30 protein-coding genes and 12 pseudogenes are annotated in these 42,220 nt (G+C 37.0%); 17 read left to right on the top strand and 25 right to left on the bottom strand.

Features of this window, described 5'->3' with window-relative positions:
- The 3 genes and pseudogenes from HX743_RS12940 to HX743_RS12930 all read right to left on the bottom strand — a co-directional run.
- Positions 1-280: pseudogene (locus HX743_RS12940) on the bottom strand (IS4 family transposase); the annotation flags it as partial.
- A gap of 185 nt (positions 281-465) precedes the next feature.
- A pseudogene (locus tag HX743_RS12935) lies at positions 466-1,119 on the bottom strand (IS5 family transposase).
- A 251-nt stretch (positions 1,120-1,370) separates the two neighbouring features.
- Positions 1,371-1,592: a helix-turn-helix transcriptional regulator gene (locus HX743_RS12930; RefSeq protein WP_004658364.1), complete on the bottom strand. Its 222-nt coding sequence runs from the start codon at positions 1,590-1,592 to the stop codon at positions 1,371-1,373.
- Between the two features lie 194 nt (positions 1,593-1,786).
- Between HX743_RS12930 and HX743_RS12925 the strand changes: the two genes are divergently transcribed.
- A complete protein-coding gene (locus HX743_RS12925; protein WP_004658363.1) occupies positions 1,787-2,038 on the top strand; it encodes a hypothetical protein in 252 nt (83 codons plus the stop codon).
- 252 nt (positions 2,039-2,290) lie between these two features.
- Here the strand turns inward: HX743_RS12925 and HX743_RS12920 are convergent.
- Positions 2,291-2,434 (bottom strand): annotated as a pseudogene (locus tag HX743_RS12920) (antitoxin HicB); the annotation flags it as partial.
- Between HX743_RS12920 and HX743_RS12915 the strand changes: the two are divergent.
- Positions 2,434-2,658, top strand: a pseudogene (locus HX743_RS12915) (efflux RND transporter permease subunit); the annotation flags it as partial. The pseudogenes HX743_RS12920 and HX743_RS12915 overlap by 1 nt on opposite strands.
- Before the next feature lie 84 nt (positions 2,659-2,742).
- Here the strand turns inward: HX743_RS12915 and HX743_RS12910 are convergent.
- Together HX743_RS12910 and HX743_RS12905 are read right to left on the bottom strand one after the other, a co-directional pair.
- On the bottom strand, positions 2,743-3,630 hold the full coding sequence (locus tag HX743_RS12910; protein ID WP_005245161.1) for a cation diffusion facilitator family transporter: 888 nt from the start codon (positions 3,628-3,630) through the stop codon (positions 2,743-2,745).
- The gene (locus HX743_RS12905) at positions 3,617-4,348 is read right to left on the bottom strand and encodes a transglutaminase family protein (RefSeq protein ID WP_005245162.1); all 732 of its coding nucleotides are present in this window, start codon (positions 4,346-4,348) and stop codon (positions 3,617-3,619) included. The genes HX743_RS12910 and HX743_RS12905 overlap by 14 nt, the downstream gene beginning before the upstream one ends.
- Before the next feature lie 79 nt (positions 4,349-4,427).
- On the opposite strand from HX743_RS12905, the gene HX743_RS12900 reads away from it, so the two are divergent.
- On the top strand, positions 4,428-4,841 hold the full coding sequence (locus tag HX743_RS12900; RefSeq protein WP_005245163.1) for a Cd(II)/Pb(II)-responsive transcriptional regulator: 414 nt from the start codon (positions 4,428-4,430) through the stop codon (positions 4,839-4,841).
- A 41-nt stretch (positions 4,842-4,882) separates the two neighbouring features.
- Here the strand turns inward: HX743_RS12900 and HX743_RS12895 are convergent, their stop codons facing one another.
- Complete coding sequence (locus tag HX743_RS12895; RefSeq protein ID WP_005245164.1) at positions 4,883-6,082, bottom strand: integrase arm-type DNA-binding domain-containing protein; 1,200 nt, start codon at positions 6,080-6,082, stop codon at positions 4,883-4,885.
- 227 nt (positions 6,083-6,309) lie between these two features.
- On the opposite strand from HX743_RS12895, the pseudogene HX743_RS12890 reads away from it, so the two are divergent.
- Positions 6,310-6,459: pseudogene (locus tag HX743_RS12890) on the top strand (IS481 family transposase); the annotation flags it as partial.
- Here HX743_RS12890 and HX743_RS16430 read toward each other — a convergent pair.
- Positions 6,445-6,615 (bottom strand): annotated as a pseudogene (locus HX743_RS16430) (HNH endonuclease); the annotation flags it as partial. The pseudogenes HX743_RS12890 and HX743_RS16430 sit on opposite strands and share 15 nt — an antisense overlap.
- A gap of 43 nt (positions 6,616-6,658) precedes the next feature.
- On the opposite strand from HX743_RS16430, the gene HX743_RS12885 reads away from it, so the two are divergent.
- Positions 6,659-6,919: an IS66 family insertion sequence element accessory protein TnpB gene (locus HX743_RS12885; RefSeq protein WP_178319416.1), complete on the top strand. Its 261-nt coding sequence runs from the start codon at positions 6,659-6,661 to the stop codon at positions 6,917-6,919.
- Here HX743_RS12885 and HX743_RS12880 read toward each other — a convergent pair.
- From HX743_RS12880 to HX743_RS12865, 5 genes and pseudogenes are all read right to left on the bottom strand, one after another.
- A pseudogene (locus HX743_RS12880) lies at positions 6,904-7,206 on the bottom strand (transposase); the annotation flags it as partial. The gene HX743_RS12885 and the pseudogene HX743_RS12880 sit on opposite strands and share 16 nt — an antisense overlap.
- Positions 7,207-7,437: 231 nt before the next feature.
- Positions 7,438-7,779: an immunity protein YezG family protein gene (locus HX743_RS12875; RefSeq protein WP_178319415.1), complete on the bottom strand. Its 342-nt coding sequence runs from the start codon at positions 7,777-7,779 to the stop codon at positions 7,438-7,440.
- 1 nt (position 7,780) lies between these two features.
- A complete protein-coding gene (locus tag HX743_RS16600; RefSeq protein WP_250316247.1) occupies positions 7,781-8,230 on the bottom strand; it encodes a DNA/RNA non-specific endonuclease in 450 nt (149 codons plus the stop codon).
- Positions 8,231-9,141: 911 nt separating this feature from the next.
- Positions 9,142-11,056 (bottom strand): annotated as a pseudogene (locus HX743_RS16595) (hemagglutinin repeat-containing protein); the annotation flags it as partial.
- 97 nt (positions 11,057-11,153) lie between these two features.
- A pseudogene (locus HX743_RS12865) lies at positions 11,154-11,981 on the bottom strand (TonB-dependent receptor domain-containing protein); the annotation flags it as partial.
- A 474-nt stretch (positions 11,982-12,455) separates the two neighbouring features.
- Between HX743_RS12865 and HX743_RS12860 the strand changes: the two are divergent.
- Both HX743_RS12860 and HX743_RS12855 read left to right on the top strand, forming a co-directional pair.
- Complete coding sequence (locus tag HX743_RS12860) at positions 12,456-14,009, top strand: esterase-like activity of phytase family protein (protein WP_178319414.1); 1,554 nt, start codon at positions 12,456-12,458, stop codon at positions 14,007-14,009.
- A 67-nt stretch (positions 14,010-14,076) separates the two neighbouring features.
- Positions 14,077-14,958, top strand: a complete 882-nt coding sequence (locus HX743_RS12855) for a hypothetical protein (protein WP_094069355.1) — start codon at positions 14,077-14,079, stop codon at positions 14,956-14,958.
- 22 nt (positions 14,959-14,980) lie between these two features.
- Here HX743_RS12855 and HX743_RS12850 read toward each other — a convergent pair whose 3' ends face one another.
- Positions 14,981-15,184: a hypothetical protein gene (locus tag HX743_RS12850; RefSeq protein ID WP_094069354.1), complete on the bottom strand. Its 204-nt coding sequence runs from the start codon at positions 15,182-15,184 to the stop codon at positions 14,981-14,983.
- A gap of 390 nt (positions 15,185-15,574) precedes the next feature.
- Here HX743_RS12850 and HX743_RS12845 point away from each other — a divergent pair, with 390 nt between their 5' ends.
- The 3 genes from HX743_RS12845 to HX743_RS12835 are packed head-to-tail and all read left to right on the top strand — an operon-like array spanning position 15,575 to position 18,714.
- Positions 15,575-15,877, top strand: coding sequence for a type II toxin-antitoxin system HigB family toxin (locus tag HX743_RS12845; RefSeq protein WP_154320130.1), 303 nt, complete (start codon positions 15,575-15,577; stop codon positions 15,875-15,877).
- Positions 15,878-15,908: 31 nt separating this feature from the next.
- Positions 15,909-16,280 (top strand): type II toxin-antitoxin system HigA family antitoxin, encoded by a 372-nt coding sequence (locus tag HX743_RS12840; protein ID WP_000354814.1) that lies wholly within the window; start codon positions 15,909-15,911, stop codon positions 16,278-16,280.
- A gap of 25 nt (positions 16,281-16,305) precedes the next feature.
- Positions 16,306-18,714, top strand: a complete 2,409-nt coding sequence (locus tag HX743_RS12835) for a DEAD/DEAH box helicase family protein (protein ID WP_094069352.1) — start codon at positions 16,306-16,308, stop codon at positions 18,712-18,714.
- Positions 18,715-18,758: 44 nt separating this feature from the next.
- Here the strand turns inward: HX743_RS12835 and HX743_RS12830 are convergent.
- Positions 18,759-19,670: pseudogene (locus tag HX743_RS12830) on the bottom strand (type II toxin-antitoxin system HipA family toxin); the annotation flags it as partial.
- A gap of 145 nt (positions 19,671-19,815) precedes the next feature.
- Positions 19,816-19,971, bottom strand: coding sequence for a hypothetical protein (locus tag HX743_RS16420; RefSeq protein ID WP_225530230.1), 156 nt, complete (start codon positions 19,969-19,971; stop codon positions 19,816-19,818).
- A gap of 237 nt (positions 19,972-20,208) precedes the next feature.
- Here HX743_RS16420 and HX743_RS12820 point away from each other — a divergent pair, with 237 nt between their 5' ends.
- Positions 20,209-21,522, top strand: a complete 1,314-nt coding sequence (locus HX743_RS12820) for an ATP-binding protein (protein ID WP_178319413.1) — start codon at positions 20,209-20,211, stop codon at positions 21,520-21,522.
- Between the two features lie 143 nt (positions 21,523-21,665).
- On the opposite strand, the gene HX743_RS12815 is transcribed toward HX743_RS12820, so the two are convergent.
- From HX743_RS12815 to HX743_RS12795, 5 genes are all read right to left on the bottom strand, one after another.
- Positions 21,666-22,784, bottom strand: a complete 1,119-nt coding sequence (locus tag HX743_RS12815) for a hypothetical protein (RefSeq protein ID WP_070153172.1) — start codon at positions 22,782-22,784, stop codon at positions 21,666-21,668.
- A gap of 10 nt (positions 22,785-22,794) precedes the next feature.
- Complete coding sequence (locus tag HX743_RS12810; RefSeq protein WP_070153169.1) at positions 22,795-23,799, bottom strand: YecA family protein; 1,005 nt, start codon at positions 23,797-23,799, stop codon at positions 22,795-22,797.
- 18 nt (positions 23,800-23,817) lie between these two features.
- Positions 23,818-25,167: a type II toxin-antitoxin system HipA family toxin gene (locus HX743_RS12805; protein WP_178319412.1), complete on the bottom strand. Its 1,350-nt coding sequence runs from the start codon at positions 25,165-25,167 to the stop codon at positions 23,818-23,820.
- The gene (locus HX743_RS12800; RefSeq protein ID WP_001011876.1) at positions 25,157-25,447 is read right to left on the bottom strand and encodes a helix-turn-helix transcriptional regulator; all 291 of its coding nucleotides are present in this window, start codon (positions 25,445-25,447) and stop codon (positions 25,157-25,159) included. The genes HX743_RS12805 and HX743_RS12800 overlap by 11 nt, the downstream gene beginning before the upstream one ends.
- 426 nt (positions 25,448-25,873) lie before the next feature.
- On the bottom strand, positions 25,874-26,560 hold the full coding sequence (locus HX743_RS12795) for a TetR/AcrR family transcriptional regulator (RefSeq protein WP_178319411.1): 687 nt from the start codon (positions 26,558-26,560) through the stop codon (positions 25,874-25,876).
- 320 nt (positions 26,561-26,880) lie between these two features.
- Here HX743_RS12795 and HX743_RS12790 point away from each other — a divergent pair, with 320 nt between their 5' ends.
- The 5 genes and pseudogenes from HX743_RS12790 (at position 26,881) to HX743_RS12770 (ending at position 35,555) form a co-directional block, all read left to right on the top strand.
- Positions 26,881-28,299, top strand: a complete 1,419-nt coding sequence (locus tag HX743_RS12790; protein ID WP_121594233.1) for a phosphate--AMP phosphotransferase — start codon at positions 26,881-26,883, stop codon at positions 28,297-28,299.
- A 564-nt stretch (positions 28,300-28,863) separates the two neighbouring features.
- Positions 28,864-29,535 carry a hypothetical protein gene (locus tag HX743_RS12785; RefSeq protein WP_005137638.1) on the top strand — a complete coding sequence of 224 codons (672 nt, stop codon included), beginning with the start codon at positions 28,864-28,866 and terminating at the stop codon, positions 29,533-29,535.
- Positions 29,535-31,862 (top strand): hypothetical protein, encoded by a 2,328-nt coding sequence (locus HX743_RS12780; protein ID WP_121532971.1) that lies wholly within the window; start codon positions 29,535-29,537, stop codon positions 31,860-31,862. Before HX743_RS12785 ends, HX743_RS12780 begins: the two co-directional genes overlap by 1 nt.
- Complete coding sequence (locus HX743_RS12775; protein WP_178319410.1) at positions 31,846-35,061, top strand: tyrosine-type recombinase/integrase; 3,216 nt, start codon at positions 31,846-31,848, stop codon at positions 35,059-35,061. Before HX743_RS12780 ends, HX743_RS12775 begins: the two co-directional genes overlap by 17 nt.
- Before the next feature lie 131 nt (positions 35,062-35,192).
- Positions 35,193-35,555: pseudogene (locus HX743_RS12770) on the top strand (MbcA/ParS/Xre antitoxin family protein).
- Positions 35,556-35,728: 173 nt separating this feature from the next.
- Here HX743_RS12770 and HX743_RS12765 read toward each other — a convergent pair.
- Genes HX743_RS12765 through HX743_RS12750 form a run of 4 tightly spaced genes read right to left on the bottom strand, consistent with a single transcriptional unit; the run spans position 35,729 to position 41,553 of the window.
- A complete protein-coding gene (locus HX743_RS12765; protein WP_178319409.1) occupies positions 35,729-39,085 on the bottom strand; it encodes an ATP-binding cassette domain-containing protein in 3,357 nt (1,118 codons plus the stop codon).
- On the bottom strand, positions 39,069-40,316 hold the full coding sequence (locus HX743_RS12760) for a radical SAM/SPASM domain-containing protein (RefSeq protein ID WP_178319408.1): 1,248 nt from the start codon (positions 40,314-40,316) through the stop codon (positions 39,069-39,071). The genes HX743_RS12765 and HX743_RS12760 overlap by 17 nt, the downstream gene beginning before the upstream one ends.
- Positions 40,316-41,053, bottom strand: coding sequence for a TauD/TfdA family dioxygenase (locus tag HX743_RS12755; RefSeq protein ID WP_178319407.1), 738 nt, complete (start codon positions 41,051-41,053; stop codon positions 40,316-40,318). The genes HX743_RS12760 and HX743_RS12755 overlap by 1 nt, the downstream gene beginning before the upstream one ends.
- 14 nt (positions 41,054-41,067) lie before the next feature.
- Positions 41,068-41,553, bottom strand: a complete 486-nt coding sequence (locus HX743_RS12750) for a hypothetical protein (RefSeq protein ID WP_178319406.1) — start codon at positions 41,551-41,553, stop codon at positions 41,068-41,070.
- A gap of 142 nt (positions 41,554-41,695) precedes the next feature.
- Here HX743_RS12750 and HX743_RS12745 point away from each other — a divergent pair.
- A pseudogene (locus HX743_RS12745) lies at positions 41,696-42,220 on the top strand (transposase); the annotation flags it as partial.

Here is a 42,220-nt window from a genome sequence, read left to right as displayed (position 1 = left end):
TTCTATCTAAAGTCAGTTGCACTTGGTCGAATGAAAACATATTGAAAATCAACTGAGAAATTTGACGATAATCAAAATACTGACCTGCAAAGAAGCGCTGCATACGTCGATAAAATGATTGTGGTAAACACTTGATGGGCAAGGCTTTAGATGCAGAAGAAAGATTACATGTTTGCTTTAAAATAATCACAAGCATGATGAGCGCAAAGCACTTTAAATGTGACTTGTTCCATTTTAGAGATTTGTTTAAGATAAGATATAACTCATTGAGATGTGTCATAGTATTCGTCGTTAGAAAACAATTATTGTGACATTATTTCAATGAGTTATCTATTTTTGTCGTGTACAGAGTACATAATGTTAATTTATATGAATAATGTTAATTTTAACTAAATCTTATTTATATTCCAAATGGCTTTGTTGCACAAAGATTTGAAAGGCAAAGCGCCCCTAATTGAGCCAAATTTAAGGCGTAACTTGGGTAAGTGGTCGACCTAATTCCGTAAATCTGTTGAGGACTGCTACGCGAGCATGAATTTCACTCATCTGACTAGGAAAGCTTCTTGCCATTAATTTATCGCCTAATAATTTGATGCAGTGCATCTTTGTTTCGACCAAACTTCGGCGATGATAGCCTGACCATTTTTTCCATAGTGTTCTACCTAGCAGGGTTTTAGTATCTATACCAATATGAAGTTTACGCCATTGGCGACGATATTTCGGCTAATGCTTTTTACGTTTCCATTCACCTTCACCTAAGAACTTCAAATCCGTGGAATCAACGAGTAGATGCAGTCCATTGCAACTCTTTTCATAGCTAATTTGAATATCAATATGCTTTTGTCTTCTGCGAATGGTTGAATAATCCAGAGCTGTCCAATCTAATCCGCAAAGTTTAATCAAGCTTTGGACAAAGCCAGTCACCATGCATACAGAAAGACGAAATAAGGATTTAATCATGAGATAGCACTGAATGGCTATGTCAGAATAAGTTTGATTTCGACCATGTTTTCATTGTGACTGCGAATATCATTGAATCTTAGTATCAAACCAAATTGTAAAATTACCATGATTGATCAAAGCATGATTGTAGGATGACCAATTCGGTGTACGATAAATTTAGGTGTAGGCTATTGCTGTATAAGACCTTATCGGTAGGTTTGCGCAACAAGGCCTCAAAATCCCACCTTAAAATGCAAATAGCAAAAAAACTCTACCATTCGATTGATTTCATTTTAGAAGTAATGAAATTAGTATCTGTTTGTAATGATATTTTATAAAATTCAATATTAGATCTGCAGAGAAAAACTTATCAAACTAAGTATTGGCTAGTCTTTTTCTTCGAAAAACTTATCAAACGAAGTATTAAGTTAATCTTTTTCTTCAACTTCTTCCTTAAACTCAAACAAATCATTCATCGTACAGTTAAAGTACTTACACAACTTATCGGCGACTGGTAATTCAATACGTACAGCACGGTCATAATACATACTTGTGAGCGTGTTGCGATTGATACCTGTTGCATGCACCACTTCACTTAATTTTAAAATTTTTCTATCGCCCATGAGGCTAGATAACTTACAAGTAATCATATTTAAATTAATTTACAAAAAATAACTTGCTGTGGGTTATTTGAAGTTGTTGACTGAGTAATACTTTGCTAAAATTAACCTACAGCAGGTTATTACAACTTATAGAAAGTATATTTTATCCATTTCAACTAAATTATAACTTTTTAAATATAAGGATTGAACCTGCATTAGATTATTTTGTGGAGATGACCGCCGTGTTACCAAATGAGTTATTGATCAGCCAGCAAGCTCGTGACTTAGGAAATCAATTAATTAAAGAAATGAACATCAATAGAAGTTATGGAATGGCTAATTTTCTTGGAGTAAATACTTGCTATGATAATCATCAGGCTGTACTTATTTGGACATTTCAACTGCTTGAAAGGGAACCTGCCTTAAATGAATTAGCAGAAATTAAAAAATATTTTCTTTTAATCTTTCCAGATAGTGTTTATCAATTAGCCTAAGTTGTTTTTAAAATTAATTTATTAAATAAAAAGCACTAAATCAAAGAAAGCTTTATTTAAAAATACCTATTAATTCAAAAACATACCATTTACTGAATATATGAAGCATAGGTTCCTGCTCTATCACTCACTCGTACTAAAATTACATCGCTCTTTTTACTGATACTAAACAATTTATGTCCACGCCACGTTCTGCGGCTTCGAGGGCTAGTTTTTGTTGAACCACTGAGAACAAGGACAACAAACTGCCTACTATATTTTCCCGGAGAGTGGTGTAGGAACTTTTTCATTATTGCTAATCATATCAGCGACAACATCAGCAACGAGCTCCTCTATTCCTGAGAATGCTTTAGACTGATCCGCATCAAGCCAAGACAATGATGGAAACTCAGCACATCATTCGTTTAAGACCTATTTTAATGACGGCACTGGTCGCAAGTTTAGGTTTTATTCCAATGGCGTTAAACACTGGAATTGGTGCAGAAGTACAACGACCACTAGCAACAGTTGTTATCGGCGGTATTGTATCTTCTACAATTTTAACTTTGTTTGTATTGCCTATTTTATATCAATGGGCGCATGGCTCTGAGAGTAGCAAACAGCAATCCGACGAAATTTAAAATCAAAAAAAGCAGCTTAATTACTAGGTTATGCCTAATTAAGCTGCTTTTAATATTGTATGCCCAACATTTTATTGATAAAGCTTACTGCGCTTCATCCCGACAATTTTCATTTAAAAACTCAAACTCTATCGTTGTATGCGATAAATGATAGGAAGATAATTTAGCTGCAACTTCTTGTTTAAGCCTAATTAATTCTTTAACGTCAAAGTTGTCACTCAGCTCAAGGTGCGCTGTTAAAACGTGACTTTCACCATCTAGTGACCAAAAGTGCATGTGGTGGATACCATTAACTTCAGGAAATTCCATTAGTGATAGTTTAATACGCTTTTGAGTCTCTTTATCTGGTGCAGCTTGAAGAAATAAAACGAGTGTTGATTTCAGGTTTTTGAAAACATTAAACAAGATGAACAGCGTGAACCCTATTGATAAAAGGGGATCTAATATCGGCAGTTCAGCGAACAACAGTACGATAGAGACTATAAGAACGGCAACCCATCCAAGTACATCTTCAAGAAGGTGCCATGTCAGTACTTTCTCATTTAATGTTTCACCCGCTTTTAATTTTAATACAGCATATCCGTTAACGGCAACGCCGAGTATCGCTAGCCCTAACATCCCCTCGACTACAGGCATTTCAGGATTGGACAGCCTTGGAATTGCTTCAAATAAAATCCAAATTGAGCCAATGATTAAAACAATACTGTTTATCAATGCGCCAAAGAGAGTAAGTCTACGATAACCATAACTAAACTTATCTGATGCTTCTTTATCTGAAAAACGACTTAAAATCCACGCAAAACCTATTGAAAGACTATCACCAAGATCGTGAACTGCATCTGCCATTATCGCCGTACTGTTAGTGAGCCAACCACCTATAAATTCGATAATAGTGAATGTCACATTAAGGAAAAATGCCCAACCAATACGGTCATCTTTACCATGTTGATGACTATGATTATGGTTGTGCATTTTGTACCTCTAGTACTTTTCTATTTCTTAGTTTTGATACATTCATATTAATCAAGTGACGTATCAAGCGTTGATATATCCAGCGTTTGAACCCCGACAAGTTAGTCCCTTTTTCGAGATAGAACTCATCAGGGGAATCATAAAGCCCAAAGTCATCATGAATACCTTCTTTTTGAATATAGGTATTTTCTCCACGCCAATCTGTATCTGGTGATGAAAAGCACTTTGTTGCAACACCATAACCACAAAAATCATCTTTTACTTGGTCAAATTTCTCCTGTAGAGAGCTTAAGTATTGCTCATCCAATATAAAGCCCTCTAAGTTTATCCAACGCCCTTCAAAGTAAACTTCTACCCAACTATGAATGATGTATTTAGGTGCTAACCAAAATACATAGCTTGGGATAGCACCTTTTTGTAGTTGCTGGTCTATGGTAAACCCATGAAATCGGCATTGAATGCCTAGTCCACGCAATAGTGCCATTAACAGATTACCCTTAGTATTACATTGTCCATAACCATCTGCTAGCACATCGCTTGCTGCAATATCATCGCTTTCATTATAACCAAAGAAAATCTCATCTTTTACAAACTGATAAGCGGCACCAATTTTGTTGAAGTTATCCAAGTTTTTCCACCTACGTTGATCGATCAAGGATTGGATATCTTTGTGTTCAAAATTAACGATATTCGTATTGTTTAAATATTTCTCAGTCATTTTTTATATATCCTTTTCGTTGCATACTTATACTATAGACTCTATAGTAACTATAGAGTCAAATGTCTGGGGGAAATTGATGAAAATAGGCGAATTGTCAAAAAAATCGGGCTGTTCAATACAAACGATTAGATATTATGAAAGAGAAGGATTACTGTTAAATCCAAATCGTTCAGAAGGTAATTTCAGGCTGTATGATAGCAAAGCACTTAAACAATTGGAATTCGTAAAGCATTGTCGCAGCCTAGATATATCACTCAATGATATTAAACGTCTTATCGAATTAAAAAATAAGCCAGAAGAAAGCTGCTCTAGCGTTAATGCATTAATTGATCAGCAACTTGCACTAGTGAATAAACGCATGAAAGAATTAAGGGCGCTTAAAGCTGAATTACAACAAATGGCTAGTGCTTGTGGTTCGAACAACCCAACATACTCATTATATTCTGCTGACCATGTAACACGGCAAGTATATTGTTTACTATCCATTTGAAACCCCATAATGTTTTAAGTCTATGTATAAAAGTACGATTTTCACTTAGCAGTACTTAAATAATCACCCCACCACTGCATCATTTCAGTCCGCTGGGCTAAATAGTCAGCGTGATTATAGCTGGCACGGGTACGGTTCTTATCAATATGTGAAAGTTGTGCCTCAATCCAGTTATCCTGGAACAAACCTGAGTCATTCAAAATGGTACTAAAAGTGGAACGTAGTCCATGAGAGGATAATTGATGTTTTCCATAGCCCATCTTACGTATAGCCATATTTAATGTATTAAAATGAATCGGTTGATTATGTTTCCGTGGGCTAGCAAAAATGTACTTTTCACCGTATGACCATTGCATGACGTCTTTTAAAATATCTAAAGCCTGATCTGAAAGTGGAACTAAGAAGTCGGGAATCTCATGGCCTAATATGACTTTTCGTCGAAACTGTTTAATATGCAAGGCAGGTATTTTCCAGACTTTTTCATTTAAATCAAAATGATGAGGCTCAGCCAATAACAATTCAGCCCCTCGCACGCCAGTATGTAATTTGAACAGCAGTGCTTTTTTAATAATCGGATGGGCATCCAATTTTTGTAATTTATACTTAAAATCAGATATATCCTCCGCTTTCAAATACGGATAATTTTTCTTGATTTTACTGTTAATGGCGATTTTATTTAAACCATGCGCGATGTTGAATTCACAATAACCCATCGCTACAGCGTAGTCATAAATTTGGTTCAAATAACTACAAGCTTTCTTGACAGGTTCTTTTACTTGGCGTCCCTCTATTTTTTTGATTACTGAAACCAGGTCATAACGCTTGATGTTTTGAAAAGGTAGGTCCTGAAGGTCTGGATAAATATCTTGCTGTAAGCATCTTTCTGCTAACTGTAGTACACCACAGCGGGGTAGATCGTTGAAGGCATTTTTCAGTTTGAACTGTAACCACTCCTCCCCGACCTTACCAAAGGTGATGACATTAGAGGCAGTATCTTGTTCAAAACAGAAATCATTGTCTTTAAAGTCATCTCTGACTTGTCGTGCCTTTTTCAGCGATAAATCAGGATAACGACCTAACTGAATGCGTCGACGTTTTTTAGTTTGTGGATCTGTATAGCGATAGCACCAAGATTTTCTTCCACTCGGCTCAATCTTCAGGCTAAGCCCATCTTCATCGGATAAAAAACTGGTTTTTTCCTTACAATGAGCTTGGCGAACTTTAATTTCAGTAAGACTCATGGAATTTAAATGAAACCTAACAATGGGTTGATTGGATCAATTATATCAAAATAGAACGCTTTATGTATGATGCGTACACTACGCATCATATAGATTTATAAGATATTGTTTTATATATTTATTATTAAATATAATTTAATTTTAGTAACCAGTAGAAGTACCACTTCTATTTTTAGTTCCCAAAGGCTTTGCAGCACAAAGATTTAAAAGACAGCACCTGCTTATCTGAACAACATGACTATGAGTTATATCTGGCAGTCAATGATATTGATCACACGAAGACAAAAGCAGCTTCCCCGCAAACAAATGGTATATGTGAGCGTTTCCACAAGACGATTTTGCAGGAGTTCTATCAAACCAACAGATCGAAAAATTTGCTTATCTTTTCCGCCCAACCAAACTAAATACTCATTCTCTATTGTCTGCTTATACGCCCAATCGGCAACCCGATGCGAACGTTGCAGATCGGTTAGAAAACCTAATTGAGAAATCTCTTGAGTGATTAGTCGATCATGTAAATGATTACGTCTCCGACAAACCTGGTACGGTTCATACAGTGCTGAATTTAAACAGCAGATCGTTCAGGCTTGTAAAGCACCTGACGTTTCAATTGCTTCGGTCGCTTTGCAACATGGATTAGATACAAATCTTGTATCCAAATGGATTCGCTTATTTGATGGTAAACCAAAGAATGATCGCTCACCACTACCGAATAAACCTGCATTTATTGCCTTATCCTGCTCTGCACCATTAGATCCTATTTCTACTAATATGTTAACGGTTCAAATTGCTTTACCTCACTCAAAAGCAGAAATTGGCTTTGTGATACGGGTCTGATTTTTCTTGATAAGCTGTGGCTCAAATGTACCCTCACGATCTCTAGGGGTATCTAGTTCAAACTCACCATCATCAGTCAGTAGACGCTTCGTTGTGTAACCATTGCGAGCATTTTTACCTGTTCGTGGACTATTCTTTTCGTAACCTAAATGGTCGGTGAGTTCCGCATTAAGGGCAGTTTCAACAGTCAATTTCTTTAAAGCCCGACTAAAATTATTGAGATCGAGTTCGGTTTTTAGGTTCTTGGCTAACTCTTTAGCGAGTGCCAACATTGCTTCATCTTTCATGGTAAACACCTTTTGTTTGACCCCAACAACGTTGGGGGAGTTTAAGCGTTTACACAGTTTTATTTACAGTCTCTTGTCACTTAAATTTGAGCAACTTAGGAAAGCTCTATCTTTAAAATCTTTATGCAACAAAGCTCTTCATTATTAAATTTGAGATTAGCTATTGCTGCTAGCTAAAAAACCCACCCAAAATTAAGTGGGTTTTAATCACGTACTTATTTTTCTAAAAGATCACTCTCTAAATTGATCCATACAAGATTGTATTTCATATATAAATTGTGTTTTAGCTTGACCTGTTTCATCAATTGTCAAAATAAATTTTCTCCAGTCTCCACCAGTATGAGACTGCATTTCATTATGTAACTCTTTACATAACTCTTGGGCTTCATAGCTAATTTTGTCAAAATCATTAGGGCTATAATTCTGTTGATTCTTCTCATACCAAACAGAAAAAGAATTCCACTGTTCATCAGGATTAAACTTATATTCCAAATGAGCTGAATCATATTTAATTTCTGTTGAAAAGTGCAAAATACTGCTTAACTCATTTAATATTTCTAACTGCTTATCCACTCTACTTTCCTCCACCAGCAGTATTCACAAAGGTTTCTCTTGTCGGTTTTCCATTAATAAGAAAGGTAACTTCTAATTTATCTGGTCGTACCGAACTCAGATCATCACGTGTAAATTTAACAGTTACATTATCAATAGTTTTCCCTTCTTTGTCTGCTTTTTTCAGAATATTCTCAAAATAGACTTTATAAGCAGAATTATTGAAATTGGCATCTTGTGGGAATAAGTTATAGCGATCACATGTTCCCCCCATAGCACATCCTTGGATGTGTCCACCAACGTCTCTTTCCTCACCTAATTTACCAACCGCTGTTTGTCGACTATCTCTAACACCTTTATTATCAAAATCAGGCTTGAAACTAATTTCTTCAACATGACCATACTCATTAGTCTTAAATTTCGTGCCATTTGATAACTCATAATGCCTATTCGCTTTTAAATTATTTACCATCTGATTTTCAGGTGTACCTTTCTGTTTTGACTTTTCAAAGTCAATAATTTCAGTATGTTTATTGTTTTGGCTTATATCTATCTCGAAATTAGATTTCGAAACCTCAACATCTTGACCATCAATCTTAGTTGTTTTGGCTATACCTTTTCCAACCCCACCTACAACCATCGACTCAATGATATTCGTTAAAAATTTTGCCCCTTCTTTACTTTCCGAGACATCTTTTGACCAATCAATTGTCTCTTGAGATTCCTTACTAATTTGTTCTTTTAGATTAGGATCAGAATAAACCGATATTTTTTCTGGGCTTGTTCCATAAGCACTTGCTGTTACATAGTTCGCAAGTTGATCTTTTCTTGCTTCTACATATTGTGCTCCATATTTCTGATATGCCTCTGAAGTTAAGACATTTGCTAATGTTTTAGCTGGTCCTGTCAATATTGTTCCTATTATTACTGACAATGTGTTAGGATCAATATCTACACCATACTCTTCATATATGTGTTTCTGGAAATCACCATATTGCTTCGCAAGATCATATGATGCTGTTAAAAGCTGCATTCCTATCGTGGTATCAGCGGTTAATTTAGTTTGATATTCTCCTTCAATAGAAATAACCGAAGTATCTCCAGCTTTTTTCACACTCGTATTCAATATTTCTTCTATTGAATACCCTTTACTCACTAAATCTTCAATTTGTCGATTAGCTTGGGCTAAATTTATAATTGAATCTTCTGCTACCTTGCTTTTTGCTACTACAAAGAATTCTTCTTTTGTTCCACCATTATTAATAAATTCTTTATACGCATTTGCAATTAAATCATCACCAACTAACTGGTTGATTGATGTAAGAATTTTATTTTGAATCTGTGAATCTGGTAGTTTTAAAGCTAATTCATCAATACCATTACGTATATTTTCAGCTGATTTTTTTGCATTTTCTGGTAAATCCTTCTGTTCCTGAATAATCTGTTCACGACCACTCTCTGCTAATAACCGGTGATCAATCGTGACTGAACCATCTAACATCCCTGTCGTTTGGTCACGGGTAATTTCCTGCGTGTTATTAATATCTCGATTAGTATCGGCTGTTGTGTTAACAGTACCTTGACCCATCGTCGCTTTGGTCAGCTGTTCTGTTTCTTGTCCACTGGTGTTGAGACCAATGGTGGTCGAACCTTTGGGATGATTAGCAGCTTCTTTAGTTCCCTTTTGTGGAATCCCAATACTCGTTGATACATTAAAGCTGCTGCTACTGTTATAGTTGTGGTCTTCGATATCTTTGAGTTCAAGTTTGCCTGTGTAGTTGAGTTTGCCATGGTCGGTCAATGTGCCATCGCTATTCTTCGTCGCATTGGCAATCACCCCCCCTATATTAGTGACGTTTTTAACACCCATCGCATCCAAGTCTGCATCGTTTTGTGCATTGCCAATCAATAGCTGGCTTTGATTGTTGACCCATGCACTGTCACTACTGCCTTTACCTTGGTTGTATCCTGCGCTAACGTTGCTTAAACCACCTGAACCAAAGCCTGCGCCAATCGAACCACCTTTACTACTGTTACTGCTCGATGCGGTATCTTGGAGGCTTTCGACATAGATTTCATTGACTGTTAAGTTGCCTCGGTCAGTAATAGAAACCTCGCCACCCTGAATATTCAGTTTATCTATTGCACCTTCAGTACGATTCAGCACAACTTCACTATTTACGTGGGTGAGGCTTTCGTTTTGTGATTGGCTGGTTTGCTTGCCTATTGAAGCACTGCCGCCACCGCCATAGGTATAGCTCACACTTTGGCTATTGGTTTTACTATTGCTGTCCTGTTTACTATGCTCGACGCCTGCAGTCACATTGAGGTCTTTGCTGCCATCAAAGGTCGTGGTGCCTGTTGCATTCACTCGGCTGCCTTGGATATTGATGTCTTGGCCTTCTGATTTAAGCTGAAGGTTATTTAAATCTAAGTTGCTACCTTGCCATTGGCTTTGTTCTGTATTCGTGGTCGTCGTAGTTTCAATCCTTTCACCATTGGCACCAATAGTAAAGCCATAGGTTGCACTGCTTGCAGCCGCAGATGCGGCTGCTGCCCCTACAGCAATCTGTGCACTTGCCACATTGGCCGTTGCCATTGCGACATTGGCTTTGCTGTCATCTAAGGCTCCTTTGGTAATTCGACCCGCTGCATAGTCACGTTGTGCTTGGCTATAATCATCTTTAGCTTTAGATAAGGCTTTAGTTGCATCTGCAACAGCTTCTACCGCTAAGATTGCATCTAAATAGGCATTGCGAATGCCGACTTCTGTACTGATGGTTTCAGTATGAGTCTTTTCTTCTGTGGTGGTTTTATTTTCATAACCGCCTATGTTGAGATTTCCTCGACCATGATCAATGATCGTATCACCTGTCGCTGTGATATTTTGGCCGAGGAGATCTACACCTTCTGCACCTTGAATTGTTAAATTTTCAGTATTGATATTGCCTGACTTATGCGTTGTGGCTGTAGTTTTAACGGTATTCTCTGCGTCTTCAAGTACAAAGCCGCCCACTCGAATGCTGTCTTTATTCAGCTTAACCCCAAGACCTTGTACCGTTTCTTTGCTGTTTGACGTAACAGTTTTGTGTTGTTCTTCTGCTGCATCGAGCGTGACTTTTTTGCCCGCTAAGACCGTGTTCTGTGCATCAATGTTGCTACTGGTCAGTGTCGTTTGACCTGCTGAACCCACATAGACATTCTTGGCACCAAGATCAGTCCCTGTTTGTGTTCTTTGCTCAGTCCGTGTGCTCGATGATTCTCCGATCGTGATCTTCGGTGCTTTTAATCCCGGAGCGGCTTTGTTGCATAAAGATTTTGTAAGCTTCTGATTTAAATAGGTTTGTATGAATTTCAACCTAAAAATTAATGAACAAAATCAGTTGGTTATGTATTTATGCAACAAAGCCTATGTTAGAATATTTTTTTATCGATAGTCCAACATTAAAATTTCGTCTATCTGCGGGCTCAAAGAAACGATTATTACTATCATTGACAATCACGGAACCCACATAGTTTCGATCTAATAAATTATCTAGTCGTGCATAAGTATTTACTTTCCAGTCTTTATTGACCCACAAATAGCCAACATTTGCCGCAACGACCGTATAACTTGGTGCAGTATCAGAGTTGATATCATCGACATAAATCTTGTCCATATAACGTGCTTCTAAGCCTGCCTGAAATCCCTGCTCAGGTTGCCATGCCAAGCCTACAAAAGCTTGATTCTTGGCAATACCTGGAATATATGTTCCTTTTTGTATCAGCGGTTTGGTTGTGGTCGCTGGAATATCAGCATCAAAAGTCGCATCTAAATAACTATAACTGGTTCGAATATTGAGTGCTTGCCAGAGCTGTTTTTGCCACGATAACTCTAAGCCTTCACGTAAGGTTTTTTCTGCATTACGAAATGTGCTTCGCCCGCCATTGGCATCGTCAGGCACAATGTCATTTTTAGTTTCAGTATGAAATACAGCAAAAGTAAATAACCCTAAGGTATTCTGCGATTTTAAGCCAAGTTCTACGGTATCACTGGTCGCAGGTTTTAAATTAAAGTTAATGCCTGAAGTCCCTACTGTAAGATAGGCCATCTCGGTAAAGGTTGGTGTTTCGAAGCCTTTGCCATAGCTAGCATAAGTATAAAGCTCAGGTAATATATCCCAGCCTAAAGCGACAGTTGGAAGTAACTTTTGATAATCTGTTGAACCACTGTCATCACCATTGCCTGTGGTTTAGTCATGGTGCTGAAGCTATTTCTGATGTCTTAATTCTATTACCTGCAACACAGTACATTTAAGTTGATGATGCTACTGGCAATGTTTTAACTATTGGAAAATATTACAGTAATTTAAATTATTTGGGGGAATTTTCAATAAACATAAATTTCGACACGTCACATTGTGTCGTTAGTAAGTAGGATGATTCAATCACTTCAAACTTAGCATTGGTATAACCCTGCCCTATGAGACAGCTTCATAATAAGGCTGCTTATATCTAGAATACTGTGGCAGTTTAAAGTTTTATTTTAATTTTACCTCAAACCACATTTGATAAATAATGAAGAAAACCTAGATATAACCCCCACAAACTACTGATATTTTTAATTTGCTAAAATTTTACATTGATCATATTTCATTCATGTAATTGTCATTTTTGCTTCTTATGATGAAGCTTTTTAAACATGATGCTTCAAAAAAATGAAAAAAAAACCACTAACCTTAGCTTTATTAGCTTCGACAATTTTATTAACCGCATGTACTGATGATGGGGATAATGGTCAAAATGGATTGAACAGTTTGATCCAACAGAAGTCGTTAGTACTTGGAAATGATGATTGTTGGAGTGGTGGCACGCGCATTGAAAGCGGTTTAGATAAAAATCAAAATGGTGAGTTGGATACTAATGAAATCCAACAAAGCTCAACGCAGTGTGGGCCAAACTTATTTGCCCAAGGTGTTGCTTTACCTTACCAAAATTTAACGAGCTTTAAGGTAAATGGAACAACTATTGCTAGTCCATTTACCCTTCGACAAGGTGGCTTTGGATCTGATGTTGCTGCACACCCTACTAACAATAAACAATTTTATGCAATCACAGATCGTGGTCCAAATGCTGACTATAATGATGGCGTGAATGGTGCTGGTAAGATTTTCCCAATGCCAGACTATGTACCTAAAATTGGGCTATTTGAGGTGCAAGATGATGGTTCAATTAAACTCATCAAAACGATTTTATTAAAAGATCGTGATGGAAGTAATATTAGTGGATTGCCGAATACTGCTGCACTCGGTGGTACAGGTGAAACACCTTACGATATAAATGGTAATGTAATTGCTAAAGATCCATCAAAGCCATATGACCCACTAACTAACCCAATCAAGCTTGACGATTATGGTCTCGATTCTGAAGGTTTGGCTGCATTGAATGATGGTACATTTTGGGTAAGTGATGAATATGGCCCTCATATTGTGCACTATGATGCCAATGGAAAAGAAATTGGTCGTATTAATCCTTTTGTAAATGATGTGCGTAATACATTCACTTTACCGCAAGAATTTAGTTATCGTCGTGCCAACCGTGGTATGGAAGGTTTAACTATTACACCTGACCAAAAAACATTGGTTGGGATTATGCAATCGACAATGGACTTACCGACCAAAGCTGTTAATAAATCAACCTTAACACGTATTGTGACGATCAATCTTGAAACAGGAAAAGTTGCTCAGTATCTCTATCGTCAAGAAATTGATGCTAACTCAAACTCAGCTATTATTGCGATTAATGATCATGAGTTTTTAGTACTGGAACGTGATGGCAAATTCCTTAAGGACGATCCGAATATCATGAAACATGTTTATCGTATTGATCTGAATGATGCTACCAATTTAGAGGATATCGCAACTCAGGGCGATCTAGTACAAGATCCTAAACTTGGTTTAACGATTGCAGGTAAAACTCTAGAACAGTATTTCATAAATAACGATAAAAAATGGGAAGCATTACAAGCACTAAATATTCAGCCAGTAAGTAAAACATTGGTATTGGATATGGGTAAACGTGTAAGTTATGCGCATGACAAAATGGAAGGTCTATGGTTGATTAACCGACAAACTCTTGGCATTGTGAATGATGATGACATGGGTCTTTGGACAACCAATGGTTTAGAGCAAAAGTATTTGGATAATGTGGGCATGCGTGTCGATACACCTACCTTATATATTGCCGATAAGTTAAATCTTTTCAACCCATAACAATGAATGAAGCCCAAAAGCTAAAACTTTTGGGCTTTTTAAATTCAACTTTTGTCTAGAGAGAAAAATGAGAATAACTCAATCGGCTTTGATAACTTTCTTGGCAATTACAGTGCTACCATCGCTGAGCTATGCATCTCCCAAAGTCACATCTCGCGAATACAAAGTACTATTAGATCCCATAAATTTTAATTATGGAAATGAAGCAAGCAGCATAAATAGCTATTTTTCAGCGGTGAAAAATGCGATTGAAAATAAAATCAGTCGTGACGTAACTGGTGCTATGATCTTTGATACACAAAGAGAAATCCGCTTTTACGATACTCAAGGAAGCTGTACTTTAAAAAATATGGGATACAGCTTCAGAGAGCGTAATGAAAATGGTACAAAAGAAGTAACTTTAAAGTATCGTGGATATGACCATTATATTGCTGACTTCAAAGATTTGACTAGCAATGTATCAGGCGCAAAAACTAAGCTAGAAGATGACATTACTCGTAAAGATAACTTGAGTTTCCTTGTAGTTGCAAGCAAGTCAACAACCGTACCAACCTCGCGAACCATTAACGATTTTGAGGATATCAATATTCTATTTACTGGCTTCAAAAATGACTATAATTTTAATAATAGTCTAGCCCTGAATCAAGTTGGTGGTCTAACTATCTATGAACGAAAATATAGTGGTGCAACGATTGATTTAGGTGAATTCGATGCAGATTTAGAGTTAAGTTTATGGTATACCCTATTGCCTTACGGTAGTCTAAAACCTGTTTTAGCAGAAATTTCGTTTAAATATTCAGATCCCAATGCGAATTTCACAAGAAAAGTAGTTGATCGTGCTGCTTTAAGCTTCAGTGCTTTAAAAGGTTTAACCCAATATAATGCACCAACTTCGACAGCAACAAAGACTCAGTTTGTGTACCAATATCAATCAAATTTCTGCAATTAGCCTTCATACACATCTAGAAAATTTAACCTGATAGAAACAATAAAAAATGGGTAACTGTCAGATCAGGTTTGAGATACAAGTTATCCTTCTCTGCCCCAATTTCAAGCCCAATATTTAAAGCTTGGGCTGTTCTAAACACATTAATCACACAGCCTAAACCGAGTGAATAAATCGGCTGTCTTAATAGAACAACAACAGCACCTAGAATATGCTCAACTTCAGCCACAGTTTCAGGCTCGTATAGGTATTTTCCGTTCGCTTCTACGTGATTGTCAGTTTAGGACGCAAACTGGGGCTCATCCCGCCTGCACGTCCAACGCACAGCTTGGGGTATGAAGAATCACTCTATTGGTTCAGAGTATTGGCCTTCTTCGATGGCAAACGCAGCCGCATGTCGAAAAGGCCCATCAGGCGAAAATAGCAAGCCCCCCATTTGATCACTTACCGTGGCAGTTGGGACAATGGGGCAACACTTGATATGCCGAGCTTAAGAGGGTGAATAAGAGGGATGTGAACCGCCCCAAGGAATGGGGCAATTGGGGATGCGGTAACAACTCCTAACCGCATCAAGAATACCAAACTTGCAAAAGTCCCAAATTGGGACTAATATCTATTTATGAGAATTATCGCACTATCAACCTTAAAAACATTTTGGGAAGACAGCTCAGAATACATTGACGCTAAAGAGCCAACGTTAGCTTGGTATAGGCATGCATTAAACGCTGATTGGGGAGCACCGGCGGATGTGAAACAGGACTTTAGAAATGCCAGCATCCTCAAAGATGGGCGTGTCGTGTTTAACATTGCCGGTAATAAATACCGGTTAGTTGCTTGGATCAATTATGCGTACAAAGTGGTTTACATACGGTTTATCGGCAGCCATGCGCAATACGATAAAATTGATGTACAAACGATTTGAAGCCAAAAGGTAGTAACAAGAGGTAAATATAATGGACATCAGACCTATTAAAACAGATGCCGACTACCGCGCGGCATTAAACGACATCGAAAACCTAATGATGGCGGAGCCTGATACCGTCGAAGGCGAAAAGCTGGACATTTTGGTTACGTTAGTCGAGGCCTACGAAGCAAAGCATTTTCCAATGGATTTGCCAGACCCTGTTGAGGCAATAAAGTTTGAGATGGAGCGCAAAGGCTTAACCGTTAAAGATCTTGAACCCATGATAGGTAAAAGCAATCGTGTTTATGAAATCCTAAACCATAAGCGATCACTCACGCTAAAAATGATTTGGAAACTTCATGAAGGGTTAGGTATTCCAGCAGAGTCGCTGATCAAGCCACCGCAAGTTCGCGCTTTATAGTGCTGCGAATCAAAATTAGTTTGTTATGAATGACGCTCGCTACCCAAACATTTCTGCTATTGATAACAGGCTAGCTGAGCTTGAAAATGAAAAGCAGCAGCTTCTCGCATTAAGAGAGGCTTTGCGTAGCGCTCAAATCGAGCGTTCAGTACAGACATTCACGCCAGAACAAAAGGTCGCCTTATTCAGACAACGATTTCGTGGAAGAGAGGATATCTTTGCCAATCGTTGGCAAAATCAACAGGGGCGCAGTGGCTATTCCGTAGCCTGTGATAATGAGTGGGTAAGCGGGCTATGCAACAAACCCCGCATTAAATGCCAAGACTGTTCACACCGAAAGTTTAGCGAATTAAACGAGCACATTATTTACAGGCACCTTGCCGGTCATCAAGTGGTTGGTCTGTATCCACTACTTAAAGATAATTCGTGCTATTTGTTGGCAGCCGATTTTGACAAAGGCTGTTGGCAAGAAGAAGTCAAAGCAATGTCTAAAGTGTGCCAAGCGTTTGATATTCCGCACGCGATAGAAATCTCGCGTTCTGGCAACGGGGCTCACTTATGGATATTTTTTGAAACCAATATCCCAGCGAACCATGCTCGGGCACTGGGTTTCGCTTTGCTTGATAAAGCCATGGAAATATTTCCAAATCTATCGTTTGACTCCTATGACAGGCTCTTTCCTAACCAAGATGTACTTCCTGAAGGCGGGTTTGGCAATCTCATTGCGTTACCACTTCAAAAGGAGGCTCGCCTTTCAGGTCGTAGTTGCTTTGTTGACAGTGACCTGAATGCCATCGATGATCAATGGCGGTACCTTGCTGAGCTTAAAACGCTCACTCAGTCGAGTATTGACCAACTCATAACAACTATTTCACCCAACACCCTATTACTGTCCGAGCAAGGGCTAACAGACAACCGCCCTCCTTGGGAAATCACAGCCAAAGCCGCACCAATAAAATTAGAGTCTTTGCCGAAAAACGTGACCATTACCTTGGCCAACCATATCTACTTTTTGATGAGCGAGTTACCTGGGCCATTACTGGCCGGACTAAAGCGATTAGCTAGTTTTTCTAATCCTGTGTTTTTTAAAACACAAGCGTTGCGCTTTTCAACCCATGGCATTCCGAGGTTTATTTCCTGTGCTCGTATTGAAAACGGTTATCTAGCACTACCGCGAGGCTGCCTCGATGATGCGATTGCTTTGCTACAAGAGCAAAACATTTCGCCACTATTTGACGATAAGCGTGAAATTGGTAAACCATTATTAAAGCTTACCCCTGAGTTCACTTTGCGAAAGAACCAGCGTGACGCAGTGGCCGCAATATCTAAACATGACTTCGGTATTTTGCATGCGCCAACTGCATTTGGAAAAACGGTTACTGCCATTGCTATGATCGTAAAACGCAAAGTAAATACCCTCATACTGGTTCATAGCCGACAACTGCTCGAACAATGGCAAGAGCGCTTACGCACGTTCCTACCCGAAGTAACCATTGGCAGTATAGGCGGAGGTAAAAGAAAGCCGAGTGGCATTATCGACATAGCCACCTACCAAAGTTTGGTTAATAAAAAAGACAATTCCATCACTCCTCTCATTCAAGACTACGGCCATATTATTGTTGACGAATGCCACCACCTATCTGCACCAAGGTTTGAAATGGTACTCAACGAGGTAAGAGCAAAATATGTATTGGGCCTTACAGCAACACCAGAGCGACAAGATGGTCATCAAAAGATCATTTTTATGGCGGCAGGGCCTATTCGCTACAAAGTGAAACAAAGCCCTGATGAGCAATTTACTCAAACCGTGATGATTCATCAGCTCTACGATGTACCAGCAGCAGAGCTTATAAAAACAGATGAGCGCCCCAAAATAAGCGATGCCTACCGCTGGCTCGTCAATAATGAGCAGCGCACTTCAAAAATCGTCTCAGACGCCTACGAGTGTGTTCAAAATGGCGGACACCCGTTAGTCCTTACAGAGCGTAGAGAGCACGCAGAATCCATACACTCACGACTTACCGAAATGGGTATAAGCACTGTCGTACTTAAAGGCGCCATGAAAGCTGCGGAACGCAAGAACGCTGACAATCATCTGCAATCGGCTCAAGTCGTCGTCGCAACAGGAAAATATGTAGGCGAAGGGTTTGACCTACCAAGACTGGATACGTTGTTTTTGGCCATGCCCATCTCATGGAAAGGAACATTGGCTCAATATGCCGGTCGTATTCATCGTGAATCGGAAGGCAAAACACAAGTCACTATTCACGACTATGTGGACTGCACTCTCCCTATGCTGCAACGCATGTTTAAAAAACGCGAGAAAAGCTACAAGGCTATGAGGTACGCCCTTGAGTACATTGATGACAACAGTAACAAGCAACCTTCATTGAAATTAGAAAACATCCCTTCACCAAATACCAAGCCAAAATAAACAGCAGCACTTCATTAAACACTTCCCCATGCCTTTACCCCCATACGCCAAAACTGAGCTAAATCAGCTGTGGTTTGTGCTCCACAATTGGAAATAAATTCAGCAATCTCTAAGTAGCTGGCACCTTGAGATTGTTCACCATCATAGTATTGAAGCTGTGTCATGGCCGACGAAAAATGCAGCCGCTTGTCACCGTCGCGGTCAAACCGTTTTGTTAAGAAGGTATGGTGCTGTGACGAAAATTGCCTCATCTCACTTGGAAACATGTCAACACCTGCCGCTAACGCCAATTCATAACAGACCATCTCCCACGCGCCCACATCATGGGTATCGTTTAAATTGGGAAACTTAGCAATCCACAAGTGGTCTTGTTCATCTGTGACACAAGCTTTGGGCCTTGCACCACCTAATGATGAGCCTGGAGAAATCAGCATTTTCAACCAGCGGTAATACTCGTCACTGTCGATGTTATCGTCTTTTTCAATCTGCATTGCTGCATGCTCTAGCTCTCGCAAAGAAGCCATTGGCGGCGCAGCAAATTCAGAATTGTCGTCCAAAAAAGCATTCGAGCCTGTTCGCTTAAATCGAATACCACCCATCCGGTAAGAGTCATTTACGCCCAGCAGGTAATCCAATTCGTTTAATCGACTTGTTGCTCGAATGCCTTTGCGCGCCTCAATCGCCGCACGCCGCTGCATTAAAATACGCCCCATCTATCAGGCGATGAATCAAGAAATGCGCGGAAGCTTTTATCGACTTCATCGTTTTAGAGTACACCGGAGTGGAGGGTCAGGATGGGATCAATTTGCAAGCGATAGGCTGAGGTTAAAAATGCTTTATCGTAGGCAAAAAAACACGCCACCTCGGCTTGAATCGCTGTAAGAAAGCAGCCCTATTAGCAAAGGTGCTTCAATTGGCTGCCAGTCGGCATAGACTTCAACGATTTCACGGCTCATCTTGAACCTTCCAGCAATTTATGTTTTGCAGCTTGATACCCACTTCATCATGGGCGGCCATTTCTGCAAAGTTGCTTTCCATGCCAAGAACGGCCATCACCTTTAAGTAAGTGCCTATGGCAACGCCCGGATCACCGGCTAAGACTTAATTCACGGTTTTATGATCAAAACCAGTACGTTCACACAGTAGCTTTTTGGTAAAACCACGTCTTTTCATCGCCAACAGCAAGTCTTCACCAAACTGCGTCAGGATTTTACGCTGCTTTGGAAACAATATATTGTGTAAGTCACGCTTAGCCATATCACCAACCAAAGGGACTATATTCCCACTTTACTCAATATAATTGGATTTATATCCTACTTTTAGGTTTAGCTTGCGCGTTGGCCAAGGCGATGATGTGAATCCCTGAATGCCAAAGGTCATCAAATTACACTTTTATGCGCATAAAAATGTAAAATTCCGCACTTTTCTGCGCGTAAAAGTGTAGGCTGAGTTATACTACAGGCAGTTAACAGTCTTAATTGGCGGGAAATGACAATGCAGCGCAACTTACTAAACACCCTAATAACATGGAAAAATCAACCGGTGCGCAAGCCATTATTGATCGATGGTGCAAGACAAACAGGTAAAACCTATCTGCTACAAGAGTTATTTGGGAATACCTTTGCCAACATCCTTCGTATCGACTTCCTTGAAAACCCTGCCTACAAAGAAGCGTTCGATGGCTCTCTGTCACCTGACGAGCTAGTAATGAATATTGAGTTGTTAACCAACCAAGCGTTCAACCCAGAAACCGATCTGCTGATATTAGATGAAATTGGCGAATGTGAACGTGCCGTTACCTCACTAAAGTACTTTGCTGAAAAAGCACCGTCCTATTTTGTCGCTGCCAGCGGCTCGAATATTGGTTTGCTCAACACCTTCCCTGTGGGCAAGGTAGAACAATACAATTTACGACCACTGACCTTCCAAGAATTTATTTACGCATCCAACGAGCAAGCGCTGATCAAAGCGTTTGATAGTCAAGCAAGCACACCGGCAGTACACACCAAATTGATGGACAAACTCACTGACTACTTTTTTACTGGTGGTATGCCGGAAGCCGTTTCTGCTTGGTATCAGTATAAGGATTCAAGCATTCTAGAGCGTGTTGAAAAAGTCACAAAAATTCATGCCGATTTAGTGGAAGGTTATCGCCGCGATTTTGGTAAGTACGCGGGCAAGGTCGACACCACACTGATTGAATCGGTATTTAATAGCATTCCAGCCCAGCTATCACTTGTCAGCGATGAGTCGGTTAAACGCTTTAAATTTAAGCATGTGCATGAGCGTAAATCTCGTTATAGCGATTTTGAAACCGCGATCCATTGGCTTAACTGCTGCCGCCTAGCTTTGCCAAACTACCCTATTGAAGGATTGCCGAAATCTCCGTTAGCGGCCTATAAAAAAGAAAATATGGTGAAACTGTTTTTGTTTGATGTGGGTCTGCTTAATCATATGCTCGGCAGCAGTTATAAAGAAATTAAGCAACAAAACTATGAATACAAAGGTTATGTGGCTGAAAACTTTGTGCAACAAGAGCTCACTGCCATTGGCGTTGACCCAAGCTATTCATGGAATGACGCCCGTGCCGAAATCGAATTTATTTTGGCGACCGATGAAGGCGATATCGTCCCTGTGGAGGTCAAAAGTGGTAAACGTACAAGAGCAAAATCGTTGGCATCCTACGTTGAAAAATGTACTCCAAGTAAAACCTTTAAGTTAACGGGTACACAAGGCTCATCCGCATTAGAGCAAACCAATATCGTGATGCCTTTGTATTTCACGCAGTATTTACCACAGAGATGGTAAAAGCGCGTTACTTAGACCCCGAGGTCTACACAAAGTGACTTCATAGGTAACAATTTGTAGACCTTTGGTGGGCTTACAACCTTTCAACCAACCCTCAATCGGTTTTTTGCTAACGTCATTTGGCCAGCCTATCGCCTCATCGTTTAAAGCAAATCACTCAAGCGATTTAACAGTGCTTTACGGCTATTATTCGCCACAACAAAGCGCTTAAAACGTTGTTCAAACGCCGCTTCATCAGCTTTGAACTGATAGGCCTCAAACAGCTGATGCAGATAGCGTGATGCCGCATCGTAACCACTGGCGCAAGTTCGATCCGCTTGCTCTTGTGATTGCTGCCAGTAGTGCTCACGTTGATTGTAGATATCCGTCAACGCTTTTTCTTTTTCCGCTTTTTCGATAGCTAATTTTTTTGCGAGTGCTGCGGCTTGCTCTTGCTGTAATTGACTTTGCGCTTGCTCAATGAAAGGAGAAATGACGGCGGAAGTTAACCAGTATTGATAGATCTCGTCTGTGTTGACAGGTTCTTTTCGCGTCAGCGCTAAGGCTTGGTGACGGGTTAGCTGGCCTTGCTCAAACAACGTGCGTAATAGCGTGTCTTTCTCTGCTTGCGAGAGATTATGGATCCACGCATCAAGCGTAAGCTGAGTTTGTTTGGCTTGGTGACTGGGTTGTTCGCTCAGCACCATGGCGAGCGCCTTAACCAATGCTAAGGGAATATCATACAGCGCAGCAAACGCCTGCTCCTCTTCCCTGAGGTGCTCAAAATCGAATTGAATTAACGGCACTCGCTCAACGCCATCATTAAAATCAAACGCTTTGAGCCACATTAAGTACACAAGGCGCCAATCCCCTTGCATTAACCCGCCGCGTAAAGCGGCTAAATGCTGGAAAAAGTCGTCAGCATGCTCATCGTCAAAATACTCATCACACTCCTCAAGGGAAAAAATCAGCAACTGCCACTCATCGTTTTCGTGAACATGAAGTCCATCACTTGAAAAGCCAAGTAACGCATCTGGAAGCGTTCCTGCTGGTAGCTTGATGTATACATCGATTGAGCCCCAATCGGCATAGTAAAAACCGATATCAAAGTATTTTAACATCAGCTCAAAAGGCTCGGCCTTTAGATCACTGTAGGTGTAATACACCTGAAAGGCCGTAGCGCTGATCTCGGCACGGCTTGAAATGGCTCTGAGTGCTTGACGTGCTTTAGCATCTAAATACCCATCCAGACGCTCAAATTTATAGTATTGAAATTCGCTCACGGTGACCTTGCTATTTATTTATTGTGAATTGAAAAGTTTGTTTTAACAAAGGCTGTACCTGAATCACTCTGGCGACTTGTTCAGCGTTTATATAACGTCTTGGGTCAATCGTTACAAATCCCCAAAACTGCAAAAATCGCTCAATAAATCGTGATTCGATGAGCATACTTAAGTTTCTTTCTGGCGAGAAGTAATCATCCGTAGGGAATACCAGCAATAGATTAGGGAAAGCTGTCATCACCTCTTTCACAAGCTGCTCCACACTGTTGTGGCTTTGAATACGCCACAGCATAAACAACCAAAAAGTGCGCAAGTCGACATCGTATTCGAAACTGTCCAAATAACCCCAGTTATATTTGCTGATAGCGGCCTCTAACATAGGTTTGAAAAAGGCCTGTATGCCTAGCGCTTGATACTGCTTTTGCGCTGATTTTTTTACATGGTAGCGGCCACTGCGCCGATAAATAATACCGCTAATTTCGGCAAGCACTCGGGTGTAGTGCAAGGCATTAAATTTGTCTTCGTTGCTGCCCGAAAACTCGCTGATGCTTATACTACGTTCTAATTGAGCAACGGCAAACTCAGGCAATAACTCACTGGCCTGTTTAACCAACTTAGCCGGTAAGTTGCCTTTACTCGTGGCTTTGAAGGAGCCTTCTTGCGCCATGGCCTCATCAAGAATGAGGGCTAGATAACGCATTATTGGGCTGGCAGAAAGAGAGTCGGGAGTGCAAATTGTCACCCACTTTAATTCATCAAAAGGCGCATAAAGCCAATTGGCCATTTGCGTTGGCGTTACGCCACAAAAATCGGGATGAGGTTGATGATTGCGTTCTTGCACTTTGTGCTGCAAAGCGGCATTGAGTTCATCAAGACTCAAATTTGGGTTCATTGCCAGCATGGTTTCAACATCATCGAAGACTTGGGCATGTTGCTTGGAAACGCTGCTCATACAACAACGTTTAAATTTTTTACCACTGCCACAATGGCAAGGATCGTTTCGGCCGAGCTTCATTACTGTCCCTTCTTATTGTTATAGAAAAAGCGCTGCATTTTCTTGTTTACGCTGCTCCAATGTCTTAGCAATCACGGACATTGTTGTTTTACTGATCCCTTGTTGCTTGGCAAGATACGTAAATTGGCTGATGGCTTCTGCGACTTCTTCAATAACTTGCTTTGCATCATTCCAATTCGCAAAGCCAGCACTAGTAGCAAGTTTTTGCATCACCTTAAGCGATGGCGCTTTGCCATAACCGCCGAAAGCAGTGGCGTGTTCGTTGAATGGATGTGGGCTGTAGGTAACATCGTAAAAAGGTGCAGGGTTCCATTGACCGTCATCCGCTTGCAAAAACGCCCAGTTTTTACTGTGGTCGTCTTGGTTAGACGACAGCAGGTTAAAAACGGCACGGCGAAATTGCAGCTGCCCAGCAGCAGGAGATTTACACAACTGACGGCTGGCTTTGATCAAGTCAATATAATCTAAACTTGGCGTTCGAAAGTCTGCATCCAGCAGCCCGCAAGCGCTGTGCATATGCAAGCGACCTGAACTGCGATTACCGCTTAAACGGGCCTGCTCCGTGACATAATCAAAACGCTTAAGCGCCAACCAGGCAGACGCACCGCTTGTAGTTGGTGCTTCAATGAGTTGCCAGACTGGTGGTTGGCACTTGGCAAGCTCGGCCATTTGCAAATAAACCGCTTCACACAACCCTTCTTCATGCCCGAGCGCGAGATTTTTCGAGGTAAACTTAATCAGCCAAGCCTCATCTCCAGGCTGAGCAAAGGTTCGACAATGCTGAGTTTCCCCTGTAGGCATATAAATCTGCGCCTTAGGCCTTGCTCCACCCGAACTACCACCGGCGACTAATGCGGCCAACACCTGTTGCGTATGCCCATCTAACTCATCGTGATTATCATCCATATAATCTGACATTGAAGCATCGAACAGCGTTTGTGCTTCTAAGCCCAAGGTTGCTAAATCAATGTCCGCGTATGTCGTGGCTGAAAACTCAGACACCGGAGCAAAAGACAGCGCTCCCATGCCTTTATCACCGACAAAGGCCAGTCTATCCATCGCCGTTAATTGATTAGGTAGGATGCCCTTTTGCCGGAAAATACGATCTTGTAACAACATGCCCCAGCCATCGGGCAAACAATCTCCAAATACGCCATGTACACCTTGATGCGGCGCTTTAGGTGCGGCTTGAACTAGCGTATTCGCTTGCAAGGTAAACGGTGATAAATTGCCAAACTGCTGCAAATAGTCGTCAGTATACTGAAAAAAAACGCCTTGCCGATTCTGCGCCAAGACTCCAACAGATATCTGCTCACCTGAGCTTAGCGTACGAGTAACATTAAGCTTCTGAATCGGTTTAAAACTCATCTTTTAGCACCTCATCAATACTCGTGGGTATAGCAGCGCGTTCTTTGCTAAGTTGCGTGAGCTGATAAAGCCTATCTAGCGAATCAAGTGTCTGCCATAGCAACAGCAATTGACGAAATGAAATTTGCCCGGTCAGCTCAAATTTCTTAATGGTGGCCGCAGGTACGCAGCTTCGCTCAGCCAATGCAGCGCGCGACAGCTTTGCCTGCTTGCGTAACTCACGTAAATAAGCCGCATAAGCTTGGCTTACATCGGTATCATCAAGTAAGGTAAAATTCATCCGCAAAGACCAAATGGATACAGTTATATCCATTATAGCGAAATAAAACATAAAGTGGATACTATGATGTCCATAATTGCGTAGAGTGTTGAAAAAATCACTCGATAAAGCCCTTCAAAACTGCTATTTTTAGACCCTAACAGCAGCATAAGATTAACCCGTTAGGTCAGGTGGCCTAACTTAAATAAAAAAGTCTCCGACAAACCCGGTACGGTTCAGCCATATATAACTCCATCAACCTGATTTTTTACCATTCGGTTTACCTAATTAATCATCACAAAATTATGTTGGTGATTATTTGGTAAATTTTTAAAAACTTATGTGACCAAAATTAAACGATCTTAATAAACATTAATTCCAATAAAAATATTTTAAAACGTAAGTTATTGATGTTATTGTACTTATATACACAGCAATTTATACAATTTAATGTAAATTATGTTGGTGACTATTGCCAAGGTTGGGGTTATTTTTCAAATGAATATAAACTAACTGCTTCAATCTAATTTCAATATTAAAATTAGGATCTACCATCCAGTTATGAACTAAACCCATCAATGATGTTTTAAGAAAATCATGTACCATTTCAATATCTACATTTCGTGATAATTCCTCTAGAGCTAATGCTTCTTTAAGCCATTTAATAGTGTTTTCCTCACGAATATTACGAGATTTTACCAGACATTCATTTAAAATTTTATTTTGTTCTAAACCATAAAATCTCAACCAAAAATATGCTCTATATTTTTCACGATACAAATAAAAATCATCTGAAATACTTAAAATTAATGAATTAATAGCATCTAAACCATATTTATTATTAGTTGCAATTTTAGATTTCTCATTTAACCAGTTTTCCAAATAATTTAAAACTCGAACAAGTAATTGATCCTTAGAACCATAGCGCCTAGAAACCAAACCGCGACTGTATCCTGCATTCACACCTACTGCCTCTAATGTAACTGCATTAACGCCACCTTCTGATAGAAGCTTAATAGTCTGATTCACCATCTTAAAATCAGATTCAATTGCTCTAACCTGTGTCTTTTTCTTAAAAAAAGCATTATTCAAGTTTTCTTTATGTTCTAAAACAGTTGAAATCTCAAGACTCACAACAGCCCCCATCCAAAGACATATAAAAATATTGCTATTAACAACTTTTTCTTATAAATAATATAAACTTAAAATAAAAAAAGGTCAAAAATTAATTTTTTAATATTTTAAATACTAATAAATATTAATAAATAACAATAACTTATATTAATAACACTAATAAAAATAATAATTAAAAAAATACCGATCTTTTTAGTCGGTTTTGTTTTACTGGCACAAAAAAAAAGTTGTTGCAAAACAACTTTAATCATAAAACAATAACATTGACTACAACTGAATTTATAATTATTTTATTAAAAATTTTTTAAACGAGACTTAAAATGAATTATCAAGACCTCTCCATTAAATTAATTCAAGAACAATATAAACTCAAGAATTCTAAATCAAAAAGTATATTAGTAATAATTGGCGGAATTGAACTAACGCGAAAAAATGAATCAATCAAAAAGCTAAGTGAATTAATGGATCCTAGATATTTAAAAATTAAGGCTGAAACCCCAAATAGAGTCAAAGAAAATAAATTAATTTGGCAACCATACATAAATGACATTCCAAAAAAAGGACAAATCATGTTTTTTTATGGAAATTGGTATACTGATTTACTAGCGTCAACTATATTAAATGATGAAGAAATACAAAATAATACATTCAACGAACACTTAAAGCGTATATATGAATTTGAAAGTTACTTAAAAAATAATAATGTAGATATTATTAAAGTTTGGTTTGAAGTTTCATGGAGCAAAGTAAAAATTCGCACAAAAAATATTGATATTATTGATAAAATCCAAAGAGTTCCACGTTTTACATGGGATGATTTTCCACAAAAAAAATGGAAAACTAAAACCTTATACAATCAAATTAAAACTTTAAGAAATAGATTCACCCACGATTGGGTAATCATTAATAGTGAAAACAATATAGAAAGAAATACACAGTTTTCTCAATTAATACTTAAACATCTAAAACTACCACCTGTACAAATTAAGAATAAATTAAAATATCAGGCGGCACCTATTCCTTCAAGTTTAACTCAAATAAAAAAAAGTGAAATTAGCCACATAGAGTATAAAAAAACCATTAAACAACTAGAAAGGAAAGTCGCAGATGTTCTACGTTATTCATCACATAACGTTGTATTAGTTTTTGAAGGTATGGATGCCGCAGGTAAAGGCAGTTCAATTAAGCGCATCATTAAATTTCTAGGGCTACACGAATATAATATTCATAGTATTTCAGCACCAGAAAATTTTGAACGATTACGTCCTTATTTGTGGCGTTTTTGGAATAAGCATTCAACGAATGGGGCACTTAATATTTTTGATCGCAGCTGGTATGGACGTGTACTTGTAGAACGTGTAGAAGATTTAATTAACCCAATAGAATGGCAAAATGCTTATGAAGAAATAAATCAGTATGAAAAACAACTGTCTGATACGAATACAATTGTTATAAAATTTTGGCTAGCAATTTCAAAAGATGAACAATTACGTCGTTTTTACATGCGAAAAAATACACCTCAAAAAAACTTCAAATTAACAGAAGATGATTGGCGTAATAGAGAAAAGTGGGATGCCTACTTACAAGCAGCTTCAGATATGTTCAAATACACGAGCACAGATATTTCTCCTTGGTACATCATTGCCAATGATAGTAAATATGCTGCACGAATTGAAATTTTGCAAACTATCCTTCATAGCGTACAAAATAAAAATTTAGGTCACTTAGAAAACTTATAAGATTATATAAAGATATTTTATAATCAAATCAGGTGCCATTAGCATCTCTAAAGAATGAGTCCAAAAGCATTTGAAACAGCTTCAAAATGAGGCTGTCTCATACTGGGATAACTAGAGCTGTCCCCTATGAACTCAAAATAATAGCCCTCTAGGTAAAGAGGTCCATTTTAATTTTGAGGCTGTATTAATTTAATATTCAACTTCTTTCAGTTCTTTAGCTATTAAAAATTTTCAAGCTCCGTTTTTATCAGGCTTGAAACTATACCTCTAATGTGTAAATAAGGCTGAAAACTCGAGTGGGAGATTGATTGCTTAGAATATTTGTAACAATTTCTACCTGTTTCAATTTTTTAATTTCCTAAGTAAGAACCTCTATATCTTTAAATATACAGCATGTTATAGATTGTTATTTAGTTCTTAAAATTATATAAAAATAACAACATATTGTATATTAATTGTAAATATACACAAAATATAGGGTGAATCAACCTTGTTTAATATTTCAAAAAATTATAAGAATATTCACTTGATTATTTTTTAAACTTTTTGGGGACTCTCATTTTTATGGGAACAACTTTTGATTTTGATGAAGAATTTGGCATACCAAAAAAATTGTTGTGCAAAAATTTTAATAAAGTCCAAATCAGTGTACATCCTTATTTTTCTGGAATTTATCTTTGCTATCAAGAGGCTTTTAAATCCTTAAAAACTGATTTGTCTACATTAAATCCAAGTCTCGAACTTCATGTATGGAAAGATCCTAATATCTCTAGTTTTACCATTACAAATAATTTTCAGTGGTTTATATATTGGTCTCAGCACATACCAAAAAGTATTAACTTACTTGTTCATTCTTTCCCTCAAAATGAGGAGAAAGTTGAACTATTAAAAAAAGAGGCAAGTTTGGAATTCATGAAATTTCTGTCCTCTTATCATCATGATCTGGATCGAATGAACCCTGCAAAAATGCAATCGCTGATCAATGCCCATATTTCATCTGAAGTTATCCTGGCTTTAAACAAAGAAAATTCTTTCAAACCTCACCGTACTATGAGCTTAGACCTGCTAGCAAAACTACTCTCATACACACGAAATCAACTGAATTACCGCAATAAAGTTATAAACCGGAAAAGACAAAATGTGCTTGATCAACTACAACAAACCAGTGGGATTGTGCAACAGCTTTTAAACAATGTGGACTTCGTTCTCACGCCAGACCAGCTATGGAAAACATAATGTCAGAACCTAACCCAAGCCGTCAAAATGCTGCTGATATTCCGCGGGTATCATTAAAACAGACACTGGAAAAACTCTTTGATGATGAGCAACTCCAACGTACCGAACATATTCAATATGTTGCTGATTTACTGATTTCACACCCAACTGATCAATGTTTGGAAGGGCTGAATCTCGATCTATTAGATTTTGATCTAGAAACCAATTCTGTTGTTGCTAGACCCGCTGCCTTGGTCTCTTCTCGGAAACATACTGTTAGCGCAACACCAGTCATTTGGTATGTGAACTCAATTGCACAATTAGCAGAGTCAGAAGAAAATGCTTTAATCTGGAATATCCTAGTCTTAAAAGCAGCAATCTATTTAATTGCACTGCCAGACATTAAACCTGAACTTTTTGAAGAGGATCACACTGAACATTTCAATACTGTAAAACGTTTATTCCAGCGCTTCCGTACCGCCAATCGGGTTCTGAGTTCCGAAAAAGAATATCAAAATACTCCTGAATATAGACTCCTTTGGGAAAAGTATCTTAAAGATCCCTCCCTTTCCTTAGTTGAGTTTATTCGGTATTTGAATGAGGTTATTGATGAAGAACGTGATAAAGAGCCGTCTCATGATTTTATGCAAAACCTGCTAAAAGTGATCCGCATCACCTTTAATTATGTTTTGGAAAAGAGGGCAAAAATTGCCAAAGCGAGTATTGAAACTACACTGCAACATGAGTTTTTAGACGAAGATCAGCTGATTGTAGAAAGTTCAGAAATTAAAAAAGGGCAAAAGTCCAAAGCTCTCAATATAGAAAAACAACTAGATGACCAAGATACACGTCAAATACTTGTAGACCCAACTATCGTTACCCCTCTTGCTGCATATTCAGAATCCAGCCAGAGCTATGTGCTGCCTCTGGTTGCCAAGCATATTCAACGAAAAGAACATTTGCTGCCATACAGCAGCCTCTTTCCTAATATCACAAGTATAAGTGCTCTACTTACTGAACTATATAAAAATTACATTGTTGAAATTGAAGAGGACTGTAACGACAAAGATAAAGAAACCAAAAAAAAGAAGGCCTCCTTGATCCTGATGCTGTCATTTCTGACCGGAAATAAAATCCAGGAGTGGCTACGTCTACAAAGTAAACGTGCTAAAAATTTAAATGCTCGCCAACAGATCCGTCAAAGCAATGGACAATATTTTCTGAGGAGTAAATTTTCAATTTTTGAAAATAAGGATTTTGCTTATCCAGATGGTTTGCTCAACCAAACAGTCTATCTAGATATCCCGATTCCAAATTCATTTATTGCTTCGCTACGAGATGGTAACAGCGTTACGGAAGAGGATCTTCAGCAATATTTGAAACAGCTGAGAACCAAACTTTATATTCCAAAATTATCATTAATAAGAATTAGCTCTCTTTTACATCAGACTATTTTGCAACGCACTGGAAATAAACAGCTTGCTGACCTTCTCACCGGTATTGATGCAAACAAGTCTTCTTCTACTTCTTATTGCCATCAGAATATTCAGGCTTTACAGACCGAGTATGTCTCAATTTTAAAAGAGCTGTGTGAGTCGTTATCCGATGACTACAAGAATATCGAATATGCTGCAGAAAAAAACTTTGGCAGCCGCAAAGCACCTACTTCAAATGTGATTCAAAATATTTTTGCCACACTCAAATTCAGAATAATTTCACAAAAAGAAGACGACTGGATAGCAATTTTTAATCATTACAATCTGTGGATGTGGCATTTCTTGTTGCTCTTTACTGCCGCACGACCCGTCGCTGAATTTCCAGGTTTTTTAAAAAGTTTTAACCTGAAAAGAAAAATATGCATGGTTTCCGATAAAGAAGTGGGGGGGCGTCAAGGCTATGGACGTTTAATTCCACTGGGTCATTTTGTCGCACAAGAACTCCAGAAATTTATAGATTTTTTACATTATTTTAAAATTCAAATTGCTCCTAGTCAGCCAGAAATTCCACAACATATTCAACAAATTTTAGAGAGCAAGCTCCCACTGTTGAATATCTTTCAGGATGGTCAATGGAAACCCTTAAAGCCATCGATTATAAAAAAATTTAATCCTGAGTTAGATTTGCACCATGAAAACTGGCACCGGCATACTGCCCGTGCGTTTCTCTGCCATAAAATTAGCGAAATTGAAATTTTAGCTTTATTCGGTCATGAACCGATGCAGCAAGAAGCTGCTCATCCTTATTCCAGCTTATCTATTTCACAATATTCAAGCATTGCTCATATTCTTGAACAAATGAAAGATCATTTTAATATTACCGGTATTGAACTCGATGTCCTCACTCAATAAACGTACTAAGCAAATTCAACCACTATATGCAGAAGAACGTAGAAAACGAGACCGACTCGATCAGGAAAAACAGCTTCGAGCAGATGTAGAACAGGAACTAATTCAATATTTCCAAGAACAAGATTTGGAACAAAAAGAGCACCTTGAATCCTTCTATCCAGCAATTTATGAGTTTATTAAACGCAAAGCTCCAAGCTTGGCATGGAAAAAATATGCGCATGAATTTTTTCGATCGTATATTAAAAAAATCAATCTAAATCGTCGTGAGACTTTGCCCCTACCGAATCTGACATTTGAGATGCAGCGTGATCAGCCGGTTTTTACCATGGACTGGATCGAGAAGGGACATCAGGTTGATGAAGTTCTTGATAAGCTTTGGGACTACTGGATTCTAGCGAAAGATAGCAAGACATTTTCTGATGATGAAATCATTGGGAATATTGTTATTTCTGCCCTGCTTTACTCAGGCTTAAATCAAAAATCCTCTTTAGAAGCTTTGCTTGAACATTTAAAAGATCCGGCAAAAATCAGAAAGATCGAAGATCTGAACATTATATTTTTAGAACCGCTCTCCCCCTCTTATGGAGATCTCTTTATTGACGAAAAAACTATTCGTAAATCGCGTAATTTTATTCCTGATCAAATTACCCGCTTATGGTTAATTCATTTTAATAGCAGAAATATTCGTACAGTAAACCAGAATGTAGAAGATTATCTACAGCTTATTTTTAATAAGATTAAGTTACCATTTAATCTCAAAACTTATAAATTATTACGCGACTACGCCAGCTTTAACTGGATGCAACTCCCAAAAGTTGATATTGATCCTGCTCTCTCACAATGTCTCATTGAAAATACTGCAACCTGTGGCTTATCAGAAATAGAATTTGAAAGATTTCTTCATCCAAAATTTAAATATCAGCAGGACACTCTTACTGATTCAAATGTAGAAAAATCACCATCTATTGCGGGTCAATCCTACTCCAATGATGATATTCAGCAAGCCTTGAATGATGTTATAAAGATTCACAAAGACCTTTTACAACTGATTCGTACATCACAAACCGATCAAAGCATTGATGCACTAATTATTGAATATTGTCTTGAAAATGCTGATAAATTTAATGAGTATAGTAAACGTGTCGCCTTATGGCTCATCAGCCTTTATAAACCAGAATTAGCACAGATTCAGCCACTGGCTGAACGTTTTAATTTTTGCGTAAACCAATTTCAAAAATCGTTTCAGCAGAATAAGCGTTTAAAAGACGGTTCGATTTACACTTATTATTCGCGTATTGCCGAGCCGTGGTTAACTCACTCTTTACAATATCTAGATAGCGAAGATGATCTGAATACGAACCTAGCGAAGATCTACCAACAAATCATCACGAATACCCGACTCGCAGATGAAGCAGGCCAACCTGAGTTTAAAAAATCCAGTGGTCAGACCGTCAGGATGTTGAAACGCTTCCATAGCTTTCAACAAACAGTTTTTGAAGCTGAGTCTCTCGAATTAGAGTCAATTGCCATACAAAACAGACCGAGAGCACGTATCATTGGTCCCATGACTTATCAAGCTTTCATGAACAAGTTAGATACATTATTTTCAGGTGCTAATAGCCAAGAAAATACTTATAAGATATTAAAAATAATCTATATCTTAGCTTACCGTACCGGTATGCGTATTAATGAAATTCTCGGCTTACGTGTGCGGGATATCGAGGGCTTGAGCTGTCTATCAGTATGGATTCAGCCCTACGGCTCAAAAAAGAAAGGAAACTTACATCAGCTTAAAACAGATAGTGCTGAACGCAAAGTCCCTGTGTATTGCTTATTAAAAACCTATGAATATCAACTATTTCATAATCATGTAGTCGAGCAACGTCTACTCAATCAGGAAAACTTATACCTATTCAGCAACTGGAATGAAAATAGCAAGCTGAACAAACATACGGTGACAACACCTTTTAGAATGATTATGAACGAGCTTTTTAAAACTCATGATTATTCTTTTCACTCATTTCGACACACGGCTGCCAATCACTTATCCGTTGTTCTGAACTGTAATTACGCTCCCCTAGTCAAGAATCTGACGGATTATACTGAAGAAGAATATCAGTCTATTCGGACAGAGTTACTCCGTAATACGCATGGTCAAAATCATTGGTTTATGATTGCCCATTTACTGGGTCACATTGACCCTACGGAAACCTTTAAAAGCTATATTCATCTGAGCTACCTAATCGCTGGACATAAAATACTGCAATATCACCCAGACATCGATACTCAATTAGCAAAGAAGATGATGGGCTACCTACCTTCTTTCAATTTTTTAAACACAGTAAAAGATTCTGCTCCATTCAATTTCGAAAAACATGCTGTCCATTTAAGTCAGCAGTTACTCAACGATCAAACTGACTGGTTAAAAAGTAACGTAGAAGATATTCTAGATGAGGTTTCATTTAACTCACAGCCTCATGATTTTTTTAAATATTTCGCAGGAACAAAGGAATCCAAAATTTCATTTGCATGGTTTTTTAAATGCTTAAATTTACTGGAAATTCATCATGATCCAGATCGTGTATCACAAGAAATGAGTTTACCTGTCGAACTGGTTAACTATTGGTATGAAAATGCCAAACAATTGGGCCAACTCAAGTCTCAAAAAAATAACCCAAGGTTATTTGATCTCAACAACACAAATCATCTGGATAAACTTTTGAAACCAGCGATGATAGACACCGTTGAAGAGCGCACAGCAAGGAACTATTTTTTTGAAAATATTCAAAATATCTTTGAAAAAAATCCAGATCAAATAAAAGCAGTGCTTGAGACATTTTTAAGTCGTGTTACGGTTTCGCATACTGGCATTCATTATCGATGGAATAAAATTGATCAATTGGAATCATTTTATTCCAAGGTAAAAGACCTGTTTCCACGTCAATTTTGGCATTTGCTTGGACAAAACTTGGTACAATTTTTAGATAAAAAGAAACAGCCTTTATTACTGAAACTAGCTAAATCAAGCACAATAGAGCATCCTACGACCCAAGAGGATTATGTTCGTCTCCAGTTATACTCAACAAAAGACACCAAAGCACTGGCCGCGTTTAAATTCTGTCTACATCTAGCCTGTATTGGCAGACCTCGATCTCTTGAACTGGAAGTTGAAGGTCTAAAAATCACTACATGCTGTTAAAATAATTTAACCGTTGTTTCCTTATCTAAAGTCAAATTTAATCTATCTTTAGTAAACATTGGATGTCTAATCAACGATAATTAAATCGTATAAACTTTATGAATTAGCAGCGTCTGAAACAGGGATCGGTCATGCATACAACATCAGAAAAAACTGCAAAACAGAAAATGATATTAGCTAAGGCAGTTTTAACTGCTGCTGAACGCCTTGGTCTTGCACAGGATCAAATCGCCTTAATACTGAATATAGATTCAATGAAAAATTTAACCTCTCTTGAATTAGATCCCACTTCAAAACAGGGAGAAATCGCCCTCACTTTAATCCGCATTACCACATCACTAGATGCTCTGACAGGTGGGGATACAGCCTGGATGTAGCATTTTATGAAGTCACCAAATAAATTGATCAGTGGTATTCCGATAGAACAGGTCCAAACAGCTCAAGGATTGACCTCTGTTTTACAATTGGTGGAGGGACTTCGAGCTAAACTTTAAAAAATTAATGCCTATAAATAATTTTGTATAATTACTTCATAAAAAAGAAACTAATATGTTGCTTACAACACCTAAAAGCAACAAATGTGTCTACAATGAATCAGAGTACGCCGATTCTTAAGATCATGAGCACATTGGCTTAAGTAGAGTTCTGGTTAACTCAGGTATTATTTTTAATAAAAATCAAATATTTTTTCACCTTTTATAGAAAAATAATTAACAGAATTATTAAATCCTTTATAACAACATGGGCAACTAATAGTTCTTATGGCAGAACTATTAAAGTTAGAGTTTAGCTTAGAGCCATAAAAATATGTATAAGAGTTTAGTCCTCTCCAAACACCTTTATCATCCGTTAAACTTGGAATAAAATTTATATGTTTAGCACCATATAAAATAATATTTTGAGCTTCTAAGCTCAGATCATTAAAAGGTAGGTCAAAAGGAAACTTAAAATCATTTATTAAAAATTTAATCAGTTTTTTAGGTAATATTTTCAATAAATCACAACCTAAAAAATTAGAATCAAATATAGAATATTTATTATCCATATATTCATAAAATGGATAAGACTTAATTACTCCATACCCTTTACAAATTCTGCATGAGTTTTTATATACATTAAAATAATTTCTATAATCAATTAAAGGACCAATATGTTTATCAATAACAGATAAAGAACGTACTGTATGGTAAATTAGATCCTTATTTTTTGTAGCAACTACACCTTTACCTCTGATAAAAGCATCTTCAAAGCTACTAGTCTCAACTAAATAACTCCAAGCCTCATCTAAATTTTCAATAAATTTATTCTTTTTAAAATCAATATAAGGGAATTGATATAATACATCAAAAAAAGGATTATAAAAAAAATGGTCATTTCCTTCAGTTATCTTCTTTATATCATGATGACTTTTATAAAAAATAATATTCTCATCTGAATTAAATACTGAATCTTGATAAAACGATTTCTCTAAAGCAAAATTTTCTTGCTTAATTAAAGTTTTACTTAACAGATCATTCTCTTTTACTTCATTATTTAAACTAATATCAAAATGTAAATTATTATGAGTATAATCGCCAAAATCAAAAATTTCTAAACTAGGAAAATTAAAATCATTTATATGACCTAAAGTAATATTATCTTTAGTTTTATTAGTATTTGATTCACCTAAATCAATAATGAAATCACATTGTTTGATAAAATCAATATTATGTTCAATTACTAATATAGATTTTTCATAAAGATTATCATCAAAAAGCTTTAACATTTTTGATATAGATTTTTTATCAAGTCCTCGACATGGCTCATCTAATATTATGAACTTAACATTATTCGTTGAAAGAAGAAATTCAACTAGCTTTAAGCGTTGAGCTTCACCGCCACTTAAACTAGATACGCTTCGTCCTAATGTTAGATGATCAAGACCTAGAGCCTCCATAAATTGATAGATATTTGATAAAAATTTAAAGTCTTCTAATTCTATTAAAGATGAAATCTCCATATGAAGAATATCATTAATAGTATTTCCACCAACTTTGATCAAACGAATGTCATCACTATATCTAGTTCCTAAACAAGATGGACATAAATTATTTTCAATAATTCCATGCCCTTTGCATGTTGAACACCCACCACGACTATTAAAACTGAAAAATGAGGCTTCTATATTTGTCTTCTTCGCAAATATAGTCCGAATTTTATCAAAGACATTAATATACGTAGCTACGATGGATTGGATATTAGTTGATATAGGCTTACTATCAAAAATAGCATATTTTATATTACTTTCTTCAAAGGATTTAGGCAGAAGTTTTGTCAATAAAGTTGTCTTTCCTGAGCCACTAGATCCAATACAACAGGTTATTCCCTTTTCTGGGATACTGATTTGATCTATATGGACATTATTCACATGGGCTAAGAGAAATCTTATCTCTTTTTCATGTCTGACCTTTCTTTTATATTCATCAACTACTTTTTCATCATCAGGAGAAAATAGAAGTCCACCTTTACTACCAGAGCCAGGCCCTAAATAAAAAGACTTATTAGAGATTTTCTTATAAATTCCATTATGGTCAATAATGATTAATGTATTTTCATATTTATTCAATTCTAGTAATAAATCTAAAATCGGTATATTGTCATTGTAGTGAAGATTTACAGAGGGCTCATCTATAATTATTATTTTTTTTCTAATTTTATTTTTCAATAAATCAAATATCTTAATCCTTTGTACTTCTCCAGAACTTAAATTTAAGGAACCTCTATTTAAAGCAATATTATTAATTTTTAATTTTTTTAATATGTTATTTTTTTCTGTCAAATCAGCAAGTTCATTTACTTCTATATAACAACCAATCTTTACTAAAATTTCTTCTAAAGTCATTTTCTCCAATTCAGTAAAATTGAAGTTTCCAACAAAAATATGAGATACATCAACCTTATACCCAGTCCCATTACATTCATTACAAAGGCTCTTTAAGAGTAATGATTCAACATGATTGCTCACTAACTTATCCAGAATTAACTGATCAAATGAGCCTTTTTCATCCTTAGAGAGCTGGTTATATGTTTTATTAATATCTATATTTTTTCTTTTAAGTAATCCAACAAGTCCGCTTGGAGTGAATTTAAGTGATTCATATCTGCCAGTTTTTTCACTAGTATTTAACAAAATATTGTTTTCAGATATTTTTTTATCATAATCTATGATTTTTCTATCATAATCCACAATATCACCATTTCCACCACACTTAACACATAGCCCAGAATTAGTAGAACTTTTTGATTTAGTAAATAGCGACAAATATGGACGGCTAAATAAGATATTATTTTCAATATCAATATATTTTTCATCGAAGTTAATTTCAATATCATTTCCTACTAAAAATAATGGGAAAATATCAACTGCATATTCAGCTTCAACTAGAAAAAAATAGTCGTCAGAGTTATATTTTTTTAATTTATCAATCTGTACTTTTGTTATTTTATTTGTTTTAAGATTTCTAACATAAGCTGTATGATCTTTTTTAAAAGACTTTAAAACATTAACTTCATTAAATGATCTAAGATTTAAAATATAATATACATGGCTATCTGAATATAATTTATTTTTAAAATTTATAACTTCATTAAATGTATTTTTTGATATTATTCGGCCATCATTCTTAACCACACCATACTTAACAAATATATCTCTTAGATCATTGATTAAATTTGTTTTTGTTCCAAAAGTAGAGGTAATACTAGAAAATAAGCCTCTCTGAGTGACCATATCACTCTCAACAAGCATTGAAGCCTCTGAAAAATTTGGTCTTACTGCATATTGAAATAGATCATCTGTCGCATTACGCATTAGATGCTGCCGATGTGCTTCCCTATAAATTACATCTAAAACTAAGGTAGATTTACCAGAGCCACTTACACCTCCAATAAAAACAATATCACCATGGTTTATTTGAAAATCAAAACCTTTAAGGTTTTTTTCATGAATACCTTTAATAAAAAAATCATTATTCGCATTTTTCATAAAGTTCAACCACATTTCTAATAATATTTTGGTAGGTAGTGCATTGAGGACTCTTACCATTTACTCTATATAAAGGGCAACCACCAGCACAAATTGCTCGACATGAACATTTATCGCAATCAGAATTTAAATTTAAATGTTTGTGATATCCAGATCGAATGGTTTCATCTAATGAATTTATTGACCAGAGATTACCTAATTTTTTTTCAGTTCCAAACTCAGTATGACAAAAAAATATATCTCCATTCATATAAATAGCTGTACCTGTTTTCCCCATAGAACATGGTTCAGCTTTAGGATATAGAGTATTCAAGTCAGAAATAAGGAACTTATACATTATGTCTTTGTCATTTTTTGCAGCCTTATTTAACAAATCTATAGTTTGATTTAGTGCAAACTCAAACTCATTTGTAAAATTAGAGTCTCCTTTATCGTCACTAATTCTGAATACTATATTATTATCAATTAAATACTCGACTAAATCATTAACATTCTTATAGTTAGACTTATCTACAGTGATCATTGCTGATGGTGTAATACCACGATTATTTAGTATTTTTAGATTCTCTAAAACTTTAGCTGATGAGTTAACATTTTTTCTATAAAAAATCCTTGAATTTTTGCTATTTAAACTATCTATAGAAAAGGAAAGATTTATTTTATAATTTTTTATAAAATTTATTATCTCATCATTGATGATAGTTAAGTTAGTTATGACTCTAATATTCAGAGCTATACCATTTTGACGCAACTCTTTTACAAAAAAATTAAAACCAATCTTCCACGATTTCAATGTGAGAAACGGCTCTCCCCCTGCCAACTTCAAATTGACTTCATTATATTTAGACTTATCTCGAATGATCACTTCTGCTAATTTTTCAAAAAAGCCATCTCTTATTTTGTTTTTTGAATGTAGTGAGGGAATATAACAATATTTACAATCTAGATTACATTCATCAGTTAGATGCAACCAGATATAGAGACTGCTTGAAATATCTAGGTTAGCATCACTGCAAATAACTAAATTATGTTTAATAAGCTCTTTAATTTCTTTACTAAGGTTTGCTATTTTTGCTTTACCTTTTTCTTTTAACAACTTTAAAATGTTAAATGTCTCTAGGCTTATAACTAGATTTATATCATCTGATTTTAATAAAAACAAATCTCTATAATGAGTATTGTCAATCTCTATTATTTTGAACTTATTGCTATTATTTAACTTAATTTCCATCAATTAAACCGAGCTGAGTTCATTTTTCGCCCTTCAAAAATTCTTTTTTCAAAGTCATATCTAACTGAGCATTCCGAACGTCGATGTAGTGTTGTGTGATTATCTATTAGTAATAAGTCACCAGAATTAAGCACTATATCCTCACAAATGCTTAAACTAAGATTATTGATTAATTCAACAATTTTAAGATCATCATTTAAGACAATATTATTAGAAGCAAACTTTTGGTGGTACTTAATACTTTTCAAATCGTCATCAAATAAATTCTGCTTATATATTTTACCATTTAATACATATTCAATTTGTAATTCTCGTAATTGATCTTTGCCAACACCACACTTAGTGATTGCATTAATTAAGTTATCAATCTTAACAATCTGATTACGCCCATAAAGAGGATACTTAGGGTCTGGTTTAATACATTGTAGAGCTATATATCTTGGCGGCTCTTTTTGAAACATAAAATCTGTATGAAATCCACCTTGTTCTAATTCCTCTGACAATTCAGTAGCAACGGTTTGTGTCTCAAAAGTATGTAGCCATCCATTTAAAGATTCAGTATAAAAAAGCCTATAACCATACCCCATGATGAAATTTTTTAATTTTTCTGATGAAGTACCGAAATCGCGTAATATCTGAAATCCAAATTTATCTAAGATTTTTCTATCAATTTTCGACTGCATCTGAGGTTTTGAGGGGAAATATGTAATATTTTTATCCTGTAATAAATCTCGCATAAATCCCCCTTCTATTAAATTACAGCTTTTAAAGCTTCTGTGTTATTTGTTACAGCTTCTACATGACATGGACAAACTTGAGGACATTTCTGTCCCACATTTGTCGAACTATATAGTTTATTACCGAAAAGTTGTTCCCATACATTTTCAGATAAAGTTTGTGTTTCTAACCATTGAGTCTTATTTTCTTCACCTAACATTCCAAAATATGGGTAGTGATGCATGTATTCACCAAATAGTTCATTACAATCTTGCATATATTGACGCGTATCTAAAATGTGCATGTGCCAAATTTCATCTATTTCTTCATTAGGAACTAGTTGATAGCCATCCATTGCTTTCATCAATGCCATATATTTTTTATAGTCATTGACTGCACGATCAGCTTTTTCACTTGACCATTCTTTTGATTCCAAAAGTTTCTCTTTTGCTAAATCAAAATTCCAATTCATTGTTTTTGCTAAAGCGTGTTCTAAAGCTTGTTTATCAATACTTAGCATTACATCTTCCATAAGTTTTTAATTGAATTATATATAATCACATATTTGGTTAAAAATCCTAAGAATATTAGGGTAATCCCCCCTAAAAATAATAGGATCTAAAAGTAGAATTTTCTCTTAAGATACGAGCAGGAGATTCTGCATGAAAACATCTAAATTTACTGACAGTCAGATCATATCCATCTTGAAACAGGCTGAATCTGGCACACCTGTAGCGACCCTTTGCCGTGAACACGGCATGAGTAATGCTACCTTTTATAAATGGCGTGCCAAATATGGTGGTATGGATACATCATTAATGGCTCGACTGAAAGAGCTAGAAGCCGAAAATACCAGACTTAAAAAGATGTATGCGGAAGAGCGATTAAAGGCCGAAATCATCCAGGAAGCGATGGCAATGAGCAGCACTGCTGCGCAAGGGTAAAGCCATCTTGCCGGCGTAAGATGGCACAACAGGCAGTTGCCCAGCATGCCATTAGTATTCGTTTGGCTTGTAAAGCATTTGGCATTAGTGAAACCTGCTACCGCTATCAAGCCAAACTCAGCGATGACAATGCACTCATTGCTGAACAGCTCATTGAACTCACTGAGGAAAATTCCGATTGGGGCTTTGGTTTGTGCTTCTCGTATTTACGGCATGTTGAGAGTTGCTGCTGGAATCACAAGC

It is taken from the genome of Acinetobacter sp. Swhac1, from assembly GCF_013390985.1.
Lineage (GTDB): Bacteria > Pseudomonadota > Gammaproteobacteria > Pseudomonadales > Moraxellaceae > Acinetobacter > Acinetobacter towneri.
The sequence above is the reverse complement of the archived record's forward strand: the minus strand, read 5'-3'. Positions and strand labels throughout refer to the sequence as shown.

What these genes read in the sequence shown, in the direction of transcription:
- HX743_RS12930 (WP_004658364.1), bottom strand. Translation starts at nt 1,592, where the DNA reads ATGATTACTTGTAAGTTATCTAGCCTCATGGGCGATAGAAAAATTTTA.
- HX743_RS12910 (WP_005245161.1), bottom strand. Translation starts at nt 3,630, where the DNA reads ATGCACAACCATAATCATAGTCATCAACATGGTAAAGATGACCGTATT.
- HX743_RS12905 (WP_005245162.1), bottom strand. Translation starts at nt 4,348, where the DNA reads ATGACTGAGAAATATTTAAACAATACGAATATCGTTAATTTTGAACAC.
- HX743_RS12900 (WP_005245163.1), top strand. Translation starts at nt 4,428, where the DNA reads ATGAAAATAGGCGAATTGTCAAAAAAATCGGGCTGTTCAATACAAACG.
- HX743_RS12895 (WP_005245164.1), bottom strand. Translation starts at nt 6,082, where the DNA reads ATGAGTCTTACTGAAATTAAAGTTCGCCAAGCTCATTGTAAGGAAAAA.
- HX743_RS16600 (WP_250316247.1), bottom strand. Translation starts at nt 8,230, where the DNA reads ATGGTAAATAATTTAAAAGCGAATAGGCATTATGAGTTATCAAATGGC.
- HX743_RS12860 (WP_178319414.1), top strand. Translation starts at nt 12,456, where the DNA reads ATGAAAAAAAAACCACTAACCTTAGCTTTATTAGCTTCGACAATTTTA.
- HX743_RS12855 (WP_094069355.1), top strand. Translation starts at nt 14,077, where the DNA reads ATGAGAATAACTCAATCGGCTTTGATAACTTTCTTGGCAATTACAGTG.
- HX743_RS12845 (WP_154320130.1), top strand. Translation starts at nt 15,575, where the DNA reads ATGAGAATTATCGCACTATCAACCTTAAAAACATTTTGGGAAGACAGC.
- HX743_RS12840 (WP_000354814.1), top strand. Translation starts at nt 15,909, where the DNA reads ATGGACATCAGACCTATTAAAACAGATGCCGACTACCGCGCGGCATTA.
- HX743_RS12835 (WP_094069352.1), top strand. Translation starts at nt 16,306, where the DNA reads ATGAATGACGCTCGCTACCCAAACATTTCTGCTATTGATAACAGGCTA.
- HX743_RS16420 (WP_225530230.1), bottom strand. Translation starts at nt 19,971, where the DNA reads ATGGCTAAGCGTGACTTACACAATATATTGTTTCCAAAGCAGCGTAAA.
- HX743_RS12820 (WP_178319413.1), top strand. Translation starts at nt 20,209, where the DNA reads ATGCAGCGCAACTTACTAAACACCCTAATAACATGGAAAAATCAACCG.
- HX743_RS12810 (WP_070153169.1), bottom strand. Translation starts at nt 23,799, where the DNA reads ATGAAGCTCGGCCGAAACGATCCTTGCCATTGTGGCAGTGGTAAAAAA.
- HX743_RS12805 (WP_178319412.1), bottom strand. Translation starts at nt 25,167, where the DNA reads ATGAGTTTTAAACCGATTCAGAAGCTTAATGTTACTCGTACGCTAAGC.
- HX743_RS12800 (WP_001011876.1), bottom strand. Translation starts at nt 25,447, where the DNA reads ATGAATTTTACCTTACTTGATGATACCGATGTAAGCCAAGCTTATGCG.
- HX743_RS12790 (WP_121594233.1), top strand. Translation starts at nt 26,881, where the DNA reads ATGAATTATCAAGACCTCTCCATTAAATTAATTCAAGAACAATATAAA.
- HX743_RS12785 (WP_005137638.1), top strand. Translation starts at nt 28,864, where the DNA reads ATGGGAACAACTTTTGATTTTGATGAAGAATTTGGCATACCAAAAAAA.
- HX743_RS12780 (WP_121532971.1), top strand. Translation starts at nt 29,535, where the DNA reads ATGTCAGAACCTAACCCAAGCCGTCAAAATGCTGCTGATATTCCGCGG.
- HX743_RS12775 (WP_178319410.1), top strand. Translation starts at nt 31,846, where the DNA reads ATGTCCTCACTCAATAAACGTACTAAGCAAATTCAACCACTATATGCA.
- HX743_RS12765 (WP_178319409.1), bottom strand. Translation starts at nt 39,085, where the DNA reads ATGAAAAATGCGAATAATGATTTTTTTATTAAAGGTATTCATGAAAAA.
- HX743_RS12760 (WP_178319408.1), bottom strand. Translation starts at nt 40,316, where the DNA reads ATGGAAATTAAGTTAAATAATAGCAATAAGTTCAAAATAATAGAGATT.
- HX743_RS12755 (WP_178319407.1), bottom strand. Translation starts at nt 41,053, where the DNA reads ATGCGAGATTTATTACAGGATAAAAATATTACATATTTCCCCTCAAAA.
- HX743_RS12750 (WP_178319406.1), bottom strand. Translation starts at nt 41,553, where the DNA reads ATGCTAAGTATTGATAAACAAGCTTTAGAACACGCTTTAGCAAAAACA.